Here is a 57,009-nt window from a genome sequence, read left to right as displayed (position 1 = left end):
TCGAGGACGCCGACAACCGCAAGGCGTTGTGGGCGCAGCTGCAGTTCAGCCTGGACGGTGAGCCCGACCCGTGGTTCGACTTCGACAAGGCCCACGTGGACCTGCGCCAGTTCGACAAGGTGGCCGTCTGATGCTGAACCGCCGCGTCATTCTTCTCGCGAGCCTGGCCTCCGGGCCTGTCCTGGCTCAGAGCCGCATCAGCCAGCTCGGCGAAGCCATCGACAAGGCTGGCGCCCAGCGCATGCTCAGCCAGCGCATGGGCAAGGCCTGGCTTGGCCAGCTGCGTCCCGAGCTGGCGCCGCGTGCGCGCCAGGTGCTGGAGGCCAGCGAGGCCCGCTTCGAGCGCCAGTTGAGCGAACTGCTCGCCTTTGCGCCCACGCCCGAGATCGCCGGCAGCTACAAGGCCATGCAGCACCGCTTTGGCGACTATCGCGCCTTGCTGCAGAGCAAGCCCAGCCGCGAGCGCGTCGACGAGCTGCTGCAAACCTCGGGTGAGATGCTCAGCCTGGCCCATGTCGCCACCGGCCAACTGCAGCAGCGCTCCACCACGGCGACCGCGATGCTGGTCAACATGTCGGGCCGGCAGCGCATGCTGTCGCAGCGACTGGCCCTGTTCTTCATGGCCGGCCAGCAGGGCGCTCGATCCGACGTCGTGAGCAAGGAAACGGTCAAGGCCCGCGCCGAGTTCGAGACCGCCATGCGCGTGCTGGCTTCGGCCCCCGAAGGAACGCCCGCCATCCGCGACAACCTGGACCTTGCACGCAACCAATGGGTCTTCCTACAGTCGGCACTGGCCGGCGAGAGCCAAGGGCCGGAAACGGCCAGCAACGTCTTCGTGGCGAGCGAGAACCTGCTCGCCGTGATGGAAACCGTGACGGGGCAGTTTGCCCGCCAACTGGCATGAATCTGCCCCTCGCCCAGCCTCGCGTCGCTGAACGCGAGCGAGTCCAGTCGGTCTTGCAGACCGCGCTGCGGCTCGCGCCGCAGCCCTTCGGCAGGCACAAGCCGCCCACTGGGCGCCTTGTGTCCGGCCTCAGCCCCCGCGGGGACGGCGATGCTTGCCGGATCGACCGGCAAGCACATCGCCAGCGCGGGCCGGCTAGGGAGCGGCCCGTCGCTCGGCCCGTCAGGTTCGGATTGGACAACTGAGGTAGACGCTATGGACGACTGGACCCGCATCTGCGCCCTGCAGGACATCCCCGTGCTGGGCTCGCGCCGTGTGCAGCGCACCGCCGGCATCGACGTGGCGCTGTTCCGCAACGCCGACGACGAGGTCTTCGCGCTGCTGGACCGCTGCCCGCACAAGGGCGGCCCCTTGAGCCAGGGCATCGTCTTCGGCAAGAGCGTGGCCTGCCCGCTGCACAACTGGACGATCGGCCTGAACGACGGCACGGCCCGCGAACCCGATGAGGGCTGCACGCCGAGCTTCCGCGTGAAGCTGGAGGGCGGCGAAGTCTTCCTGCTGCAGACGGAACTGGCCACGCTGGCCTTGGACCTTCCTGCCCCTGTCGCAGGCCCGAAGATTTCGATTGCGGTGGCTTGAGCGGCGAAGACCTGCCTGGCTAGAAGAACATGAGCGAGACAAAGTCCACCTGCCCCTACTGTGGCGTCGGCTGCGGATACGCGCGGAAGCGCGATCCGCATTGCGGTGACACGGCGCACTCCCCTCTCATCCCCTCGCCAAGCGAGGGGCTCCACAGCCGAGGGCGGGTATGACCATGCGCGAAACCAAATCCACGTGCCCTTACTGCGGCGTCGGCTGTGGTGTTGTGATCGAGCATGACGACACCCAAATCACCGGCGTGCGCGGTGACCCCGACCACCCGGCCAACTTCGGCCGGCTGTGCACCAAGGGCACCAACCTGCACCTGACGGCCACGCCGGTCGTCATCCAGCACCAGCGCTTGCGCGAGCCCGCCCGTCGCGCCGAGCGTGGCGCTCAGCCCGCGGTCATCAGCTGGGATCAGGCCAACCGCGAGATTGCCGACAAGCTGCTGGCCATCCGCGCCGAGCATGGTCCCGAGTCCATCGGCGTCTACATCTCCGGCCAGTTGCTGACCGAGGACTATCACGCCTTCAACAAGCTGGCCCGCGCCGTCATTGGCACGCCGCACATCGACTCCAACTCGCGGCTGTGCATGAGTTCGGCCGTGGTCGGCTACAAGCAGGCCCTGGGCGCCGATGCGCCGCCCTGCAGCTACGAGGACATCGAGCTGGCCGACTGCGTGCTGATCAGCGGCGCCAACCCGGCCTGGGCCCACCCCATCCTGTTCCGCCGCCTCGAAGCAGCGCGCGCCAACAAGCCCGCACACAAGCTGATCGTCATCGACCCGCGCCGCACCGAGACGGCCGAGCTCGCCGACCTGCACCTGCAGATCCGCCCCGGCACCGACGTGGCGCTGTGCCACGGCCTGCTGCATGCCGTCATCTGGCAGGGCTGGACGGCGGGTGACTTCATCGCCCAATCCACCGAAGGCTTCGACGCGCTGAAGGAACTGGTGCGCGACTGGGCGCCTTCCCGCGCGGCCCAGGTCTGCGGCGTCAAGGAGGCCGACATCTGGCAAGCCGCTGAATGGTTCGCCACCTCACCGAGTTCGCTCAGCCTCTACTGCCAGGGCCTCAATCAGAGCAGCAGCGGCACCGCCAAGAACACGGCCCTGATCAACCTGCACCTGGCCACCGGCCAGATCGGCAAGCCCGGCGCCGGCCCTTTCTCGCTGACCGGCCAACCCAACGCCATGGGCGGCCGCGAGAGCGGTGGCATGGCCACGCTGCTGCCGGGCCACCGCGACCCGGGCAAGGCCGAGGACTGGGCCGAGATCGCCTCGCTGTGGGGTGTGCCTGACCTGCCCGGCAAGCGCGGCCACACGGCCGTGGAAATGTTCGAGGCCGCAGCCCGCGGCGAGATCAAGGCGCTGTGGATTGCCTGCACCAACCCCGCCCAGTCAATGCCCGACCAGGCCACCGTGCGCCAGGCACTGGAGCGCTGCGAGCTGGTCATCCTGCAGGAAGCCTTCGCCCACACGGCCACGGCGCGCTACGCCGACTATCTGTTGCCGGCCTCCACCTGGGGAGAGAAGGAAGGCACGGTCACCAACAGCGAGCGCCGCATCAGCCGMGTGCGCCCGGCCGTGCCGGCGGCCGGCGAGTCCCGTGCCGACTGGCGCATCGTGAGCGACATCGCCGCGCTGATCGACGCCGGCCTGGGCCGACAGCCTCGCCTGACGGCCACGACGCCGGAAGACCTCTGGCTGGAACACCGCGAAGCCACGCGCGGCCGCGACCTCGATATCACCGGCCTGTCCTGGGTCACGCTGGACACCGAAGGCCCGCAGCAGTGGCCCTTCGTCACCGGCCCGACGGCACGGCTCTACACCGATGGCCGCTTCGCCACCGCCGACGGCCGCGCCCGCTTCATCACCAAGCCGTATCAAGCCACTGCCGAAACCGCCAGCCCCAAGCACCCCTTCGCGCTGACGACCGGCCGCATGCGCGACCAGTGGCACGGCATGAGCCGCAGCGGCAGCGTGCCGCGCCTGTTTGCCCACGAAGGCAAACCGCTGGTGCGCATCCACCCCAGCGACGCCGCGCGCCGCAAGCTGGCCGACGGCGAACTCGTGCACGTGCGCTCGCGCCGCGGCGAAGTCGTGCTGCAACTCAAGCTCGATGAGAACGTGCCCCTGGCCGGCGCCGACGTCGCCATGCACTGGGGCGACGAGTTCATCGGCGCCCAGCTCGGTGTCAACGCCGTGACGCAGGGCGCCTTCTGCCCCGACTCCAAGCAGCCCGAGCTGAAGTTCAGTGCCGTCGCCATCGAGCCGGCCGACCTGCCCTGGCGCCTCAGCGCCTGCGCCTGGGTCGCACCCGCAGACGGCCCTCGCCTGCGCGAGCAGCTGCGCGCGCTGATGCCCCGCTTCGGCTACGCGCACTGCCTGCCCGAACCGGCGAAGGGTGAACAAGTGGGCTGGGCCTTCGAAGCCGCCTGCGCCGAAGCGCCGGCGCCCGAGCTGGTCGATGAACTCGCCGCCGTGCTGGGCCTGAACAGCCCCGCCGTGCTGCGCTATGCCGATGCCCAGCGCGGCCGCCTGCGCCTGCTGAACCTGGACGGCGACGATCTGCAGGCCGCGCCGTTGCAGGCCCTGCTGCGTGTTGGCCAGCACGACGAAGGCGCCTGGCTGGTCGACCTCTGGCGCGAGCGCACTGCGGCGTCGACGGTTGGCCGCTGGCTGCTGTCGCCCGGCACGCCGCCCACCAACACCGTGGCCGCCAGCCCGCAGGTCTGCAACTGCTTTGACGTGCGCGAGGACGTCATCCGCCTGACCCTGACCCGCTGCAGCGGCAGCCCGGCCGAGCGCCTGTCGCAGCTGCAGGGCGAAAAGCGCTGCGGCACCCAGTGCGGCTCCTGCCTGCCGGCGCTGCGCCGCCTCGTCAACACAACGCCTGAGGAAGTTCCGGCATGAACCACACCGTCTCCCTTGTCGGCGCCGGCCCTGGCGACCCGGAACTGCTGACCGTCCGCGCCTTGAAACGTATCGAGGCGGCCGATGTCGTCCTCGCCGACGACCTCATCGACCCACGCGTGCTGGCCCTTGTGAAGGGCCGACTGCTGCGCGTCGGCAAGCGCGGCGGCTGCATCAGTACCGACCAGCACTTCATCCACGCGCTGATGATTCGCGAGGCCCGCGCCGGCCACCGCGTCGTGCGCCTCAAGGGCGGYGACCCMTTCRTCTTCGGTCGTGGCGGCGAGGAGGTCGACGCGCTGCGCGAGGCCGGCCTCGACGTCGAAGTGGTCAGCGGCCTGACCAGCGGTATCGCCGGCCCCGCCGCCGTCGGCATCCCGGTGACGGACCGTCGCGCCTCGCCCGGCGTCGTCCTCGTCACCGGCCACCCCGGCGAAGGACGTGCCGAGCCCGACTGGGCAGCCCTGGCCCGCACGGGCCTGACCCTGGTCATCTATATGGGTGTGGCCCGCGCGGCCGACATCACGGCCAAGTTGCTGGGTGCCGGTCTGCGCCCGGATCTGCCGGCCGCCATCGTCAGCGCGGCGCACACGGCACAACAGCGCCACGCGGTGACGACGCTGGCCGAGCTGCCCGACTGCATCGAGCGCGAGGGGTTGAAGAGCCCGGCTTTATTGGTGATCGGCGAGGTGGCTGCGCATGCGGCGCTCGATGCGGTGCAGCATGGCCAACGCAAGGTCGGCTGAGGAGCCCGCTCGGCACTGATCCCGACCGCGGCGAGAGCAACTCCAGGCTGAACGCTGCCACCCAGATTTCGCGACCTGATGGCCGCTGTCGGCGGCAACTGTCATTGAACGGGGTGCCGACTGAGCGACTGCTGGACCACCGGGACCGGCCATTCACCGACGCTCGCGCTTGAGACGACCGTGACCCGAGGCGCCGGGCGGGTCAACGACAGCTATCGTGGCCGACGAGCTGGCGGAACCGACCCGAATCGGAGTCCGCACCAGGCCTGTTGAGCGGCCGCAAAGCTGACATTCAACGTTCGCGGTTAGCGGGCGGCGCAGCCGTCCAAGACGTGGATGTGACACTGCGGCCGCAAGCGTGCTTAGGCATCGCGCGCCGACTGGCGGGTTGCAATACTCTGCCCCGCGCGGGTGAGCCCCCTTTCCCGCCAGTGCCTGCCGCCATGCGCCGCCATGCGTTAGGGTGCGCGCCCAGACTGAACCGCCTACGAAGGAGACCCATGAGTACTGCCGGTGTGACGCGTCGCAATTTTGTCCAAGGTGTCGGTGCCGTCGGGCTTGCCACGGCAGGCCATGCGGTGGCGGCTCAGTCCGATCAGCCGCTCTACAAGCAGGCGTCCGCAGGCGTGGCGGTGCGCGTCAAGGACCTGCTTTCCCGCATGACGCTGGAGGAGAAGGTGGCCCAGACCATGTGCATCTGGATCGGCAAGAACCGCGTGCAGAACGAACGCGGTGACTTCGACGCGGCGCAGGCCGCGCAGGCGCTGCCGCACGGCTTGGGCATGCTTGCCCGGCCGAGTGACCGCAAGGGCGTGGACAACACCAACGCCGGCGCAGATGCCAATATGGCCAACCGCACGGCGGCCGAGACGGCGGCCTATGTCAATGCCGCCCAGGCCTGGGCCGTGCAACGCACGCGGCTGGGCATTCCGCTGTTCATGCACGAGGAAAGCCTGCATGGCTACGCGGCGCGCGACGCGACCTGCTTCCCGCAGGCGATCGGCCTGGCGTCCTCCTTCGACCCAACGCTGATCGAGCGGATCTATTCGGTCTGCGCCCGGGAGATGCGGGCGCGGGGTGCCAACCTCGCCTTGGCGCCGGTCGTCGATGTCTGCCGCGATCCGCGTTGGGGCCGCGTGGAGGAGACCCTCGGCGAAGACCCCTACCTGACGGGCGTGCTGGGCAAGGCGGCCGTCATCGGCTTTTCCGGCACCGAGCGCAAGCTGGCGCCGGCCAAGGTGCTGGCGACGCTCAAGCACATGACCGGCCATGGCCAGCCCGAGCGCGGCATCAACACCGCGCCGGCGCAGATCTCCGAGCGGGTGCTGCGCGAAGTCTTCTTCCCGCCGTTCGAGAAGATCATCCGCGAGACGCCGATCGCGGCCGTCATGCCGTCGTACAACGAGATCGACGGCATCCCTTCACATGCCAACCCGTGGCTGCTGAAGACCATCCTGCGCGGCGAATGGGGCTTCAAGGGCCTGACGGTCTCGGACTACTTCGCGATCGGGGATTTGGTGTCGCGCCACCGGCTGGTGCCTGACATGAAGGAGGCGGCTTATCGCGCCTTCACCGCCGGGGTCGACATCGAAACGCCTGACACCGGCGGCTTCCCCGAGCTCGTCAACCTGGTGAAGGCCGGCCGCATCAAGGAGGCCGAGCTCGACGTGGTCGTGCGCCGCATCCTGGAGCTGAAGTTCCTCGCCGGACTGTTCGAAGACCCCTACGTCGACGCCGCCAAGGCGGACGGCCTGACCGCCACACCGGACGCGGTGGCCCTGGCGCGCGAAGCGGCGGTGCGATCGGTCGTGCTGCTGAAGAACGACGGGGTGCTGCCGCTCGACGGCAAAAAGGTCGGCAAGCTGCTGCTGCTGGGCACGCATGCCAAGGACACGCCCATCGGCGGCTACTCCGACATTCCCCGCCATGTGGTGTCGATCCACGACGCGTTGGCCGGCGAGGCCAAGGCGCAGGGCTTCGCCTTCGAGTACCGCGAAGCCGTGCGGCTGACCGAGAAGCGCGAGTGGACAGAAGACGATGTGCGCTTCATCGCCCCGGCGGTCAATGCCCGCCTCATCGCCGAGGCGGTCGAGGCGGCCAAGGCGGCAGACACCATCGTGATGGTGCTGGGCGACAACGAGCAGACCACCCGTGAGGCGTGGTCGGACACCCATCTGGGCGACCGGGACTCGCTGGAACTGATCGGCCAGCAGAACGACCTGGCCGCCGCCATCTTCGCGTTGAACAAGCCGACAGTCGTCTTCCTCCTCAACGGCAAACCGCTGGCGATCAACCTGCTGCAGGCCAAGGCCAGCGCCATCATCGAAGGCTGGTACCTCGGCCAGGAAACCGGCCACGCGGTGGCCGACATCCTGTTCGGCCGCGCCAACCCGGGCGGCAAGCTGCCCATCAGCTTCCCCCGCAACGTGGGGCAACTGCCCGTGTACTACAACGCCAAGCCAACGGCCAGCCGCGGCTACCTGGGCGCTGACAACACGCCGCTCTATCCCTTCGGCTTCGGCCTGAGCTACACGACGTTTGCGCTGTCAGCGCCGCGCCTGTCCAAGGCCACCATCGGCCCGGCGGACAGCGTGACGGTCTCGGTGGACGTCACCAACACGGGCAAGCGTGCGGGCGACGAGGTGGTGCAGCTCTACATCCGCGATGACATTTCGTCGGTGACGCGACCGGTCAAGGAGCTCAAGGGCTTTGCCCGCGTGACGCTGGCGCCCGGCGAGAAGCGGACCGTCACCCTCACGATCACGCCAGCAGAACTCCAATTCCACGGCATGGACATGAAGCGCGTCGTCGAGCCCGGCAGCTTCACCATCATGGCCGGCCCCAACAGCGTCGACCTGAAGACCACCACGTTGACGGTTGCTGCGGCCTGAACGACATGACGCCATCACTCTCGCTTTCCGTGCTCGCCACGACGTTGCTGGCGACGGCGGCTTCCTTCGCCGGCACCTACCAGCAAACGCCCACGGGCGTGTTGGTGAGGCCCGATACGGGCAGCGTGAAGGAGCTGCGCTTGAATGCCATCACGGAGTCGATCATCCAGGTCACCGGGGTCGACGATCCGGCGCGTGCGCAGATCGAGTCGCTGATGGCCGTCGCCAAGCCAAGCGGACGCTTCACCGTGAAGGCCGGCCCCGACGCCGTGACGCTCGATGCAGGCAAGGCGTCGGCCCAGGTGTCGCTGAAGGATGGCCGGGTCACCTTCCTTGACGCCAAGGGTGTCGCCGTGCTGACGACTGAGCGGGCCGACCTCCAGCCGGTCATGGTCGAGGGCCGGCCCTACGTCGCTCCCTCCGCCCAGTTCAACCGGGGCACGACCGAGGCGTTCTACGGCCTGGGGCAGCACCAGAACGCGCAGATGGACTTGAACGGTGAGGATGTCGAGCTGCGCCAGCACAACATGGACATCGCCATCCCGTTCGTCGTGTCCGACAGGAACTACGGCGTGCTCTGGGACAACGCCTCCGTCACGCGCTTCGGCAACCCGCAGCGCTTCGGGCTGGCCAGCCGTGACTTGAAGCTCACCGCGCTGGACGGCGCCAGCGGCCTGACGGCGAAGTACTACGTCGACGATCAATTGATCCTGACCCGCGTGGAGCCCGACATCCGCTATCAGTTCCTCAGCGATGTCCGCAACTACTGGCCCACCGACGCCGCGCTGAGCAAGGCCGCCACCCGCGGCAGGAAGGTCAGGGTCGTCTGGGAGGGCACGGCCACTTCCGACAAGCCGGGGCTGCACAAGATGCGCCTGTTCGCTTCGGACTACGTGACGCTGAAGGTCGACGGCAAGACCCTCTTCGACCATGGCATCTGGCGCGCGAATTGGAACGGCTGGTACAACAATTTCGAGCAGCCGTTCAGCCCAGGCAAGCCGGTCAGCCTGCATGTCGAATGGCGGCCGACGAGCGGTCTCATCTCGCTGCACCACTCCGACCCCGAGCCGGCCGCCGACAGGCATTCGCTGCGCTTTGCGTCCGAAGCCGGCACCGGCCTGAGCTACTACTTCATCGGCGCCGATTCCATCCAGGGCGTCATCCGCGGCTACCACCAGGTCACCGGCATCCCGCCGATGATGCCGAAATGGGCCTACGGCTTCTGGCAGTCCCGGCAGCGCTACCGCACCCAGGCCGAGTTGCTCGGCGTGCTCAAGACCTACCGCGCCAACCGCTGGCCCATCGACAACATCGTGCAGGACTGGTTCTACTGGCCGGAGGACCAGTGGGGCAGCCATGCCTTCGATGCGGCACGCTTCCCCGATCCCAAGGGCATGGTCGATGAAGTGCATCGCCAGCATGCCAGGATCATGATTTCGATCTGGGGCAAGTTCTATCCCAACACCGCCAACTACAAGGAGCTGGACGCCAAGGGCTATATGTGGCGCCGCAATGTCGAACTCGGCATGAAGGATTGGGTCGGCGCGGGCCATCTCAACAGCCACTTTTCGCCCTACAACCAGGAAGCGCGGGACATCTTCTACCGCCAGATGAAGAAGCCCCTGGTCGACCTCGGCTTCGATGCCTGGTGGATGGACAACACCGAACCCGACGTGCGCTCCAACGCCAGCCCGGAAGAACTCGCCGAACTGATCACGCCGACGCAGATGGGGCCGGGTGCGCTGGTGACCAACGCCTACGCCACCATGAGCACCCAGGCCGTTCACGACGGCCTGCAGCGGGACCGCCCGGACGTGCGCCATTTCATCCTGACCCGCTCCGGCTTCGCGGGCGTGCAGCGAAACGCGGCGGCCGTGTGGTCGGGGGATGTCGTCGGCACCTGGGACAACCTGTACAAGCAGATCTCGGCAGGAGTGCAGACCGGGTTTTCAGGCGTGCCCAACTGGACGCACGACATCGGCGGCTATTCCCAGGAAGCCCGGTTTCAGGACAAGTCGGTCGCGGGGCTTCAGGAGAACCGCGTGGCAGGCGGCGTGCGTACCGCCGAAGACCTGAAGGAGTGGCAGGAGCTGAATCAGCGCTGGTGGCAGTTCGGCGCCTTCTCACCCCTGATGCGCAGCCACGGCGAAGGCGTGAAGCGCGAGATCCACGAGATCTCGCCCGAGGGGTCCGCCATGCGGGCCAACTTGGTGTGGTTCCTGGAGCTGCGCTACCGATTGATGCCCTATATCTACACGGCCGCCGCTGACAGCCACTACGAGGGCGCACCCATCATGCGCGGCCTGGCACTCGACTTCCCGGCAGACGCCACGGCCAAGAAGATCGCCGACCAATACCTGTTCGGCAAATCGATGCTGGTGGCGCCGGTGACGCGGTATGGCGCGACGTCCCGCACGGTCTACTTCCCTGGCACGTCGACCTGGTACGACATCTGGACGGGTGAGGCAGTCAAGGGGGGCCAGACGCGAACTGTGGCCGCCCCGCTGGACCAGATACCCCTTTACGTCAAAGCGGGCGCCATCGTGCCCATGGGGCCCGTCACGCAATATGTGGACGAGAAGCCCGACGCGCCGTTGACCATCCACGTCTATACCGGTGCCGATGGAAGCTACAGCCTCTACGAAGACGACGGCATCTCAAACTCGTACCAGGCCGGCCAGTACACGCGCATCCCGTTTGTCTATGACGACAAGCGCGCCGAAGTCACCATCGGGCCGCGCTCCGGGGGCTATGCGGGCATGGTGACGAAGAGAACCTTCAACATCCGCTTCCTCAAGCCCGGCGACCGCACCGTCGACTTCGATGCGCCTGCTATTCCCGTGACCTATTCAGGAGACCGTATCGTCATCAAGGCGCTGTAAGGGCACCGTCGGCGAATGGGACCACGGCAGAAGGCGCCGCGTCACGGCTTGAACAGATCGACGCGATTTGTGATGAGGCCAACGATGCCGAGCGGCGACCGATCGCTTGATCGACGGCCAAGCAAGCGTTAGAGCGACGGAAAGCGAATCGCACCTTCCGCGGGTAACTTGTACATGCACGCAACGAATAGCGGGCTGACGAGCCAGCCGTTCAGCCAGGAACATACCGATGGCAGGTTCAGCGTTGCAAACCATCCCGGCTCCACCGAGGCGAACTGGCGGACGAAGGGCAACACTGCCAAGTCGGTGGCGCATGGCGTGGCGCCGCCCAGGCAGGGCGCGCTTTGCAGCCGTGCCTCTAGCGGTCGCAGAAGCACATCCAGCGCCCTGTCGCGGTGTGCGTCTGGCGTGAGGGTCTCACTCGCGTAGCGCTGGGGGTACTTCCAGCGGTCCAGGTGATGCTTGAAGTCGCCGTCGTTTCGCTGTACCAGGTCAAGGTTCGCAGGCGACTGCGCCCGCGCCCACCAGCCCTGCGCATCGGGCGCAGCCAGTGCCCAGCGCATGATGTCCCAACTCTCCTCGATCACGCTGCCATCGGGCAACTGCAGCACTGGCACCGTAGCCTTGGGCGATAGGGCCAGCAAGCCTGCTGGCTTGTCGCGCAAGCTGACCTCCACCGCCTCGAAGGCCCGCCCGGCCTGCAGCAGCGCCATCCGTGCTCGCATGGCGTAGGGGCAGCGGCGAAAGGTGTAGAGCCGCGGCAACTGTGGCCCTGGGGTGGTGAGTGGTGCGTGCGGTGTCAGGGTCGATGCGTGCATGGGTGAGGTCTGTGCAGCTACGCACGTCGATCTGGATCGCAGCCCCAGGTCACTGGAGGCAGGGTGGCCAATGGTCGCACCGCGGGGCCTCGCCAGAGGCCCGTGACAAGCGTCATTCGACCAAGGCCGAAGTGTGGCTGCAGTCAACAGAAGCCTCGAAAGCTGGTGGAGCCCTTCACAATCACGATCCGCGCCCGCTTGTTCGAGATGTCTACCTTTCATCATGGATAAATTCTTGCTGCCGCAGCAGGTGTTGGAACGGCTCGCCGAAGACCTGCTGCAAGCCGAACAGGCAGCGCGGGCGGCCCATGAAACGGCAACTCACGAAGAAAATATCGCCGAGAACAAATACGACACGTTGGGTCTGGAAGCGGCCTACCTGGCCACCGGCCAAGCTCGTCGCGCCGAAGCCATCCGCCAGGCGATGGCCAATTGGCGCCAATTCCGCCCGCGCCCCTACGACGCCAGCAAAGGCATACAGCTCGGCGCGCTGGTCTGCCTGGTCGATGCCGACGACAAGCAGCAACAGCTCTTTCTCGGCCCGGCTGGGGGCAGCATGAAGTTGGTCAGCGGCGCTCAGACCATTCAGGTCATCAGCAGCGAATCCCCGTTGGGCAAGGCCATGCTGGGCAAATGTGAGGGTGACGAGGTGTCGATACAGGCGGCTCTGATCCGACAGCGGTTTGAGGTGCTGCGGGTTCATTGAGCCGCAAGCAAGTTCACGGCGGCTTGATCAGAAATCAATCGCCCCAACCCCTTCAGGAAGCTCCGCACAACTCCTGGCGAGCTATGCGGAGTTCGTTCGGGCTCTCGGCCTCGCGCACATCAATTCACTTCGGTGGCACTGACTGCAAGGCTTGTAGAGGTTGCCGTCATCGGCTCACCCGTCGACGCGGCAGCAGCGACGCCCGCTTGCCGGCAGTCCCGGTCAGCTCAGCTTGAAGCTGCTCACCAGCCCCGCCAGCCGCACGGCCTGTTCCTTCAGCGACTGAGCCGCCGCGGCGGACTCTTCCACCAGCGCAGCGTTCTGCTGCGTCATCTGGTCCAGCTCCGTCACGGTGCCGTTGACCTGGCGCAGCCCCTGGCTCTGCTCGACGGCGGCGGCGCTGATCTCGCCAATGATGTCGGTCACACGCTGCACGGAGCCGACGATGTCGGTCATGGTCGTGCCGGCGTCGTTGACGAGATGCGTGCCGGCCTCGACGCGCTCGACGCTGGCGCCGATCAGCGCCTTGATCTCGCGCGCCGCCTCGGCGCTACGCTGGGCCAGCGAGCGCACTTCGCCGGCGACGACCGCGAAGCCGCGGCCCTGCTCGCCGGCGCGGGCCGCTTCCACTGCGGCATTCAGCGCCAGGATGTTGGTCTGGAAGGCGATGCCGTCGATGGTGCCGATGATGTCGGCGATCTTGCGGCTGGCATTGTTGATCTCGCCCATGGTGCTGACGACGCGCGACACGACCTCGCCACCACGTCCGGCCGTCTCGGCGGCGGCGCCGGCCAGCTGCTTGGCCGTCATGGCCGAGTCGGCGCTCTGGCTGACGGTACCGGTCAACTGCGTCATCGAGCTGGAGGCCTGCTGCAGGTTGGACGCCGTCTGCTCGGTGCGCTGCGACAGGTCCATGTTGCCGCTGGCCACCTCGCTGGAGGCGACCTGGATGCTCTCGGCCGATTCGCGCACCTGGCCCACGATCTCGGACAGCGACTTCTGCATGGCGGCCAGGGCCTGCATCATCTCGGCGGACTCGTCCGTGCCGCTGGCCTCGGGGGCACGCGACAGGTCACCGCCGGCCATGCGTTCGGCAAAGCGCTTGGCTGCCACCAGCGGGCCGATGATGGAGCGCGAGATCAGCACGGCCAGCGCGCCGCCCACGATGACGCAGACGACGAAGGCGACGATGAAGCCGACGAAGACGTTGCCCACCAGCTTGTCCACCGTCGCAAAGATGTCATCGCCCCGCTTCTTCAGGTCGGCCTCGATGTTGTTGAGCATGGACAGCGCCGGCTCATAGGCGACGTCCGCAGCCTTCATCTCCTCGAAGGCCGACTGGGCGTCGGCGAAACCATCTGCGCTGATCTTGTCGGCCACCGGCTTGACGGCCTTGCGGTAGTCGGCCATCAGCACACGGAACTTCGCCAGCGCCTCGCGACCCTTGTCTTCGGTCGTCATCTTGCCGAAGTCGTCCATCGCCTTGTCCAGGCCCGCCTGGGCGCCGTCCCACTCCTTGCGGGCCCGTGCCATGCCTTCCTTGTTGAAGATGGAGGCCACCAGCGTCGATGTGGCCGTCTTGCTCTGCAGCAGGTGGCTGCGGGCCGCAACGGTGATGTTGGACGTCGGGATGAGCTTCTGCGTGATGCCCTGGATGGCCTTCTGCGACACGTTCAGGCCAAAGCCACCGACGGCAACCAGCAGCGCCGTCATCGCCAGGATGATGCCGAAGGCCAGCCAGAGGCGGGCTTGGATACGCAGGCGTCGCAGCATGGCGGTTCTCCTCGTGGGAAAGGGCAATCAGAAATAGCCGCTGATTGAAGCAGAAACCCGCACGGGCAGATACAAATGCGCTGGTAGGCTCGCGGCATCGTTCACGGCACAGCCCACCATGAGCTTTTTGGCCATCGACATCGGCAACACCCGGCTCAAGTGGGCCGTCTATGAAGACGGCGCCGAACCTGGCAGCCCGCCGACGCAGCACGGTGCCGTTTTCCTGGAGAACATCGACCGCCTCGCCGACGAGGCTTGGCAAGCCCTGGCCCCGCCCGCACGCATCCTGGGCAGCAATGTGGCCGGCGACGCGGTGCGCCGCCGTGTCGAGGAGCAGATGGAGCACTGGGACCTGGTGCCCCGCTGGGTCGTGCCCGCCGCCGAGGCGGCCGGCGTGAGAAACGGCTACGACCACCCGACGCGCCTGGGCGCCGACCGCTGGGTGGCCGTCATCGGCGCCCATGCACACGCCAAGAAGCGCGGCTTCGAAGGCCCGGTGCTGGTGGTCATGGTGGGCACGGCGGTGACGGTGGACGCGCTGTCCACCGACGGCGAGTTCCTGGGCGGCCTCATCCTGCCCGGCCACGGCATCATGCTGCGCGCGCTGGAAGGCGGCACCGCCGGCCTGCGTGTGCCGACGGGCGAGGTGCGCGACTTCCCGACCAACACCAGCGACGCGCTGACGACGGGCGGCACCTTCGCCATCACCGGCGCCATCGAACGCATGTTCCGGCTGTTGGCCAAGCGCGAGGGCCGCGAGCCCCTGCTGCTGATGACGGGCGGTGCAGGTTGGAAGGTGGCGCCGGCGCTGGATGCGCCTCATGAACTCATCGAAGGGTTGATCTTCGATGGGCTGCTGGCGATCAACGCGGCGCGGACTTGACCCACACGTACGACGCCGCCGGCCGCACAACCCGACGGCTGCCGCGATCAGAGAAGATCAGTCCTCGCACCGGGCCAGTCTGCAGCGGCCGCGATGGCGGCGGCCTTGAAGTTCGCCGCCTGCAGCAACAGATCGACCACCTGTCCAGCCAGTAGCTTTCCTGCTAGCGAATCGCTCGGGTAGTGCAGGCCGGCCACCTCACGGTTTAGGGCGATATCGGCAGCGGCGGCCAGCAACTTGTCCGTCAATTGCGGAAAGAGGCGCGCATAGAAGTAGGCCAGCGCGTGCGCCTGCGTCGAATGTCCGCTGGGATAGGCAGGGTGGGCAGGATAGAACGGCGCGCCCTTGGGGTACATCGGTTCAACGTCCTCGCAGCACATGAACGGGCGCCCCCGGCTGAACACCCGCTTGAAGTAGTAGATCGGGCGGTCGAGGTTGTCGTACAGCAACCTCAGCGCGGTCCACGTGGCGGGCTTGGTTCCGAACACCAGCGGCCCGACGATGGCCTGGATCGTTTCGGTTGCCGAATACACGGTGCCTTCTGCCTGCTGGCAGATCGCAGTCTTCCTGGCCGGCCTCTCGACCTTCAGCTCAACCAGGTATCGGCATTCGTAGGCCTGTCTCCGCCGCGGCGGTACGGCCAACGTGATCAGGCTGCGCCAGTTCAGGGGCAGGTCTGGCGGATTACGCCCGGCATCCGTCAATAGATCGGGTTTCCATTCGCCATCCGCAAACAGACAGTCATCTGCGCAAGGACATTCGCTCATATTCGCCTCCCTGGCGCCAGAGTGCTGCCTCTGGCTTGAACCGTTGTGAAATCAGCTTTTATCGATCTTCACCAGATGCACAGACAACGCATCCTTGAACCAGCCCGGGTGTGCGTCGCGCCATTCATGAGCAGCCTTCTCCGTGCCCAAAGCCATTGAGGGAAAACACTGGAGCTCGGTGGCTGCCGCGCCCTTTGCATACGATGCGACTTCGGCAATGAACGGCGGCCGGTCGTCAGCCTTGGGCCAGGTGACGGGTTCATTTGGGGTGCCCTTGGGAACGACCCTCAGCCAGACGTGGCACGGAAGCAAGACCGTCTTCTGCTCCCATTCGATTTCTCTCATTACATTCCTCCGTTGGTGTGTTCTGACACGGCGTCAGCGTCGCAAGGGTAGTGGCAGTAAACCGGCATGCAAATAGGTCAGTTGCTCAGACCGTTGGGAACCACCTCAATTGTGATGGGCTTTGCCATGCTGATGAGCGCCGACAGTTGCCAAACGCCAGCCAGTCCATCGATTGCCTACATCGGATCGTGGCCCGAAGCTTCTGACCCGGTCTACAAGCGCTTCACGGCTGCGCTGTCCAGACGGCACCCGGAGTTGTCCGTCAAAGCCTCGATCCGGCATCATCAAGCGGATGCGGGCAACATCGTGGCGATCGACAAGGCGCTGAAGGCTGCGCTGGAGGGCCGGCCCACTGTGGTGGTCACCCCGACAGGGCAATCTGCAATGCGGGCGGCAAAGCTGCCAAGCCCGACACCCTTCGTCTTTTCCGGCTACACAGACCCAGTAGCGGCCGGCATCCGGGACTCGCTCCAGTTCAGCGCTTCCGCTAACACCGGCGTATCGCTGCTCGACGTTGTCGACGGCAAGCGGCTGGAGATCCTGAAGGACGCCTTTCCACACATCCGCAGGGTCGCTGTCCTGGCCGATCGGTCCTGGGCCGAGAAAAACGGCGGCTCAGCCAGGCTGACCCAACCTGCCCATCTTTTGGGCCTCGAGGTCACCGTTTTCCTTGCCGAAAGCAAGGTCGAGCTTGATCAACAATTGGCCGCGCCGGTAGCCACAGGCTACGACGCCTGGTACATCCCTCCCAGCTACATCGCCTATGTCGCCGAGCCGGAGATCATTGACCATCTCCGGCGGCTGAAGGTGCCTGCCATGCATTCGACTGCGAGAGAGGTCAGAGCCGGCGCCCTGATGGCCTACGAGCAGGACACTTCATTCGTGATGGACGCGCTTGCCGATCTGGTGGCCCGCGTCTGTGACGGGGAGCGCCCCGGCGGCATACCCGTCGAGAGGCCGCATCGCTTCACCTTGATCCTTCGTGCCAATGGCGACTCTGGCTCCCCGCGCCCCGATGCGGCGGTCATTCGCCGAGCGGACATCGTCATTCGATGAATTCAGCATCGCCGGAACGGCCGACCCACAGCCCCCTGTCCAGACGCTACGCGGTTTGGTTTTGCGGACTGACGCTCCTCGTGCTGCTCGTATCCGGAGCGTCCGAGACCTACTTCGGGTATCAGGAATCTTCAGAGCACATTCAGTCGGTTCAGGCCGCCCAGGCAGAAGGCGCCGCGCGCGAGATCGCCAATTACCTCGCCGTCATTGATGCCGGCCTGCGCGATGTCGCCAAGATGCCCTGGGAAGGCCCAGGCTTCGGCCTTCAGCAGCGACGCGAGGAGTTCTATCGGCTGATGCGGCTGGTTCCCGCGATCACAGACCTGCAAGTAGTCGATCGTCAAGCCAGGGAGCTTCTGCATGTATCGAAACAGGCCATGGACCGATCATGGCTTGGCACGGCGTTGGATGAGCCCGAGCTGGCTCGATTCGATGACCGAGAGGGCGTGCGCATGGGCAAGACCTTCTTTCGGGATGACCATCTGCCCACCGTTCGCATGTCTGCCTTCGACGGTGTCGGCGCCATCGTCGCCACCATTGATCTGCGACTGCTGGGTGACGTGGTCGCGCGGCTGAAGGCTGGCGAGGGGGGCGTGGCCTTCATCGTAGACGGCCATGGCACGCTGATCGCACATCCCCGCGCGACGGACATCCTGAGCCGGATCGACCTTTCGGCATCGCAAGCGGTCCTTCAGGCGCGTGCTCATGCCGCGTCGGAGCCCATCCTGGTCCGAGGTCTGCGAACCCTGGATCTCCAGCATCAACCGGTCATCGCGACGGGAGCCGGCATACCGGGTACAGACTGGATCCTGTTCATGGAACAGCGGCGCAGCGAGGCGCTGCGCCCTGTCTGGGCCACCATCAGCCGAACGCTGCTCCTGATGGCACTGGGTGGCATGGCTGCCTTGCTGGTCGGTATCGCTTTCGCTCGCCGCATGGCGGCCCCCATCCTGACCCTGCGCCGCGCCACAGCCCAATTCGCCGTTGGCAATCTAGGCAAGACCATCCAGCTGGGACGGCAAGACGAGATCGAAGACCTCGCCCAGGACTTCAACCAGATGTCCTCCCGCCTGCACGACCTCTACACCAGTCTTGAAGCCAAGGTTGCCGAACGCACGGCCCAGCTTTCCGATGCCCGCGACGGCCTTGCCGCCCGTGCAGAGGAACTCTCCCGCCTCAAGGACGAAGCCGAGCGCGCCAACGCCGCCAAGACGCGCTTCCTTGCCGCCGCCAGCCACGATTTGCGCCAACCCATGCACTCGATCAGCCTGCTGCTGGGCGTGCTGCAGGGGCGGCTGACCAGTCCCGAGCACCTGGCCCTGGCCGACAAGATCCAGTCCTCCGTCGCGACGATGGAGAACCTGTTCGGCAATCTGCTGGACATCTCCAAACTCGATGCCGGCACGGTGCAGGCCCACATCGAGGATGTGAACCTGGCTTGGCTGTTGCGTGGGCTGGAACAGATCTGGGCCCCGCAGGCGGCTGAGAAAGGCCTGAAGCTGCGCGTGCGACCCTGTGACGTCGTCGTGAAGGGCGACGCCGCGCTGCTGGCGCGCATCGCCGGCAATCTGGTGGCCAACGCCATCCGCTATACGCGAGAAGGCGGCGTGCTGGTAGCCTGTCGGCGTCGCGGCGCCAGGGTGGAACTGGAGGTCTGGGACAGCGGGCCCGGCATCGAGCCCCGCTACCAGGAAGCCATCTTCGAAGAGTTCTTCCGCATCGAGGCGCCCGGCACGGGCCAGGAGAAAGGCCTGGGACTAGGTCTGTCCATCGTGCAGCGCAGCGCCCACATCCTGGGCTACCGGCTCAGCGTGGACAGCCGTGTCGGTAACGGCTCGGTGTTCCGCGTCGAAATGCCGCTGGCCGGACCCGCCACGCGGTCAGCGAAGGTCTCGTCAAGGCTTGCGGCCAGCCAACAAGCGCTTGAGGGTCGTTTCATCATCGTCGTCGACGACGATGAGACGAATGCTCAGGCCCTGGTCGACGCCCTGCTCGCGCTGCGCTGCCACGTCGTTGCAGCGGCCTCCTGCGAGGACATGTTGGCCCAGCTGCAGCAGCATCTGCGTGTGCCGGATCTCATCGTCACCGACTACCAGCTCGGCGCCGGGCGCGATGGTTTCGAGGTCATCGCGCGGCTGCGCCAACACTATGACGAAGACATTGGCGCCGTCATCGTGACGGCCAACACGGAAGCCGCCCTGCAGCCGCAAGCCCTAGCCTGCCGCGCCCGGCTGCTGCACAAACCGATCGGGCTTCAGCGGTTGCTGGAAGCCATGAGGGAATCATTGGCATCAACGGCAGAGCCTTGAGCCGGCACCGGCTCTTCGAAGCACAGTCCCATGCGACTCGCAGCCAGTACGGCCTGGGTGCGCGTCGTCACGTTCAATGCCCGCAGCACGCACGAGGTGTGCGCCTTGACGGTACTGAGCGACAGGTTCAGCTGCCGACCGATCAGTTTGGCCGGTTTGCCCTGCAGCAGCAGATGCAGCACGTCGGCCTGGCGCGGTGTCAGGCCCAGCTCAACAGGGCGCCGCCCCTGCGCAGGCGGTGCCAGCGGTGCCGGCATGGCGGGAGTCAGCGCACGGCCGCCGAGGAACACCGACGACGGCAGGTAGATGCCCTTGGCAAGGATGAGGCGCAGCGCACCCAGCATGACCTGCGACGTCGAGCTCTTGGGAATGAAGCCCATCGCACCCGCATCTAGCACGGCAAGCACCGTGTCCTTGTCATCGGCCGAGGACATCACGACGACCGGCACCTCAGGATGATCACGCCGCAGCCGGCCCAGACCCTCGAGACCAGACAGCCCTGGCAGGCCGAGGTCGATCATGACCAGATCGGCGTCGCCGCGCTCGGCAAGCACCGCAAAGGCCTCCTCGCAACTGCCCGCCTCCCAGGTTTCAAGTGCTTCCACCAGTGGTTTCAGCAGCAGTGCCACGCCTTCTCGGAACAGGGGGTGATCATCAATCAACAGAACTTTCATCGGCAGTCTCCCGCTGGGCTGCATGGTATCGGCGCAGGAACGCGCCATCGTGGATTGCGGGTAAGCCTTTTGGCCAGGCCCTTTGGTCTATGCGCGGTGGCATGGGTTGGTGTGCTTCTAGGCAATGGCGATGCCGGCTTGCAATCACCAAACTTGATGACATCAACGAGGGCGCCTTTGCGCCACACAGGCTCAGGGAGATCCAAATGCTGCAAGCTGTTCCCGTCGCATACACCGAACGCCGAGTCGGCCACGAAGCCCAGCCACGCCAGGTGCTGGGCGCCCTGCCCCAACCGCTGATGGTGCTGCTGCCCGATCGGCGCCTTCTGTTCGTCAACACGAGTGCGGAGCACTTGCTGGCAGAGGGACTCTGGCAGTCGCGGTCCGAACACCTGATGGGCCTGGGGCAGCTGGACGCACAGCGCCTGGGCGAGGTGCTGGCGCTGGCGGCCGCGGGCTCGTCCTCGCGCACCGGGCTGTGGTTCACGCCCAGCTTTGCGACCGGCTGGCTGCACGCGGCGCCGCTTGCGCCGGCCATCAGCAGTGCCTCGGGCTGGCCTGACGGCTGCCTGCTGCTCGTCATCCATCTGGACCAGCCGGTGCTGACCCAGGCCGCACGCATCGACGCGCTGACCCGCCAGTGCCGCCTCAGCCAGGCCGAACGCCACGTGCTGATGCTGCTGGCCGACGGTGAGCCGGTGGAGGCCGCCTCCCGTCACCTCGGTCTGTGCGTCAGCACCGTGCGCAGCCATGTGCGCAACCTGCTGGGCAAGACGCAGGCACCGTCGCTGATGCAATTGCTGCGCTGGACGGGCAGCGCGCAGATGCTGCCGCACTGATAAGGGGCACGGCATCTAGCGCGAAGTCAGGGCTTGCGAGCCTTGACCTAGCCCGAGCCAGCTCCCATCATCCGCGGCGCCCAAGGGAAGGGCCAACAAAGCGCGGGAGCTCGAAGACGTGCGATCAGAAACTCGAACCGACGACGAGCGGCAGGATGAGCTGATCCAATCCTTCATCTATGGGCGCTTCGAGGACATCTTCCTCAGCCAGAGCCTGCGTGCGCAGGTCGGCATGCTGCTCGCGGCGAGCTTGATCGCCTTCATCTGGTTGAACCGTACGCAAGCATGGCCGCCTGTCGCCTGGGAGGCTGCCGTGATCGCGGTCACCGGATGGCGCATGCGCTACACGACCAAGTTCGTACGCGCCGCTACCGAGGGCACCGGCTCCATGCGCCGCATCGCCTGGCTGCTGGCCATCAATGGCGTGCTGATGGCCGTGCCCCTGGTGGCTTTCGGCGGTTTCGACGCCACCGAGCGTGCGGCCATCTCCATCATCCTGCTGTCGTCGGCAACCGCCTCGACCGTCACCACCTCAGGCCACCGCTCCCTGTTCCTGGCGTTTGCCGCGCCCATGCTCATCCCCCTGGCCGGGACCTGGATGTTTCTCGGCGGCCTGCAGAACCCAAGCCCGGGGGAGTGGTGGCTCGCGGGGTTGATCATCGTGTTCCTGCTCTTCCTGGTCGGCCTGGGCAAGCAGGTCAACAAGGTGTTCGAGGAATCAAGCAAATATCGCTACGGCGAACAGCAGCTCAATGCCAAGCTGACGAGGGCCCTGCAGCAGGCTGAAGAGCACCGTCTGGTTGAACAGCAACTCAATGCAGAGCTGACGCAGGCACTGCAACGCGCTGACGAGCACCACCAGGTTGAACAGCAGCTCAACGCCAAGCTGACGCTGGCATTGCAACGCGCCGATGAGTCCAACCGGGCCAAGACCAAGTTTCTTGCAGCCGCCAGCCACGACCTGCGCCAGCCGCTGCACGTGATGACCGTATGGCTCGGCGTGCTGCGGCAATCCAAGATCGACGAGGACACGCGCGGCATCGTGAACAAGCTGGAGTCGATGAACCAGGCCTTGTCCAAGCAACTCGAAGGCCTGCTGGACATTTCCAAGCTCGACGCCGACATCGTCACGCCCAGACTCGCGCCCTGCAGCCTCGATGCGCTGCTGACCGGGCACCAGCAGGCCATGGAGCCCGTGGCACACCTCAAGGGCGTCCACCTGGAACTGCAGTGTGACGAGAACCTCGCGGTAGCGACCGACGAGACTCTCTTCTCCCGCATCCTGCGAAACCTCACGGACAACGCGCTCAAGTTCACGCGCCGTGGAGGCAGCGTCCGCCTGTCCCTGCAACGAGACGGCGATGACGCCGTGCTGAGCGTGGCCGATTCAGGCGTGGGCATTGCAGAGAAGGAACTCGAATATGTCTTCCAGGAGTTCTATCAAGTGGCAAGCACGGAGCGGGACCGCTCCGAAGGCCTGGGGCTGGGCTTGTCCATCGTTCGTCGCCTGTGTGCCCTCCTCGGCGTGCAGTTGGCCCTGGAATCCAAGTTCGGCGTCGGCACCACGTTCAAGCTGAGGCTTCCCCTTTCCAGCCTCGAAGAAGAACCCGTCATTGAAATCGCGGCGCCCGAGGTGGTGGGCTTGTCGGTGCTGGTCATCGACGACGAACTGGACGTCCGCGAGAGCACCCAGGCCCTGCTGCGCGGCTGCAATGTGCATCTGGCCGCATCTGGCGCAGAGGCGCTCAAGATCGCTCAGGCCGTCTTCATCGACGTGATCCTGTCTGACCTGCGCCTGCGAGACGGCGAGAGCGGCATTGACGTCATCCAGCAGCTGCACTTGGTGCGCCCAGAGGCACACGCCGTCATCATCACCGGAGACACCGCACCGCAACGGTTGCGCACGGTCATATCGGCCGGCATCCCGCTGATGATCAAGCCCGTTGATCCCCAAAAGGTCGTCCGCGATTTCAATATTTCCAGCCGACCAAGCCAGCAAGAAGCCAGCTCACCAGGGAGGTGATCGGACATGAACAGCGGCAGCACCACGGCGGCTCCGGCCGCAGGACAACGCCTGTCCCAAGAGCTCGGCGAGCTCTGGACCTCTGACGTCGACAAGCGTCGCTTCGACGTGCTGATCGTCGGCAGCGGCTACGGCGGCAGCATGGCCGCCGCCGAGCTAGCGGGAAGGAGCTCGGGCACCACCGGCAAGCCGTTGCGGATCGGCCTGCTGGAACGGGGCAAGGAATACCTGCCGGGCGAGTTCCCGTCGCACTTCAGCGAGCTGCCGGGACACATGCGCATGGGGCAGCAGCAGACGGGGCGCGTGGGCGGCAAGCACGAAGGCTTGTTCGACCTGCGCCTGGGGGAAGACGTGAACGCTCTCGTCGCGAATGGGCTGGGCGGCGGCTCGCTGATCAATGCGGGCGTGCTGCTGAAGCCAAAGCTGACAGACCTTCCCCCCGGCGATTTGCACGAGCTGGTCTACGAACTGGAGCAGGCCGGGCTGTTCAAGGAGGCCAAGTACCTGTTGGGTGGCTTTGCGATACGCAACAAACGGCAGGTGCGCAACAGAATCACCCTCCACCCGGGCGCCAGCAACAAAAGCGGATTGCCCAAGACCGAGGCACTGAGCAAGCTCTCCAGCCGCGCAGCTGATATGCCGCCCTTGTCGGTAGCCATGGCCAACGAAGCCAATTCGGCGCAGGTCAAGCTCAACCAATGCACGCTCTGCGGCGATTGCATGACAGGCTGCAACATTGGCGCCAAGAACAGCCTGGATGCCAACCTGCTGGAGCTGGCCAAGTGGCGCGAGGCGGAAATCTATACCGGCGCCACGGTGCTGTCCCTGCGACGCAGCGACAAGGACGATCCACACTGGCGAGGCAGGCCCGATTGGGTCGTACGCGTCGTGCATACATCGCCTGCGCTGCAGCAGCGAGAGCCGAAAGAGCTCCACCTGTATGCAGACACGGTCATCCTCGCGGCAGGCACGCTGGGCAGCAGCGAGATCCTGCTGCGCTCCCGCACCGACAAGCTGGTGTTTTCGTCCCGGCTCGGCGAGCGCTTCTCATGCAATGGCGACAACATCGCCGCCGTGGCCCAGATGCCCGAGGCAACAAAGGGCTGCGCGGATGAACAAGTCGGGTTGAAGGATCGAGGCGTCGGCCCGACCATCACCGGCTCCATCACGGTGCCCGTTTCGGCAAAAGTGAAGCGGCCTTTCCGCATCCAGGAGTTCTCGGTACCCGGCCCGCTGAAGCCGTTGTTCGAGCAACTCGTCACCACGGCCAGCCTGATCCACCGCATGCCGGAAGGCGACTCCACAAGGCATGGCGCGGAAGGCGCCGGCACCGATCCCCTGGCCGTGGACTCGACGGCCATGGGCAAGACGCTGCTGGTCGGCGTCATCGGCCACGACGATGCCGCGGGCTCGTTGCACTTGCCGCGGCCGTTGCGCCCGCGCGACCGGCCCGCCGAGCCGGGCACCTTGAGCATTCACTGGCCCGAGGCCCGCAAGGCCCGCGACCTCACCCAGGCGCATGAGGAGCTGGAACGGCGCGCGCTGGATGTGAAGCCGGCCGCCCGGCTCATCGCCAACCCGATGTGGCGGTTGCTGCCGCCCAAGCTGGAGCAACTCGTCACCCAGCCACGCGGCCCCGTGCTGACGGTGCATCCACTCGGTGGCTGCCCCATGGCCAAGACGGCGGCCGATGGCGTGGTTGACCGCTTCGGCCGCGTCTTTGACGCAGGCCGGGAGCGACTGCCCAATGATGAGCCCATCCATGACGGCCTGCTGGTACTGGACGGCTCCATCATCCCGGGGTCGTTGGGAGCCAACCCGGCGCTGACCATCGCCGCGACAGCCTTGCGCGCGGTGCGCCGGCACTGGGAAAGTTTTCCTCCCGCCAGTTCGCTTCCGCCACTGCGCAATCGCCGCATGGCACAGCCGGACGACACCCGCCCCAACGCGCCTTTGCGGCCGACGGAGATCGAGATCGTCGAGCGCCTTGTCGGCACGGTTCCCCTGCAGTTCAACACGACGCTACCCCAACCGCATGTGGTGGAACTGACGCTGGCCTACGAACGTTTCCATCCCGAGGATCTGCGCACGCCGATGAACCGCAAGGTGGAAGTCAGGCCGGGCCACAGCTCGGTCATCCGCATCTTTGAACAAAGCACCTGGGACGAAAAACACTTGCGCGTGGCCAGTGATGCTCAGCGCGAGCAGCACATCAAATTCAAGGCGGAACTGCGCGGCGATCTGCGCTTCCTGCACCGTGAGCGCTCTTCGTCGCTGAAGCGCCGGTTGCGCACCCTTGTCCCATGGGCGTTGAACCGGGGCCTGCGGGACATCGTCCAGAAGATCAAGGAGCCGAACAAGACCAGCGCCGGCCTGCAGGACTGGCTCGAGTACGCGGGTGACCTGTGGCGCATGGCCTCGCGCGCAGGCGAGGTTCGCCGCTTTGACTACGAGCTCTACGTGGGCAAGGTGCTCATGCCCTGGGAAGACGCAGAGGGCCCTCGCGAAGGCCAGGGCATCTCCGGCGTCAAGCGCCTGACCTACGACCGCCGTGCCAACCCCTGGCACCAGCTCACCCGACTCTCCCTTACGCGCATGCCGGGCATGCCGAACAGCCAGCGGCCCCTCCTTGAACTCGACATGCGCTTTCTCGCCAGCCAGGGCTTCCCGCTGCTGCGCATCACGGGTCAGCAGGACCACGCCCGCGCGCTGCTGGACCTCGCCTGCTTCGGCCTGCTGTGGCTGCGTGTGCTGATCAGCATCCATCTGTGGACCTTCCGCAAGCCCGACACGCCGTCGCTGAAAGAACCCGACCGCTTGCCGCGGCCCATTGCGGGCCTGCCCTCACCCGAGATCACCGAACTGTGGGTGGACCGCATGCCCGGGCCCTACGAGGAAGCCATCCAGGATCCGCGCCCCGCTGCAGGTCGATGCCGGCCCTCGCTCATCGACTTCTGCAAGAACAGCGGCGATGTGCCCGTCAAGATCCGGCTGACCCGCTACCTGCCACCGCCCACCGTGGAGCGCCGCGGTCGGCCGCTGGTCATGCTGCACGGCTACAGCGTGAGCGGCAACACCTTCACACACGAATCATTGGCGCCCAACAGCGCGGCGGAGTTCTTCTGCCGCCAGGGCCGCGAGGTGTGGGTGGTTGACCTGCGCACCAGCACCGCGCTCGCCACCGCCACCTACCCCTGGCCGATGGAGCAGGCCGCGCTGGTCGACATCCCCGCGGCGCTGCTGCACATCCGCAATGCCACCGGCAAGGAAGTCGACGTGCTCGCGCACTGCATCGGCTGCGTGATGCTGAGCATGGCCTTGCTCACCGACCCGCGCAAGGTGCGCTCAGGCGTGACGCAACTCAGCGTCGACTCCTGGCTGACCACGGAGCACCTCGCCACGCTCACCGCTTTCAACGGTGCCGAGCCGCCGGCAAAAGGAGCCAGCCACCCTTGCGTGCACCGCATCATCCTGAGCCAGAAGGGCCCGCTGCTGCGCTACACCGACAGCAATATCTTCCGCGCCTTCGTGCTGCAGTCGGCCCGGCGGCTGCTGATGAAGGACGACTATCAGTTCCGCCCGCCTCGCGAGCCCAAGGTTGCCGATCAGCTGCTGGACCGCCTGCTGGCGAGCCTCCCCTACCCCGACGCAGACTACGACGTCGAGAACCCGCTGTGGCCCTTCAAGACCACACCCTGGGTCGCCTCGCGCCACCGCATGGACGCGCTCTACGGACGCGACTTCGATGCCGCCAATCTCAGCGATGAGACGCTCGAGGCCATCGACGACCTGTTCGGCCCCATCAACCTGGAGACCGTGGCCCAGACCATCCACTTCACGCGCTTCCAGGTCATCACCAACCAGCGCGGCCGTGGCGAGTTCGTGACGCGTCGACAGCTGCGCGAGCGCTGGAGTCCAATCCCGACCATGATCATCCATGGTCAGCACAACGGGCTGGTCGACGTGAACACGCAGGACCTGCTGGGAAGCCACCTAGCCGGTGCCGGTGTGCGCCTGGACCATCCCAAACCCGATGAGGGGCCGTATGCGAACCTGGGCCATCAGGACGTGCTCATCGGCAGGGATTCGCTTGCTGTCTTCGAAGACCTTGAGCGCTTCCTGAGCTTGAAGGACGACGAGCTTCCTGACCCGCTCGAGCCCGAAGAGGCGAGGCATGTCTTCCTTTCGCCATGGATCGGGCCCCGCATCGCGTTGTCCGACAAGGCGACGAGCGTCGTCCGGCTGGCCTGCATGTCCCACCCCGTTCAGGGTCGGGCGACGCTTTGCCTGTTCCCGGTGTCTCAAGCCGGTGGTCAATTCAAGCTGGGGCAAATCCCGGCCGGCGTGGTCGTCGGCGACGACGACAACAGTGAGCGATGGCTGTTCGCCCAGCCCGCCGTTCCTTCGGACGGCAGCACCGGGTCAGACTATCTCGCCTTGCTGGCGTATGCCCGTGACGAGGTGGTCGACTGCGAGGAAGCATGGCCATTCATCCCGCAGCCGACGTCGGCCAACCCTCCTTCGGGCCTGCGCGCGCTGCTGGTCGCGCAGCCCTTGGAAACCGCCAAGCTCCTTCAGCAAGCCCAGGAGTGGGTGAAGCTCCAGCCCACCGCGGTGCTGCAGAACGCCTTCGTCAAGGCCGGGGCCTTGGCGGCGGCCTTGAGCCAGCACACCGCCACCTCACCGCAATATGGCACCCGTTTCGCGCTGGCCAGCTGCCAGTACCCCGCCGGCCTCATGGATGGCCCGGTAGCACAGGCCAACCTGCAGCAGCTGGCTGACACCACGCTCGAGGGCCCGCAGGTGGGTTTCGCGCTGCTGGTCGGCGATCAGATCTACGCCGACGCCACTGCCGGCCTCATGGACCCGATGCGCCGCGACGAACGCTACGACCAGCCTCACCAGAAGGCCCTGCGCGCCAGCGGCATGCGCAGCCTGCTGCGCAGCATGCCGGTGCAGATGCTGCTGGACGACCACGAGATCGTAGACAACTGGGAACCCACGCCGGAGAAGGTCGAACAGGCGCGCCCCATTGATGCATTGCGCAACCGCCTGCTGCGGCACCACGGCTTCAGCGCCTTCCGCCGATACCAACGCATGGCCCATGGGCGTTTCAGTCATTCCGCGACCGCCGACATGCATTTCCTGCATGCCGGCTTCCCCTTCTATCTGGCTGACACGCGCACCGGGCGCACGGCACGCGGTTCCACCGTGCCGCAAGCGCAGCAGTCCATCCTGAGCCATCGCCAGGAACAACGCCTGCAGGCCTGGCTCAAGCGCCACCGCGAGGCCGTGAAGTTCGTGGCCACACCCTCCCTGCTGCTGCCCCGCCGCCTGCAGACCAAGCAAGACCCCGCAGGCGGCGCGCGCCACAGCGATGCCTGGGACGGCTTCCCAGCCTCGCTGGAAAGGCTGCTGATCTTCATCGCCGAGAACGGGATCACCAACACGGTGTTCCTGTCGGGCGATGAGCATCACAGCCTGGTCGCGGAGATCGAGATCACCGCGTCGAGCGGCAGGGCGGCGAAGGTCCTCTCCGTCCACAGCTCGGGCCTCTACGCGCCCTTCCCGTTCGCTAACGGCCGTCCGAGCGATCTGGTGCTGAACGAGACCTTCCCGCAAGGCGAGCTGACGGTGAAGGTCACCTCACACCTCGCCCAGACGGGTGATGGTTATGCAATCCTCCACACCAATGGCATCGACCTCGACGTGGAGTTCAGCCGCCCGGGCGGCGCCCCGCCGAAAACCATCAGCAAGCGGCTGGTTTGAACCTCAGAGGATGAACCGACTCAAATCCTCATTTGCCGCCAACGCGCCCAGCTTCGCATCCACCGCGGCCGCATCGATGACCACGGTCTGACCCGAGTTGCGCGGCGCATCGAAACTGATCTCGTCGAGCAGCCTCTCCATCACCGTCGCCAGCCGGCGCGCGCCGATGTTCTCGGTGCGCTCGTTGACCTCGAAGGCGATCTCCGCAAGGCGGCGGATGGCGCCTTGCTGCAGGTCCAGCGTGACACCCTCGGTGGCGAGCAGTGCCTGGTACTGCTTGACGAGGCTGGCGTGGGTGCTGGTCAGGATGGCTTCGAAATCGGCGACCGACAACGAATCCAGCTCGACGCGGATGGGCAGGCGGCCCTGCAGCTCGGGGATGAGGTCGCTGGGCTTGGCCAGGTGGAAGGCGCCGCTGGCGATGAAGAGGATGTGGTCGGTCCTCACCAGACCGTACTTGGTCGACACCGTCGTGCCTTCGACCAACGGCAGCAGGTCGCGCTGCACGCCCTGGCGCGAGACCTCGGCGCCACCGTGTTCGTTGCGCGATGCCACCTTGTCGATCTCGTCGATGAAGACGATGCCCATCTCCTGGGCATTGGCCAGCGCCGCGGCGCGGATCTCCTCCTCGTTGACGAGCTTGGCCGCTTCCTCTTCGATGAGCAACCTCATCGCTTCGGCGACCTTGAGCTTGCGCGTCTTCTTCTGAGTGCCGCCGAACTGGCTGAACATGCCCTTCAGCTGTTCGGCCATGTCCTCCATGCCTGGCTGGTTGCCGAAGGGGCCGAGCACTTCCATCGTGGGCCTGGGGGCGAGCAGGTCGAGCTCGATGTCCTTGTCGTCGAGCTGACCCTCGCGCAGGCGCTTGCGCAGGGTCTGGCGCGTCGCGTTGTCTCCGTCCTGCGAGCTCGGGCTGCCCGGCAACAGTATCTGCAGGATGCGCTCCTCGGCGGCGTCCTCGGCGCGCGTCTGGCAGCGGCGCATGGCTCCCTCGCGCTCCTGCTTGACGGCGACCTCGATGAGGTCACGAATGATGGAGTCCACGTCCTTGCCGACATAGCCGACCTCGGTGAACTTGGTCGCCTCGACCTTGATGAAGGGCGCGCCGGCCAGCTTGGCCAGGCGGCGGGCGATCTCGGTCTTGCCAACGCCGGTCGGGCCGATCATCAGGATGTTCTTGGGCGTGATCTCGCCGCGCAGCTTCTCGTCGACCTGCTGGCGGCGCCAGCGGTTGCGCATCGCGATGGCGACGGCGCGCTTGGCGGCCTGCTGGCCGACGATGTGGCGGTCCAGCTCGGAGACGATTTCCTGGGGGGTCATCGAACTCATTCAAGCACCTCGAGGGTGTGATTCTGGTTGGTGTAGATGCAGATCTCGCCGGCAATCTCGAGCGAGCGCTTGACGATGTCTGACGCGCTCAAATCGGTGTGCGCCAGCAAGGCCTTGGCGGCGGCCTGGGCGTAGGCGCCGCCAGAGCCGATGGCGACGATGCCCTGCTCGGGCTCCAGCACATCGCCGTTGCCGGTGATGATCAGCGACGCGGTCTTGTCGGCCACGGCCAGCATGGCTTCCAGCCGGCGCAGCACGCGGTCGGTGCGCCAGTCACGCGTCAGCTCGACCGCCGCGCGCACCAGGTGGCCCTGGTGCTTTTCCAGCTTGGCCTCGAAACGTTCGAACAGCGTGAAGGCATCCGCCGTGGCACCCGCGAAGCCCGCCAGGACCTGGTCACGGTAGAGCTTGCGCACCTTGCGCGCGCTGGCCTTGACGACGATGTTGCCCAGGGTCACCTGGCCATCGCCGCCGATGGCGACCTGCCAACCGGTGGGCGTCTGGCGGCGCACTGAAACGATGGTGGTGCCGTGATAGACGGCAGAAGATTCTGAAGACATAGGCCGTCCCAATTGAGGTTCAGCCGCGGTTTCGCAAGGTCGGCCGCGGCCGCGGGATCAATTGATCCGCACCTTGACCTTGGCATGCTCGTTGATGCCCATCGCGCCGAAAAACAGCGCGACCAGCCGGTGGGCGTCGGTGAAGACGACCATGCGGTTCTCGGTCCGGCGCTGCAGCACCCAGTTCAACAGGTCGCCGGCGGCCATGAAGTCCAGCCGGATCAGCTTGGTGCAGGAGATGTTGATGATGCTCGCGTCGCCGACCTCGGTGGACAGCGTGCGCAGGCTGTCGGAGATATCGCCGCTCATCTGGCCCATCAATTCGAGCTGGGCCAGGCTGGCCTCGGCAACGCTCGTGTCGAGGAAGGTCGACTGCGCCTCGCTCTGCATCGAGCTCGTGGCCGGGCTGTTGGTCGACGAGCCTTCGCCGCCGATGCGCACGCGGCACTTGGCGCGCTCCCAGGACGGCGGCGAGACCTCGTAGGTCACGCAGTAGTCGATGGCGGCCTCGTCGAACTGATCGGGTCGGTTGGCCAGGCGCAACGCTTCCAGCCGCAGCATCCAGAGCACCGGGTCGGTGTCGCGTTCGCCCACTGGCGCCAGCTCCTTGAGCTGGTTCAGGAAGCGGTCGCCGCCCACCCATCGCTGGTCGACCTGCTGCTGGGCCCAGACCCGAAACAGCTGGCGCATCTGGATGGCGGCCTCGATCTCGATGTCTTCCAGCGGGCCCCAGTCGAAGACCCAAGGCATGGGCAGGGTCTCGCTGCGCTTTTGCAGCAAGGCCACATCCTCGGCTCTCACGGTGGAGGGCGCCGTCCAGCTGACCTGGCTGGCCTTGGCCATGGGCGAGCGGTTGGACTGGCGTGTCGATTCGGCCACCAGCTTGGGCATGGAGAACCACTGCGGTGCCGACAGGCCGAACTGCTGGGCGTACTCGACGGCCAGCGCCTCGAACTTGCCCTGGGCGCCAGTGGCGCGGTAGTGGTCGAACAGCACCAGCCAGGTCTCGCCGTGCAGATTGCGGCTGCCGCCCGGGCGCACGAGCTCGGTCAGGGCACGCTCGCTGTTCTCGTAATCGGCGTTCGCAAACGCGATGACGGCCTCGTCGAGCTCGGGGTCGTGCACGACCTCCTGCACCTCGACATCGGGCGTGGACTCGGCCAGCGTGAAGGACAGCGGCATGTCCAGCGGCGGCAGGTCGGGCAGGCGGCTGGGCGGCGAGTCGGACAGCGGCGGGATGGCCGCGCCCATGGTCACGGCAGCCGGCGGCGTCGGCGCCTGCAGGCGCTGCACCTCACGCGGCGTCGAGAACTCGCTGACCCGGCCGCCGTTGGCCTCGGCAGGCGACGGCGTCGCGACGGAGGACGAGAAGGCCACCGGCCGCGTGCTGGTGTCGAAGAACCCGGGCTGCTGCTTGGGCACAGCCTGCGTCGTCGCAAAGCTCTCGCCCACCATCTGCTGCTCGATCTCGTCGATCTTGGCCTTCACGCCCAGATCGATCTTGGAATTGGGCTCGCTGATGCGCTCGTCGTCGCCCATCCGGGACGGCGACGAGGCCAGGGCCGCGAGCTGCTCAGGTGTCAGGCCCTCGCGGCGGATGCGGCGCAGCATGTCGAGCTCGCGCTTGCGCACGAAATCGTTGCGGCGCTTGCGCTCCACCATCGCACGCAGTTCGGCCTTGGCAAGGTCGCCCTCGGGGTCGTCCTGGCGCGAATTGATCTCGGCCCAGTCCGTCGTGGGGTTGGCCACGAAGCGCGCCACCTTGCGGAAGAAGCTGTCGCCTTCCTTCGGGTCTGCGGGCTTGGATTCGGACATGTCTGGACTATGCCTCGTGGAAACGAACGGGTGTCAGCGACCCACGGGCCGAGCGCCGGGCCGCTCCCAAGCCGGCCCGCCCAGGTGATGTGCTTGCGGCTCAACGCCGCAAGCATCGCCGTCCCCTCGGGGGACCGGCCAAGTTTCACCTTGGACGAGGGGCTCCATTCAGTCCCCGAACATTTTTTGCTTGAGCTCGCGGCGCTGCTGCGCTTCGAGCGACAGCGTGGCCGTCGGGCGGGCGATGAGGCGGCCCAGGCCAATGGGCTCGCCGGTCTCGTCGCAGTAGCCGTACTCGCCGGTGTCCAGTCGCGCGATGGATTGCACGATCTTCTTCAGCAGCTTGCGCTCGCGGTCACGGGTGCGCAGCTCCAGGGCGTGTTCTTCCTCGATCGTGGCGCGGTCGGCCGGATCGGGGACGATGGTCGTGTCCTCGCGCAGATGCTCGGTCGTCTCGCCCGCATTGGACAGCACGCCGTCCTTCAGCTCGGTCAGCTTGGCGCGAAAGAACTCGATCTGCTTCGCGTTCATGTACTCCGAGTCCGGCATGGCCAGCACCTCGGCGTCCGTCAGCTCGGCGCCCGATTTGGTCTTCCAGGCGTTGACCAGCTTGGGGTCGCCTTTGGCGGCCACGCGCGGCGTCTCGTCGACATGGCCAGCGCCACGCACGGGGGGCTTGGGCGGAGCGAACCGGTCGGCGAACCGGTTGGCTGGCGCGGGCGCCTCGAGCATCGCGACGTCGGCGCCGGGGTCAGTCTTCTTGGCGCCCTTGGGGGCGGTTTTGGGGGCCGGGGTCTTGCTCACTGTCTTCTCCTCGCTCAGGGCTTGCATCGGCGCGGTGTCAGACCTTGATCCCACTGCTTTTCAGCCGGCTGCCCAATTTTGAGCGCGGCGGATTGTAGCCACAGGGAATCTTCAGCCTTCACCCCCCGGGAAACGGTGCTCCCGGGGCAAAAAAACATCACGCCAAGCAGCCTTCCAAGCCTTGCATCAGTACCTCTTTTGGCAGGTCGATACCAATGAACACCATCTTGCTCTGCTTTTTCTCTCCCGGCATCCACTTCGGGCCGAGATCGGAGCCCATCATCTGATGCACGCCCTGGAAGATGACCTTCTTGTCCGTGCCTTTCATGTGTAGGACACCCTTGTATCTGAGCATCTTGGGACCGTAGACCTGCACGATGGCGCCCAGAAAGTCCTCCAGCTTGGCCGGGTTGAAAGGCTTGTCGGCACGAAAGACGAAGCTTTTCACGTCGTCATCATGGGCATGGTGGTGGGGATGGTCGCAATGCTCGCCATGTTCATGATCGTGATCATGGTGATGATGGCCGTGGTCGTGAGCGTCCGCTTTGAGGAAATCCGGGTCGATCTCCAGCTTGGCGTTCAGATTGAAACCGCGCAGGTCGAACACCTTGGCCAGGGCCACCTCGCCGAAATGGGCGGTCTGGATGGGTGCCCGCGGGTTCATGTGCTTGATGCGGTGCACCAAGGCCTCGACGGCCGCCGGCTCGACCAGATCGGCCTTGCTGATGAAGATCTGGTCGGCAAAACCCACCTGCATGCGCGCTTCCTGGCGACTGTTGAGCTGCTCCTCGGCGTGCTTGGCGTCCACCAGCGTCAGCACCGAGTCCAGCAGATAGCTCTCGGCGATCTCGTCGTCCATGAAAAAGGTCTGGGCGACGGGGCCGGGGTCGGCCAGGCCGGTGGTCTCGATGACGACGCGCTCGAAGTCCAGCTCGCCCTTGCGGCGCTTGGCGGCCAGATCGGACAGGGTCGTACGCAGGTCCTCGCGGATGGTGCAGCAGACGCAGCCGTTGTTCATCTGGATGATCTGCTCGTTGGTGTCGGACACCAGGATGTCGTTGTCGATGTTCTCTTCGCCGAACTCGTTCTCGATGACGGCGATCTTCTGGCCATGGGCCTCGGTCAGCACCCGCTTGAGCAGCGTGGTTTTGCCGGCACCGAGGAAGCCGGTCAGGATGGTGGCGGGAATGAGGCCTTGGGGCTTGGACATGATGGGAACCGTTTTCGTCGAAGGCGGCAGATATGGGGGCTGGGAGGCCCAGCACAAGGTTTTGTCAAATCAATCGGCTATTCTGTCCCTTCCGCAATACCCTGACAGCTCCCCTTGAGCGAACCGCATTCAGGCAGGCCCCCAGTTCGCGGGGCCGCCAAACACCCGCCCGAGGCCCGTGGCCTGCTGGAGCGCATGCTGGAGTTCCTGCACCCCGGCCCCGACTCCAAGAGCGAACTGATCGATACCCTGGCCGACGCCGAGCAGCGCGAGCTGATCGAGCCCGAGTCGCGCCAGATGCTGGAAGGCGTGCTGCGCATGGCCGAGCTGTCGGCCGGCGACGCCATGGTGGCCGCACCGCGCATGGACCTGCTGGACATCGACGCGCCCTATGACGAGCTGCTTGGTCTCGTCATCGACACCGGCCATTCGCGCTTCCCCGTCTTCGAGGGCAGCCGCGACAACATCATGGGCATCCTGCTTGCCAAGGACCTGCTCAAGATGCAGCGCGCGCCTGAGCTGAACCTGCGCGCCCTGCTGCGCCCGACGGTCTTCGTGCCCGAGAGCAAGGGCCTGAACGAGCTGCTGCGCGACTTCCGCTCCAACCGCAACCACCTGGCCATCGTCATCGACGAGTTCGGCAACACCGCCGGCCTCATCACCATCGAAGACGTGCTCGAAGAAATCGTCGGCGAGATCGAGGACGAGTTCGACGACAAGGATGGCGAATCCGGCATCTACACCCTGGCCGACGGCAGCCAGCGCATCGCCGGCGACGCGACCATCGCGGCCGTCAACGGCAGCTTCAACCTGGCCTTGCCGGACAACGACTTCGACACCATCGGCGGCCTCATCGCCCATGAGCACGGCCGCGTGCCGCGCCGCGGCGAGACCGTGCAGGTGGGCGGCCTGAACTTCGCCGTCATGCTGACCCGCGGCGGCGCGGTGCGCTGGTTCAAGGTCACGCGCGCCCCCGAAGACGAGACCGAGGCGTGAAGGGCGCGAGGGCTGCGGCTGTCGCACTGGCCGCAGGCCTGCTGCACACGGCCTCATTCGCGCCCACCGGCGCCTGGTATCTGCAGCCCATCGCGCTGGCGCTGCTGTTCGCCACCGTCGAGCAGGCCACGCCCCGGTTTGCGGCCCTCGTCGGCGCGCTGTTCGGCTTTGGCTGGCTGGCCTCGGGCCTGTGGTGGCTGCATATCAGCATGCACCAGTTCGGCGGTATCCCCTGGCTGCTGGCCGCGCTGGCGGTGGCATTGCTGGCGGCCTTTCTCAGCGGCTTCTACGCGCTGGCCCTGGGCCTGACCGCGCGCTGGATCGCGCCGGGCCGCTGGCGGCTGCTGGCTTTTGCGCCAGCCTGGCTGCTGGCCGAGCTGGCACGGGCGACCTGGCTCAGCGGCTTCCCGTGGATCGCGGCGGGTTATGCCCACACCGTCGGCCCGCTGGCGGGCTGGGCGCCCTGGGTGGGGGTCTACGGCATCTCCGCGCTGGCAGCGCTGGCGGCCGCCGGCCTGGTATGGCTAAAGCGCGGAGCCGTTGCCTGGGCCGCGCCTGCGCTCCTGATCCCGCTGGCCGGCCTGCTGCTGCCGCAGGACTTCACGACCTCCACGGGCCGCCTGGCCCTCTCCCTGGTCCAGCCCAGCATCCCGCAGGACCAGAAGTTCGACCCGGCCCGCTTCGCCGCCAATCTGGAGTTGCTGGCCCGGCTCATCGAGTCCGCGCGCGGCCAGGTCGTCATCACGCCCGAATCGGTCGTGCCGCTGCCGCTGGCTGAGCTGGACCGCGCCACCCTCGTGCGCCTGGCCCGCCCCGAACGCCCCGCACTGCTCGGCGCCTTCCTCGGCAATGCCGACGAGGGCTTCGTCAATTCCGTCGTCGCCCTGGGCAGCGACTACCACTACGGCAAGCGCCATCTGCTGCCTTTCGGCGAGTTCATCCCGCCGGGCTTTGGCTGGTTCGTGCATGCCATGAACATCCCGCTGGACGACCAGGCCCGCGGCGACCACCAGCGCCCCTGGGCCGTCGCCGGCCAGAGGCTGCGGCCGCTGATCTGCTACGAGGATCTGTTCGGCGAGGACTTCGTGCAGAGCGCCGTCGGGCCCGACGCGGCGACCGCCTTCGTCAACGTCAGCAACCTGGCCTGGTTCGGCACCGTCATGATCCAGGACCAGCATCTGCAGTTCTCGCAGATGCGCGCTCTCGAGTTCCAGCGCCCCGTCGCGCGCTCGACCAACACCGGCGCCACTGCCCTTGTTGACCATCACGGCCACATCACCGCCCGGCTGCCCGCCCTGCAGCGCGGCGTGCTGGAGGTCGAAGTCGACGGCCGCAGCGGCTCCACGCCCTATGCCCGCTGGCTGGCCGCGCTGGGGCTTTGGCCGCTCTGGCTTTTGTCCCTGTTGGCCCTGGCGGGCGTGCGCAGGGCGGCCTCATAGAATCGGCCACCCCCTCTCCCCCTCGCCTCATGCTGACCTTCCAGCAAATCATCCTGACCTTGCAGGACTATTGGTCCAAGCAAGGCTGCGCCCTGCTCCAGCCCTACGACATGGAAGTCGGCGCCGGCACCAGCCACACCGCCACCTTCCTGCGCGCCCTCGGCCCCGAGCCCTGGAAGGCCGGGTATGTGCAGCCCAGCCGCCGCCCCAAGGACGGCCGCTACGGCGACAACCCGAATCGGCTGCAGCACTACTACCAATATCAGGTGGTGCTCAAGCCCGCGCCGGCCAACATCCTGGAGCTGTATCTCGGCTCGCTGGAGGCCCTCGGCTTCGACCTGAAGAAGAACGACGTGCGCTTCGTCGAGGACGACTGGGAGAACCCGACGCTCGGCTGCTGGGGCCTGGGTTGGGAGGTGTGGCTGAACGGCATGGAGGTCACGCAGTTCACCTACTTCCAGCAGGTCGGCGGCATCGACTGCAAGCCCATCACCGGCGAGATCACCTACGGCCTGGAGCGCCTGGCGATGTACTTGCAGGGCAAGGAATCGGTCTATGACCTGGTCTACACCGACGGCCTGACTTATGGCGACGTGTTCCACCAGAACGAAGTGGAGCAGTCGACCTACAACTTCGAGCACAGCGATGTGGACTTCCTGCTGTCGGCCTTTGCCGCGCATGAAAGGAAGAGCCAGGAGCTGATGGTCGAGAAGCTCGCCCTGCCCGCCTACGAGCAGCTGCTGAAGGCCGCCCACAGCTTCAATCTGCTGGATGCCCGCGGCGCCATCAGCGTGACCGAGCGCGCGGCCTACATCGGCCGCATCCGCAACCTGGCCCGCGCCGTTGCGCAGAGCTATCTGGACAGCCGCGCGCGCCTCGGCTTCCCGATGGCCCCCAAGGCCTGGGCGGATGAGGTCGTTGCGCAGATCGAACTGAAGAACAGCAAGAAGGCGGCCGCTTGATGAATCTGCTCGTTGAACTGTTTGTCGAAGAGCTGCCGCCCAAGGCGCTGAAGAAGCTCGGCGAGTCCTTCGCCAGCGTGTTGGCCGACAGCCTCAAGGCCCAGGGCCTCGCCGCTGCGGACGCCGCCGTCACGTCGTTCGCGTCGCCGCGCCGCCTCGGCGTGCATGTGGCCAACGTCGCCGCCAAGGCCGCCGACAAGGCCGTGCAGCAGAAGCTGATGCCGGTCGCCGTCGCCCTCACCGCTGATGGCCAGGCCACGCCCGCGCTGCTGAAGAAGCTGGCCTCCATCGGCGCCGGCCCCGAAGTCGTGCCGCAACTCAAGCGCTTGCCCGACGGCAAGGCCGAGGCGCTGTTCTGGGACAGCATGCAAGCCGGCGCCACGCTCGCGCAGGGCCTGCAGAAGGCGCTGGATGAAACCCTCGCCAAGCTGCCCATCCCCAAGGTCATGAGCTATCAGCTCGAAGACGGCTGGACCGACGTGAAGTTCGTGCGCCCGGCCCATGGCCTCGTCGCGCTGCACGGCAGCGAGATCGTGCCCGTGCAGGCCCTGGGCCTGACTGCCGGCCGCACGACCTGCGGCCATCGCTTTGAAGCCGCCCAGCCCACGGTCAGCATTGAATCGGCCGACAGCTATGCCACTCAACTGCGTGACCAGGGCGCCGTCATCGCCGGTTTTGCCGAGCGGCGCGCCGAGATCGCGCGCCAACTCAAAGGCGCGGCCGATGCGCTGAGCCTCACGCCCATCGATGACGCGGCCCTGCTCGACGAAGTCACCGCCCTCGTCGAGCGCCCCAATGTGCTGACCTGTGCGTTCGAGGCCGAGTTCCTGGCCGTGCCGCAGGAGTGCCTCATCCTGACGATGAAGGCCAACCAGAAGTACTTCCCGCTGCTGGACTCTCACGGCAAGTTGACCCGCCACTTCCTGGTCGTCAGCAACATCGCGCCCGCCGACGCCGGCGCCGTCGTGCAAGGCAACGAGCGCGTCGTGCGCCCGCGCCTGGCCGACGCCAAGTTCTTCTTCGACCAGGACCGCAAGAAGAAGCTCGAAGACCGCCTGCCGGGCCTGGCCAAGGTCGTGTACCACGGCAAGCTGGGCAGCCAGGGCGAGCGCGCCGAGCGCGTCAGGTCGATCGCGCATGCCATCGTCAACCAGCTGAGCATGGCGACCCTGCCCTACACAGTCGACGCCGACGACGAGTTCAAGGTGCTGGACAGCAAGGTCCAGCAGGCCAGCCAGCTCGCCAAGTGCGACCTGCTGACCGACATGGTCGGCGAGTTCCCCGAGTTGCAGGGCATCATGGGCGGCTACTACGCCCGCCACGAAGGCCTGCGCGACGGCGTCGCCATCGCCATCGAGGACCACTACAAGCCGCGCTTCGCCGGCGACGCGCTGCCGCGCAACCACACCGGCACCGTCGTGGCGCTGGCCGACAAGCTGGAGACGCTGGTGGGCCTGTTCGGCATCGGCCAGCTGCCCACCGGCGACAAGGACCCGTTCGCACTGCGCCGCCATGCGCTGGGCGTCATCCGCATCCTCGTCGAGAAGAACCTGCCGCTGGACCTGCCGGCGCTGATCGACGCGGCCGTGCCGGCCTTCGGCGAGCTCATCGAGAACCCACGTGAGGCGCTGCTTTCCTTCTTTGCCGATCGCCTCGCGGTCAGCTTGCGTGACCAGGGTTACAGCGCCCAGGAAGTCGACGCCGTGCTGGCGCTGAACCCCGCTCGCCTGGGTGACGTGCCGCGCCGTCTCGAAGCCGTGCGTGCCTTTGCCGCCCTGGCCGAAGCGGCGTCGCTCGCGGCTGCCAACAAGCGCGTCGGCAACATCCTGAAGAAGGTCGAGGGCGAACTGCCCCACGCCATCAACGATGCGCTGCTGAAGGAAGCCGCCGAGCAGGCCCTGGCCGCCGCGATTGCCGAAGTCCAACCCACTGCCGACCTGCTGTTCGAGCAGCATGACTACACCGGTTCGTTGAAGGCCCTGGCCGCGCTCAAGGGCCCGGTCGACGCCTTCTTCGACGACGTGATGGTCAACGCCGAGGACCCGCTGCTCCGCGCCAACCGGCTGGCCCTGCTGGGCCGCCTGCACGCCGCCATGAACCGGGTCGCCGACCTGTCGCGCCTTGCCTAAAGCCTCCATGCGCGCCGACCACGCCCACGGCATGAAGCTCGTCATCCTCGGGCGGGACGGCACGATCAACCGCTACCGCGACGACCACGTCAAGGCGCCGGAGGAACTCGACCCGCTGCCGGGGGCGCTGGAGGCCGTCGCGCGCCTGAATCACGCCGGCTGGCACACGGTGCTGGCGACCAACCAGGCCGGCATTGGCCGCGGCCTGCTGGACATGGCCTCGCTGAATGCCGTGCACATCCGCCTGAACCAGTTGCTGGCCGAAAAGGGCGGGCGCCTGGACGCGGCGTTCTTCTGCCCGCACACGCCCGAAGAAGGCTGCGACTGCCGCAAGCCCCTGCCCGGCCTCATCCAGCAGATCGGCGAGCGCTTCGACGTCGCGCTCGCCACCATCCACATGGTCGGCGCGTCGCTGACCGACCTGCTGACGGCGCAGAACGCCGGCTGCATGCCCCACCTCGTGCTGACCGGCCCCTTCGGCAGCCTCGGCACCAACGAGCTCGCCAACCTGCTCGTGCAGGTGCCCACGGCCCGCGTGCACGACGACCTGATGAGCTTTGCCGAAGCCATCATCCAGGAGGAGCGCCGCCGCGTTGCCGTGCAGCGCGGCCAGGTTCTGACCCCCGACACCCAGGCCGGAGACCTGAACTGAAGTGATGAGCCCACCCCCTACCGGCTTCGCCGGCCCCCTCAAGGGGGCGATGCCAGCAGCCCGGCAAAGCCGGTTCTGCGGCATCCGCTTGGCCATGCACTCTGGCGCCACCGTTGCGCACCTATTGATTCGGAAGTCCTGATGGCAACGCTATTGAGCGCTATCCGCTCGCTGATCTTTGTCCTGGTTCTCGTCGTCACCGTCATCCCCTGGGCGACCGGTGTCGTCATCCTGTCCATCTTCCGCCGCGGCGACCCGGTCTACTGGGCTTGTGCCGGCTGGCTCAAGGTCGCCATCTGGAGCGCGCGCCTCATCTGCGGCATCCGCTGGCGCATCCAGGGCATGGAGAACCTGCCGTCGGCTTCGGACCGCCGCGCCGGCGTCGTGCTGCTGTCCAAGCACCAGAGCACGTGGGAGACCTTTGCCTACCCGGCCCTGCTCAGCCATCCGCTGGCCTATGTCTTCAAGCGCGAACTGCTCTACGTGCCCTTCTTCGGCTGGGCGATGGCGCGCATGGACATGATCCACATCGACCGTGGCCGCCGCACGGAGGCCTGGAACAAGGTGCTCAGCCAGGGCAAACGCCTCGGTGGCCAGGGCAACTGGGTCATCATGTTCCCCGAAGGCACGCGCATCCCGCGCGGCCAGGTCGGCGACTACAAGACCGGCGGCACCCGCCTGGCCATCGAGGCCGGCCTGCCCGTCGTGCCCATCGCCGCGACGGCGGCGCGCTGCTGGCCACGCAAGAGCTTCCTGCTGCGTCCGGGCGTGGTGGACATCTCCATCGGCCGGCAGATCCGCCCCGAAGGCCGCTCGCCAGCCGAGCTGATGAACGAGGTCAAGGACTGGATCGAATCCGAGATGCGCCGCCTCGACCCCGAGGCCTATGCCAACCCTCCGTCCGCCGGCGTCGCCGGCGACGCGGCGGCGAACCAACGCTGATCACCATGCCCGCCAAGCGCCCGGCCCCACTCCTGCAGGACAGCCAGCTGTCACTGTTCGACGTGGAGCCGGAGATCACGCCAGCCGAGCCCGGCGCGCCGCGCGCGCGGCGTGAGCTGCTGCTGGGCCAGCATCGCATCGGCTATGAACTCAAGCGGGCGCGCCGGCGCTCGATCGGCTTCGTCGTCGGGCCGCAGGGCCTGCGCGTCAGCGCACCGCGCTGGGTGCCCATCAACGAGATCGAACGCGCCCTGCATCACAAGGGCGATTGGATCCTGCGCAAGCTCGTCGAGCAGCGCGAACGCCAGCAGCGCATCCAGGCGTCGCGCATCGAGTGGCTGGACGGCGGCCGCCTGCCCTATCTCGGCGAAGCGTTGACGCTGGTGCTGGCACCTGCCGAGCGCGAGGTGGTGTGGGATGCCGCCGCGCGCCAATTGCGCCTGCCCTTGCCCTTGGGCGCCTCGGCCGAGCAGATCCGCGACCTGGCCCAGTCCTGGCTGCAGGCGCGCGCGCGCGAGGACTTCCTGCCGCGCTGCCGCCAGTTCGCCGACCAGCTCGGCGTGGCCATGAAGTCGCTGCGACTGTCCTCGGCGCAGACGCGCTGGGGCAGCGCCAGCGCCGACGGCTCCATCCGCCTGAACTGGCGCCTCATCCATTTCGCGCCGGCCATCATCGACTACGTCGTCGCCCATGAATTGGCCCATCTGCGCGAGATGAACCACAGCCCGGCGTTCTGGGACACGGTGCGCTCGGTGCTGCCCGATTTCGAGCGCTCGCGCGATGCGCTGCGTGAGGAATCCATCGTGGTTCAGTAGGCCCCTCGTCCAGTCTGGCCCGGCTGAACGCCGGCCAACCTGGCCGGTCCCCCTGGGGGACGGCGATGCTTGCAGCATTGAGCTGCAAGCACATCGCCAAGGCGGGCCGGCTTGGGGCGGCCCGGCACTCGGCCCGAAAGACGCCGCAATGGCTTGCATGTGAATACTACCGAGCCACGGTCACCCTGCCGCCTTCACAAAGCGCAACACTTCGTCTGACGCTGTCACACAGGTACCCGCAGCCGGCCCAGCCGGAGGGAGTGAAGGTACCGCGCTAAGCCGGACCGCCGCCGCACGATCTTGATCGTCGGCGGCGTTTCTCTTTGGCGCCGGCGTCAGCCGGGCAAGAAGCGGTAGACGCCGTCGGCGCCCAGTTCGCGCTTCAGCTCGCCCTTGAGCCACAACGCGTGCAGGTGAGCGATCGCCTCGCCCATCGCGAACGTCGTCTGGTGCAGATCGAGCTTGCGCTTGAACAGCACGGGCAGCAGGCCGGCCGCATGCGTCGGTTCGGCGCGGCAGGCGGCGATGACCTCGGCGAGGCGCTCGTCATGGTGCTCCTGCAACTGGTCGATGCGCTCATGCAGGCCGGTGAAGGGCTTGCCGTGCGAGGGCAGCACCAACGTGTCGGCCGGCAGCTCCAGGTAGCGCTTGAGTGAGTCCAGATAGAGCGTCAGCGGGTCGGCCTCGGGCTCGACGTCGACGACGGAAACATTCGTTGAAATGCGCGGCAGCACCATGTCGCCGCTGATCAGCAGCTTGGCTTCTTCGCAAAACAGGCTGATGTGCTCGGGCGCGTGGCCGTAGCCGGCGATGCAGCGCCAGGTGCGCCCGCCGATGTCGATCTCGCTGCCATCCATCAGCCGCCGGTAGCTGGCCGGCACGACCGGCACCATCTTGGGGTAGTAGTCGGCACGGGCGCGGATCTTCTCCAGCGACTCCGGGTCGGTCAGGCCATGGCTGCCAAAGAAGACCGCTGCCGAAGCGCCGCCCATGCCCACCGTCGAGCCGCTGGCCAGGCGGGCGAGGTTGTAGTCGGTCGCGCTCATCCACAACCGGCAGTTCCATTTCTCGGTCAGCCAGTGCCCGAGCCCGAGGTGGTCAGGGTGGAAGTGCGTCGCAATGACACGCAGCACGGGCAAACCGTCCAGGTGCGCGGCAAACACCTGCTCCCAGTTGGCGCGTGTGTCGTCGCTGGCGATGCCGCAGTCGACGATGGTCCAGCCCTCGCGACCATCGAGACGGTCACGCAGCAGCCACAGGTTGATGTGGTCCAGCGCAAAGGGCAAGCCCATGCGCACCCACCGCACGCCGGGTGCCAGGTCCAGCGCCTCGCCGGGTTGGGGCAGGGTATCGCCCAGGGGGTAATGCAGTTCGGATTCGCGTGGATTGGCCATGACCGCTCTAGACTGACGTTTACGTCAATTGAGTGTAGCCATGCCCTCCCGCCGACCTGTCCCCGCCGCGACCGAAACGACCTACACGATCACTGAACTCGCCGCCGAGTTCGACATCACGCCGCGTGCGATCCGCTTTTACGAGGACATGGGCCTGCTGGAGCCTGGCCGCAAGGGCCGCAACCGCGTCTACACGCCGCGCGACCGCACTCGGCTGAAGCTGACGCTGCGCGGCAAACGCCTGGGCCTGGCCCTGCAGGAGATCAAGCAGCTCGTCGACATGTATGACAGCCAGGCCAGCGCTGCGCCCCAGTTGCGGGCCTTCCTCACCATCCTGGCGCAGCACCGCCAGCAGCTCGAACAGCAGCGCCACGACATCGAAGTCACGCTGGCCGAGATCCAGCAGCACGAGAAGCGTTGCCGCGCCTTGCTGGGGTCTTGAACCATCGGCCAAGCGTGACGCTTTGCCGGGAGCGGCTTCAAATTGCGTCGCATGCGGGACAAACCCCGCTGACGCCATCCCACAGTCTGACTAGAGTCCGCCCCTCGACCGAGGTGGCATTTGCCACCGGCCGAAATGTCTTTGTGGAGCTGTCATGACACTCGGACCGCGCCGTACCCTGGCGCTTGCCCTGCCCGCCATCGCGGGCGCCCTGCTGATGCTGGCCCAAGCGGCCAGCGCCCAACAAGAAGCACCCAAGGCCGAGAGCCTCGAGCGTGCGCAGAAGGCCGCCGACGCCGTCTTCCACTGGATCAAGCTCAACGCCGACAAGGGCGCCAACCGTCAGGCGCCCGCACCAGCGCCGGCGCCAGCCGCCGCGCCGCGCAAGCCGGCTCCGGCTCCCGTGGCGGCCGCGCCCCGGCCCGCGCCTGCCCCAACGCCCGGCACGGCACCCGCACCGACCGCTGCCGCAGCTGTTGCGCCCCCGACCACCGTTGCTACCGCGCCGCAGGCGGCGCCCGAGCCTGAACCTGAAGTTGAGCGCACGCCCGTGCTGCTCGCCTCTGCGGCGCCGACGCCCGCCCCCGCTGCCCCGATGGCCGCCGCGGCACGGGCCGCGGAGCCGCCGCCCAAGCCGGCCGAGGAAGAGGCCGAGGAGCCGCTGAAACTGCTGGCCAAGGTCGAACCGGCCATCCCGCGCCAGATGCAGCAGCAGAGCACCTTCCGCAACGGTTTTGCCCAGGTGCAGTTCACGGTCGGGCCCGACGGCGCGGTCCAGCAGGCCTCGGTCATCAAGGCCAGCCATTCGCGGTTGGGCACGGCGGCCGTCGAGGCCGTCAAGCAATGGCGCTTCGCTCCCATCCGCAAGGCCCGCGAGGCCGCTGTCGAAGTCGCCTTCAAGAGCGACACCGACTGATTTCAGTCTCGGGCGTCCCCGGGTTGACGCTGAGCCAACGGGCGGAGATGCTGTTGTCGAGCCGTTAGAAGTCCTGCGGCCACAAATCAGGGAGTTTCCATGTCCATCCGTCTGCTCGCCCGCATGCTCGCGGGCATTGGTCTTTGTGCTGCCGCCTTCGCAGCCTCGGCCACCGGCCCGTATTCCGGACTCGTCGTTTTCGGCGACAGCCTGTCCGACAGCGGCAACAACGCTTTGCTGCTGTCTCAGGGCCCCGGTGGGCTGCCGCCCGTCAACATTCCGGGCGACGGCTACTACAGCAAGATCCCGTCGACGGCGGGCACGTATTCCAATGGCTGGGTCTGGACGCAGTACTTCGCGCAATCGCTCGGCGTGGCGCTATCGCCCTCACTGGCCGGCGGCAATAACTTCGCCTTCGGTGGTGCACAGACCAGTCTGAACGGTGGCGAGATTCCGCAGTTGCCGGGCTTCCCGTACAGCATGCAAACCCAGCTTGGCATGTATCTGGGCGCCACCGGCAACCTCGCCGATCCGAACGCTCTTTACGTGGTGGCCGGCGGCGGCAACAACATCCGTGTCGCATTGGAAGCGATCGCCATGGGTGCCGACGCTGACGCCACGGCTGCCGCGACAGTGGCCAGCTACGCCGCCGACATGGCCGGCATCGTTGGCAGCCTCAAGCTCGCCGGCGCCCAGCATGTGCTGGTGCTGAACACGCCCAACTTCGGCCTCACGCCGCTGGCCAACGCGATGGGCGCCAGCGGCCAGGCCTCGGCGCTGAGCTTCGCCATGGACACCGCCCTCACCGGCGCGCTGGCTGGCAGCGGCGCACAGGTCTTCGACATGTACGGCTTCATGACGAGCGCCGTGGACAATGCCTCGCAGCTGGGCTTCAGCAACTGGACCAATGCCTGCGCAGCAACCACCAGCAGCTGCGATCTCAGCACCGCGCTGTTCTGGGACGGCATCCACCCCACGACCCTGGCGCACCAGCAGCTCGCTGCAGCCGTGTTCGCGGTGGCCGTCCCCGAGCCCGACATGGCGGCGCTGCTGGCCGTTGGCCTCGTCGTCGTGGCGCTGGCGGGCTCAAGGGCCCGGCGCCGGGCAGTTGTCCAGCAGGGCTGACATCGCCTCCAGAAACACCCGGGTGCGCAACGGCATCAGCCGGCGCTCCGGGAACACCGCCCAGCAGCTCGAGCCCGGCAGATGCCAGTCCGGCAGCAGGCGCTGCAGCCGGCCCAGCGCCAGCGCATCCCTGACGATGAGGCGGTCAATGCCGGCGATGCCGACGCCGCTTTGCGCCAGCTGAGCCAGCAGGCTGGGCGCATTGGCCAACGTGCGCTGGGCCGGCCGGGCGAGGTGGGGCTCGGCCCCCTCGCGCTGCAGCCGCCAGGGCACGGGCTCGCCGTGGCGGGTCAGCAGCATCAGCCCGTGCATGGTGTCCAACGCCTGCGGCAACAACGGCTCGCCGACCCGCTCCAGATAGCCCGGTGACGCGTACAGGCCCCAATGCGTCGTCGCCAGCTTGCGCGCAGCGAGCTGGCTGTCCTCGTCCATCGATCCCATGCGGATGGCAAGGTCGAAGCCCTCGCCGATCAGGTCCACGCGCCGCGGCGTCAGGTCCAGCTCCAGCTGCACCTCCGGGTAGGCCAGCGCGAATTCGGCCAGCATGCCGGCCGCCACCTCCTGGGCGAAGTCCGCCGGCATGCTGACGCGCAACCGGCCGCTGGGTTTTTGCTGGCGGTGCAGGGCCAGCGCCAGCGCGCCATCCACCTCTGAAGCGACTGCTCGCGCGTGCTCCAGCACGCCGGCGCCGAAGTCAGTCAGTGTCAACTTGCGCGTCGTGCGCTGCAGCAGCTTCTCGCCCAGCCGGGTCTCCAGCGCGCCGATGCGCCGCGACACCGTGCTCTTGGGCCAGTGCACCCGCTCGGCGGCGCGGCTGAAGCTGCCAGCCTCCATGACGCGGGCAAACAGCAGCAGGTCGTCGGCGTCTGATTCCATCATTGGCCCCATTGATCCATTGGCGGAACAATCATATGCAAATCACCAACTTCTGAAGTTGATTGGACAGTCCTAGAGTTCATTCCATCGCAACCGCCAACCTGGAGCACCCGAATGAACATCCTGCAAATCAACGCCAGCGCCCGTCGTGCCACCGATGACCAAGGTTCGGTTTCCACCCGCCTGGCCAGCGAACTGACCGCCGGCCTGCGCGCCGCCAACCCTGGCGCCACGACCACCGTGCGCGATCTGACGCTGACACCCCAACCTGTGCTCGACGAAGCCGCTCTGGGCGCCCTGTTCACGCCAGCCGACCAGCGCACGCCCGAGCAGGCCGCCCGCGTCGCGCTGGACGACGCGCTGATCGCCGAGTTGCAGGCCGCCGACACCGTCGTCATCGGCGTGCCGATGTACAACTTCAACATCACCGCCCAGCTCAAGAACTGGATCGACGCCGTCGCCCGCGCCGGCGTCACCTTCAAGTACGGTGAGAAGGGCCCTGTCGGCCTGGTGACCGGCAAGAAGGTCTACATCGTCACCAGCCGCGGCGGCATCCATCGCGGCCAGCCCAGCGACCAGATGACGCCCTATCTGCGCGCCGTGCTGGCCTTCCTGGGCATGACCGATGTCGAGTTCGTCTACGCTGAGGGCATGGCCTTCGCCGCTGAGCAAGGTCTTGCCAATGCCCGTTCGCAAATCACTCAACTGCTCACCGCTTAAGGACTTGCCATGAGCACCGTCGCTACGTCCCTTTTGAACCAACCGCGCGAGGTCGAGCGCCTCGTCGCTGGTCAGCCGACCAGCGACGGTGCCGGCGTCAAGCTCAACCGCGTGCTGACGCAGAACCTGCAGCGCCGGCTGGACCCCTTCCTGATGCTCGACGCCTTCGGCACGGACAACCCCGACGACTACATCGCCGGCTTCCCTGACCACCCGCACCGCGGCTTCGAGACCATCACCTACATGCTCAATGGCCGCATGCGCCACCGCGATTCGGCCGGCAACGAAGGTCTGATCAGCGACGGCGGCGTGCAATGGATGACCGCCGGCCGCGGCGTCATCCACAGCGAGACACCCGAGCAGAACGAAGGCCGCATGGCCGGCTTCCAGCTCTGGCTGAACCTGCCGGCCAAGGACAAGCTGCGCGCGCCCTGGTACCGCGATGTGGCCAGCCACGAGGTGCCCGAGTTCGAGCGCGACGGCGTCAAGGCGCGCGTCATTGCCGGCGCGAGCCATGGTGTCGAGGGTGCCGTGCAGCGCGACAGCACCGAGCCGCTGTACCTCGACCTGCATTTCGCGCCCGGCGCCCGTTTCGAGCAATTGCTGCCGCCCGAGTTCAATGCATTCGTCTACGTCTACGAAGGCGGGCTGAAGTTCGAGAGTGGCTGCCAGGTGCCCTCGGGCCGCATGGCCATCCTCGCCAACACGCCCGGCAGCGACGGCGTACGCCTGCGGGCTGGCGAGCAGCCGACCCGCGCGCTGCTGATTGCCGGCAAGCCGCTGGGCGAGCCCATCGCGCAGCACGGCCCCTTCGTCATGAACACCGAGGCCGAACTGGTGCAGGCCGTGCGCGACTTCCAGGCCGGCAGGCTGGCCTGAACGCATGGACCGCTTGCAGGCCATGGAAGTCTTCGTCGCCGTTGTCGACAGCGGCGGCTTCGCGAGCGCGGCGCGCAAGCTGGACCTGTCGGCCCCAGTCGTCACGCGCGCTGTGGCCGAACTGGAAGAGCGCCTGGGCGTGCGCCTGCTGACGCGCACCACCCGCGCCGTGCGCGTCACCGAGGCCGGCGCCCGCTATGCCGAGGACTGCCGGCGCATCCTCGCCGACGTGGGCGACTCCGAGGCCGCCACCAGCGGCAGCCGCAGCCAGCTCAAGGGCCTGCTCAGCGTCACGGCGCCGGTGCTGTTCGGCAACTTGCACGTCACGCCCATCGTCACCGACTATCTGCAGCGCTACCCGGACGTCGACGCGCAATGCGTCTTCGTCGACCGCGTCGTCAATCTCGTCGACGAGGGCCTGGACGTGGCCGTGCGCATCGGCGAGCTGCCCGACTCCTCGCTGCGCGCCATCGGCGTTGGCCAGGTGCGGCGCATGCTGCTGGCGTCGCCCGGCTATCTCGCCGCGCATGGCCGGCCGCAGCGCCCCGAGGACCTGCCCCGGTACACGCTGATCCAGCCCACCCAGGTCGCGCCCTACCCTGAATGGCGCTTTGCCGAAGCGGGTCGACCGCTGGTGCAGCGCATCCGCCCCCGCTTGCGCACGACAACCAATGATGCCGCCCGCTCCTTCGCGCTGGCCGGCCTGGGCATCGTGCGCCTCCTCAGCTATCAGGCCGCCGACGCGCTGGCCCGGGGCGAGTTGCTGCCCTTGCTCGAGGATTTCGAGCCGCCGACCATCCCCGTCCACATCGTGCATCACGAGGGCCGGCACATGACACAGAAAGTGCGTGCCTTTGTCGACCTGGCGGTGGACAGCCTGCGCGCGAATCCCGCCCTGCGCTAGACGTTCTGCGGTGCCCAGTCGCGGAACCGCCAGCGCAGCGGCAGCGCATCACGCAGCCACCAGCCCTCATCCAGGTGGAAGCGCCAGGCGCGCTCGGCCTTGTCGTCGAGCGCGGCCCGTTCCGGCCCGTCCCAGACGATCTCGGCGCGACCCGTCAGGCTCAACAGATCGCCGCGCTCGAAGTCGATGAAGAGCAGGCCCGCGCGTCCGTCGAGTTGCAGATTGCCCAGCGTCATGAACATGCGGTTGCCGGAGTAGTCCGGCACCAGCAACGTGCGTGCGTCCTCTTGCGTGACGAAGCCGGCGGGACCGCCGCGGTGCGACACATCCGTCCCTGCTGCGCCCGCATGCGTGGCGACGAACAAGGTGTCGGCGGCGGCGATCAGCCACGCCGCGTCGCCGTCCAGTTGCGACACGCGTTCGATGGTGCGCGGCCGCGTGTCCGCCGCATCGCGCAACCACTCGACTTCGCGGCCCTGGATGTACTGCGGGCAGTTGCCTACCGTCTGCTCCACCTGCAGCCGCAACCCTGAGGGCTCGACCGTCAGCAGCTTGCCGTTGACGCGGTTGCGCCGCCGCGTGTGCAGCTCGATGCCCAGCAAGCCGAGCCGCGCGCCCGGTGTCATGCCGGCCGCGGCCGGATCACCCGGGATGGGCGTGGCCGCGAAGGTCAGATGCCAGGCATCCGGCGCCTGCACGAAACCCGGCGGCCCCACCAACACCGTGGCCCAGGGCCGACCGGTCGGGTCCACACTGCCGGCCAGCATCAGCGGCAGCTGCTCGTAGAAGCGCTGGTGCTGCTCGGGCATGTGGTCGCGCACGACGCGGCGACCGACCTCGGCCATGCGCTCGGCGACGCCGACGCGAGACTGCACGGCGACCTCGCCGGCGTGGAAGGGTTGATCCATTTTCAGTGGCCTTTCGTATTTGCGGGCCGAGCGCCGGGCCGCTCCCTAGCCGGCCCGCCCTGGCGATGTGCTCGCGGCTCGATGCCGGGAGCATCGCCGTCCCCTCGGGGGACCGGCCGGGCACAGCCGCGTTCAGCGGGATGGGACCGGGCGAGGGGCTGCATTTCAGGCGGCGCGCAGGCCGGCCGGCGTGGTCTTGAAAGGCACAAAGCCCGGCAACGCCTCGATGCGCGCGAGCCAGGCACGCAGCGCCGGATAGGGCGCCAGGTCCACATTGCCCTCGGGCGCGTTGACGATATAGCTGTAGCCGGCGATGTCGGCCAGCGTGGCGTGGTCGCCGACCAGGAAGGAGCGACGAGCCAGCTCGCCTTCCATGACCTTGAACAAGGTGTGAGCTCGGTTGATCACCTCGTCGGCATCGAAGCGCGCGCCGAACACGGTGACGAGACGGGCCGCTGCCGGGCCGAAGGCGATCAGGCCCGAGGCCACCGACAGCCAGGCCTGCACCGCCGCGCGACCGGCGGCGTCGGCCGGCAGCCAGCGGCCCGCCGGGTCGTACTTGCTGGCCAGGTAGACCAGGATGGCCGTGCTGTCCCAGACGCAATGGCCGTCGTCATCCAGCAGCGGCAACTGGCCGAAGGGATGGCGGGCGAGGAACTCGGGCGTCTTGTGTGCGCGGGTGGCGAAGTCAATGTCGACGAGTTCATGCGGCAGGCCCAGCAGGGACAGTGCGAGCTCGGCGCGGTGGGCGTGGCCAGACAGCGCGTGGCGGTACAACTTGAGGGTCATGGAAGGCTCCGTTGAAGACGGGACCACTGTGCCCAGCGCCGCGCCCTGGCGAAACGGCGCGCGCCGCAAGTCATTCTTTCCGCGGCCGATGGGAGTCGCCGTCAGCTCAGCCGTCGCCCCACCAGCACCAGGTCCTTCTCCACGCCCTCCAGCCGCGCCACTCGCGGCATGAAGCCCCAGCGCTCGAAGCCATGCTTCTCGAACAGGCGCAGGCTGCCAACGTTGGACGCAAAGATCGTCGCCGTCAGCGTCTCGATGCCCAGCGCGGGCGAGCGCGCAATGGCGTGCGTCAGCAGATAGCTGCCCAGGCCCTTGGCCTGGTAGTCCGGATGCAGATAGATGGCCAGGTCGGCCGTGATGAAGTAGCCCGGCCTCTCGTTCATGAAGTGGAAGAAGCCGAGATAGCCGATGGCGCCCTGGCCGGGTTTGTCGCTGTCCTCGGCCACCCACAGCGGTCGGTGGTCGGGCGTGTGCTGGTCGAAAGACGGGCGGCGTTTGGCCACGGTCGTCGGTTCGAGGTCGCAGCTGCAGGTGCGCGTGGCGACGGCGAAGTTGTAGATGTCGACGATGCGCGGCAGGTCGTCGGCGATGGCATCGCGGTGCAGATAGGCCATGAGGGGCGAGGTTAGCGGCGGCAAGGCAAGATGCCGCCATGGACAACCCTCGCCGCCACAGCCCCGCCGCCGAACGCAACGGCCCGCCCATCCTCGCGGCCCTGCAGCGCCTGCTGCCCGCACAAGGCGTCATGCTGGAGATTGCCAGCGGCACGGGCCAGCACGCGGCCTTCTGCAGCGAAGGCCTGCCCGGCTGGCATTGGCAGCCCAGCGATTTCGACGCGGCCTCCCTGCCCTCCATCGCCGCCTGGTGCGAAGGCCTGGCCCGGGTGCGCCCGCCAATCACGCTGGACGTGCTCGATGCGACCTGGCCCGGCGTGCCGGCCCAGGTCGACGCGATCTACTGCGCCAACATGATCCACATCGCGCCCTGGGCCTGCACGGCGGGGCTGATGCAAGGCGCCGCGCGGCATCTCGTGCCCGAAGGATTGCTGCTCACCTACGGGCCCTACCTCGTCGACGGGGAGGCCACGGCGCCGAGCAATCTCGCCTTCGATGCCGACCTGCGCGCGCGCAACCCGGCCTGGGGCCTGCGGCGTTTGGCCGACGTGGCGACGCAGGCCGCCGCCGCGGGTCTTTGCCTGCGCGAAACCCTGACCATGCCCGCCAACAATATGCTGCTGGCCTGGGCGCGCGCCACCTGAAGGCCGCCCCTGTCAGACATGCTTCTTGGACTCCTCGTGCTCGCCGGCCTCTGGGCCGGCCTGCAGAACTCGCTGGCCGGTGGCGGCTCCTTTGTCACGCTGCCGGCGCTGATCCTGTCGGGCATGTCGCCGCTGGCGGCCAACATCACATCGACCGTGGCGCTGTTCCCGGGCCAGCTCAGTTCGGGCTGGGCGGGCCGTCGCCTCGTCGTCGGCACGGCGACGCTGTCCTTCCGTGCCCTGGTCATCATCAGCCTGCTCGGCGGCGCGGTCGGCGCCTGGCTGCTGCTGAACACGCCGTCGTCGGTGTTCGCGCGTCTGGTTCCCTGGCTGGTGCTGTTTGCCACCAGCGTGTTCGCCTGGGGCAGCTTCCTGCGCAAGCCGGTGGCTGAAGGCCATCACTTCAGCGCCCGCGCGACCGCCGCGATGCAGTTCCTCATCGCCATCTACGGCGGCTACTTCGGCGGCGGCATCGGCTTCCTGATGCTGGCGGCGTTGACGGTGGCGGGCATGCCCACCCGCAACGCGGGTGCAACGAAGAACGTGCTGGCCGGCGTCATGAACGCGTCGGCCGTGGCCCTGTTCGTGCTGTCGCCCGAGGTGCACTGGCTGCAGGCCGTCGTGCTCGGCAGCAGCGCCATCGTCGGCGGACTCGCCGGTGCCTGGGCCCTGCATCACGTCAACGAAAAAGCCCTGCGCATCGCCATCGTTGCCCTGGGCGTGGCGCTGACGATCGGCCTCTTCCTGCGGCCGATCTGAGCCTTCAACTGGCCGCCAGCCCGGCGGCGAGGTGATCGCCAAAGGCCTTGACCTTGCCCGACAAGCGCCGCTGCGGCGGGCTGACGAGCTGCATGGGCAAGGCCTGGCCCTGCCAGTGCGGCATGACCAGCTCCACCTCGCCACTGGCCAGTTCCTTTTCCATCAACCAGTCCGGCGAATACGCCAGCCCCATGCCCGCCAGCACCGCCTCGCGTACGGCTTCACCGCTGTTGGTGCGCAGGCTGCCCGACACGCGCACGCTGACCAGGCTGCCCGGCGGCGCATCGGCACCGGGCCCGGCCTCGAAGGTCCAGGTTGGCCCGGTGCGCAGCTCGCTGTAGACGATGCAGTCGTGCTGCTGCAGCGCGATTGGGTTGATTGGCGGCGGCACGCCGAGCTGCTCGAAGTAGCCGCGCCGCGCCACGACGGCCCGGCGCACGGTGCCGATGCGGCGCGCCACCAGGCTGGAGTCCGGCTGCTCACCGATGCGCACCGCGACGTCGATGCCCTGCTCGACGAGGTCGATGAAACCGTCGTTCAGGCGCAGGTCGATCTTCACGCCCGGGTGGGCGGCCATGAAGCTCTTGACCAAAGGCATCAGCTTCAAGCGCCCAAAGCTGCCCGAGGCCGCAACGCGCAGCCAGCCCTGCAGCCGATGTTCGCCCGCGCGCAACTCGCTCTCGGCCTCGCCGATCTCGGCCACCAACCGCCGCGCCTGCTCCACATAGCGCTCGCCCGCGTCGGTGAGCTTCAGCGCCCGCGTGCTGCGGGCCAGCAGCTGCGCGCCCAGTGCCTTCTCCAGCGCCGCCACCTGCTTGCTGACGGCGCTCTGCGTGCTGCCCAGTTCGCGCGCCGCCGCCGAGAAGCTGCCCAGCTCGACGACCCGCACCAGGGTCTGCATTGACTGCAATCGGTCCATGGCTGCTCGTTTCAGTCTTGATTGGAATAAATCTTAGGCAAACCGGCCGGCTTCTGCATTGAGGAGGCAGCAATCACAGTGAGTTCACTCAACCACTGGAGTCATTTCCATGACCTCGTCTCGCATCGTCCTCATCACCGGCGCCCTGACCGGCATTGGCCGCGCCACCGCCCTCGCCTTTGCCAAGGAAGGCTCAGTCGTCGTCGTCAGCGGTCGCCGCGAACCCGAAGGCCAGGCTCTGGCCGCCGAACTGAAAACGCAAGGCGCCGCAGACGCCACCTTCATCCGCGCCGATGTGCGCCACGAGGCCGAGGTGCGCTCGCTCGTCGAGCAGACGGTCGAGCGCTTCGGCCGCCTGGACGTGGCCGTCAACAACGCCGGCACCGAGGGCAGCAACGGCCCGATCGCCGAGCAGAGCGCCGAGAACTACGACGCCATCTTCGACACTAATGTGCGCGGCGTGCTGTTCTCGCTGAAGCACGAGATGCGCGCCATGCTGGCCCAGCGCAGCGGCGCCATCGTCAACCTGTCGTCGGTGGCTGGGCTGATCGGCTTTGCGGGCGCGTCGGTCTATGTGGCCAGCAAGCATGCGGTCGAGGGCCTGACCAAGAGCGCCGCGCTCGAGGGCGCCGCCGCCGGCGTGCGCGTCAACGCGGTGGCACCCGGCCCCATCCAGACCGACATGCTGGAGCGCTTTGTCGGCCGCAGCGAGGACGCCAAGGCCGGCATGCGTGCCGGCAACCCGTCGCAGCGCTTCGGCACGGTGGATGAGGTGGCGCAGACCATCGTCTTCCTGGCGAGCGACAAGGCGCGGTATCTGACGGGGCAGTCGCTGGCGGTGGATGGGGGGATGACGGCGCAGTGATGGGCCGGTGGCAATGAAAGGTTCAGCCCGGTAGCGTGGGCTGGGCTTGCGAACCCCAAGCTGCCGCCGTGTCGTGGATGCGTTTGCGGAGCTCGCGCCTCATCACTGCATTGCCGGGGGTCCGTCCCGGCGGCCGGGTAACTTTCTTCTGCGGCGCCAGAAGAAAGCCACCAAAGAAGAAGCGCTGAACCGCACGCCAGCGCGGTGCCGCAAGGAGCGGCGCGCGAAAACAACCGCTGGCATTGCGACAAGAAGCGAACCGCTGCGCTCTCGCATCCGACTTGTCACGAGCACCATCCATCGGACCTCATGCCCGTCCGACGCTCGGCTGCACGCCGGGCCCATCAGGAAATACCGAACAGCCGCGTCGCTCGGGCGACGCTGCATTCGGGTTTTGTTTGGACCGGAGACATGGGTAACACCCGTGCCAGGACATGGGTAACACCTTCTCAAGTGTCCACCGGCTGCTCGTGCAGGTCGAACTGCGTGAAGCGCTGATGACAGAAGTACACGTCGTACACGCTGTCGCATTCGGAGCTGGGGCGGATGCCGATGGGCAGTCCCTTCAACGCGCTGGACACATGCAGTCGGCGGCCCTGGAAGTGAAGGAAGCCGTTCCAGCCGACGTTAACGACGCAGTCGGTGTCTGGGTACTCGATGGGGTGCAACGCGGCGCTGTAGGCCACCGCGCTGGGTCGGTAGCGCTGCACCGGGGTGCCCAGGTCCAGCGCGTCGTGCGGCCGCTCGCAGTTGTAGATCGGGCGCCAGGCGTCGAACGCGCGCTGCACGGCCTCGAAGTCCGTGAAGTGCCGCCCGGCCAGCACCTCCACGTCCAGCGTGCGATGGAACCGCTCCAGCTTGCCGTTGGTCTGTGGATGGTGCGGGGCGCTGAAGCTCACCTGCACGCCCAGGCGGATCAGCCAGATGGCCAATTCGCTGAGGCTGTGACCGCGCCCGCTGGGGCTGCCCCAGGGCGAGCCGTTGTCGGCGTTGATGCGCAGCGGCAGCCCGTAGCGTTCGAAGGTCTGGACGAGTTGCTCCCTCACCGAGGGCGTGTCGGTGCGCGCTAGCGCCTGCAGTCGCAGGTTGAAGCGCGAGTGATCGTCCAGCAGCGTGAGCGCCTGGCAGCGCCCGGCCAGCGTGGGGAAGTGGCCCTTGAAGTCGATCTGCCACAGGCTGTTGGGCGCGTCGTGCTCGAAGCGTTGCCAGGGCCGAGCGGTGTCGCTGGCCGCAGGGCTGACCAACCCATGGCGATGCAGGATGTGGGTGACGGTGCTTGGGGCGACCTGCGCCTGTCCGAGGTCCATCAGCCGCCGGGCGATCTTGCGGCCACCCCAGGCGGGGTGTTCGCGGCGCACGSCGAGCACGGCTTGCTCGATGGCGTCGCCACTGCGGGCGGGGCTGCTCAGCGGACGACGGCTGCGGTCATGCAGCGCCTGCGCATCGCCCGCGCAGGTTTCGAAACGGCTCAGCCACTTGTAGCCGGTCTTGGGGCTGATGCCGAACTGGCGACACAACGCACGCACGTTGGCGCCGTCCTGGCGGGCCAGGTGCACGAACTCTTGACGCAGGGACACGGTGTTCTTCTCCATCCAGACCATGGGCTTCTTCCGGGGCTTCGAAACCCCGAAAGCGTTACCCATGTCCTGGCACCCTGGCAC

The 57,009-nt window shown here is 67.2% G+C and carries 48 protein-coding genes (1 of these 48 only partly in view); 31 read left to right on the top strand and 17 right to left on the bottom strand.

The features are described from left to right. From nirB to ACXJKM_RS27660, 8 genes are all read left to right on the top strand, one after another. Nucleotides 1-131, top strand: the 3' end of a protein-coding gene (gene nirB, locus ACXJKM_RS27695; protein ID WP_457356326.1) for a nitrite reductase large subunit NirB. 2,320 nt of this gene lie to the left of the window's left edge; the window shows 131 of its 2,451 coding nt (coding positions 2,321-2,451); its start codon lies off the left edge, out of view; it ends in the stop codon at nt 129-131. Then, nucleotides 131-904: a type IV pili methyl-accepting chemotaxis transducer N-terminal domain-containing protein gene (locus ACXJKM_RS27690; RefSeq protein ID WP_457356325.1), complete on the top strand. Its 774-nt coding sequence runs from the start codon at nt 131-133 to the stop codon at nt 902-904. Before nirB ends, ACXJKM_RS27690 begins: the two co-directional genes overlap by 1 nt. A 255-nt stretch (nt 905-1,159) precedes the next feature. After that, a complete protein-coding gene (gene nirD / locus ACXJKM_RS27685; protein ID WP_056204572.1) occupies nt 1,160-1,543 on the top strand; it encodes a nitrite reductase small subunit NirD in 384 nt (127 codons plus the stop codon). A 29-nt stretch (nt 1,544-1,572) separates the two neighbouring features. Then, nucleotides 1,573-1,716, top strand: a complete 144-nt coding sequence (locus ACXJKM_RS27680; RefSeq protein WP_457319723.1) for a hypothetical protein — start codon at nt 1,573-1,575, stop codon at nt 1,714-1,716. Nucleotides 1,717-1,718: 2 nt separating this feature from the next. After that, nucleotides 1,719-4,460 carry a nitrate reductase gene (locus ACXJKM_RS27675; RefSeq protein WP_457356324.1) on the top strand — a complete coding sequence of 914 codons (2,742 nt, stop codon included), beginning with the start codon at nt 1,719-1,721 and terminating at the stop codon, nt 4,458-4,460. Beyond that, a complete protein-coding gene (gene cobA / locus ACXJKM_RS27670; protein ID WP_457356323.1) occupies nt 4,457-5,206 on the top strand; it encodes a uroporphyrinogen-III C-methyltransferase in 750 nt (249 codons plus the stop codon). Before ACXJKM_RS27675 ends, cobA begins: the two co-directional genes overlap by 4 nt. Nucleotides 5,207-5,706: 500 nt before the next feature. After that, nucleotides 5,707-8,097 carry a glycoside hydrolase family 3 N-terminal domain-containing protein gene (locus ACXJKM_RS27665; protein ID WP_457356322.1) on the top strand — a complete coding sequence of 797 codons (2,391 nt, stop codon included), beginning with the start codon at nt 5,707-5,709 and terminating at the stop codon, nt 8,095-8,097. A gap of 5 nt (nt 8,098-8,102) precedes the next feature. Continuing rightward, on the top strand, nt 8,103-10,979 hold the full coding sequence (locus ACXJKM_RS27660) for a TIM-barrel domain-containing protein (protein ID WP_457356321.1): 2,877 nt from the start codon (nt 8,103-8,105) through the stop codon (nt 10,977-10,979). 128 nt (nt 10,980-11,107) lie between these two features. Here the strand turns inward: ACXJKM_RS27660 and ACXJKM_RS27655 are convergent, their stop codons facing one another. After that, nucleotides 11,108-11,797 (bottom strand): glutathione S-transferase, encoded by a 690-nt coding sequence (locus ACXJKM_RS27655; RefSeq protein ID WP_457319714.1) that lies wholly within the window; start codon nt 11,795-11,797, stop codon nt 11,108-11,110. Nucleotides 11,798-12,020: 223 nt separating this feature from the next. Between ACXJKM_RS27655 and ACXJKM_RS27650 the strand changes: the two genes are divergently transcribed. Then, entirely contained in the window at nt 12,021-12,503 is a 483-nt protein-coding gene (locus tag ACXJKM_RS27650) for a GreA/GreB family elongation factor (RefSeq protein ID WP_457356320.1), read from the top strand. A 222-nt stretch (nt 12,504-12,725) separates the two neighbouring features. On the opposite strand, the gene ACXJKM_RS27645 is transcribed toward ACXJKM_RS27650, so the two are convergent. Then, the gene (locus ACXJKM_RS27645) at nt 12,726-14,276 is read right to left on the bottom strand and encodes a methyl-accepting chemotaxis protein (protein WP_056204591.1); all 1,551 of its coding nucleotides are present in this window, start codon (nt 14,274-14,276) and stop codon (nt 12,726-12,728) included. Nucleotides 14,277-14,394: 118 nt separating this feature from the next. Between ACXJKM_RS27645 and ACXJKM_RS27640 the strand changes: the two genes are divergently transcribed. Further along, nucleotides 14,395-15,159: a type III pantothenate kinase gene (locus tag ACXJKM_RS27640; RefSeq protein WP_457356319.1), complete on the top strand. Its 765-nt coding sequence runs from the start codon at nt 14,395-14,397 to the stop codon at nt 15,157-15,159. Between the two features lie 47 nt (nt 15,160-15,206). On the opposite strand, the gene ACXJKM_RS27635 is transcribed toward ACXJKM_RS27640, so the two are convergent. Both ACXJKM_RS27635 and ACXJKM_RS27630 read right to left on the bottom strand, forming a co-directional pair. After that, nucleotides 15,207-15,926: a phosphatase PAP2 family protein gene (locus tag ACXJKM_RS27635; protein WP_457356318.1), complete on the bottom strand. Its 720-nt coding sequence runs from the start codon at nt 15,924-15,926 to the stop codon at nt 15,207-15,209. A gap of 51 nt (nt 15,927-15,977) precedes the next feature. Continuing rightward, complete coding sequence (locus ACXJKM_RS27630) at nt 15,978-16,271, bottom strand: hypothetical protein (RefSeq protein WP_457356317.1); 294 nt, start codon at nt 16,269-16,271, stop codon at nt 15,978-15,980. A gap of 93 nt (nt 16,272-16,364) precedes the next feature. On the opposite strand from ACXJKM_RS27630, the gene ACXJKM_RS27625 reads away from it, so the two are divergent. Both ACXJKM_RS27625 and ACXJKM_RS27620 read left to right on the top strand, forming a co-directional pair. Beyond that, the gene (locus ACXJKM_RS27625) at nt 16,365-17,327 is read left to right on the top strand and encodes an ABC transporter substrate binding protein (protein WP_457356316.1); all 963 of its coding nucleotides are present in this window, start codon (nt 16,365-16,367) and stop codon (nt 17,325-17,327) included. Then, nucleotides 17,324-19,636 carry a hybrid sensor histidine kinase/response regulator gene (locus tag ACXJKM_RS27620; RefSeq protein WP_457356315.1) on the top strand — a complete coding sequence of 771 codons (2,313 nt, stop codon included), beginning with the start codon at nt 17,324-17,326 and terminating at the stop codon, nt 19,634-19,636. The genes ACXJKM_RS27625 and ACXJKM_RS27620 overlap by 4 nt, the downstream gene beginning before the upstream one ends. Here ACXJKM_RS27620 and ACXJKM_RS27615 read toward each other — a convergent pair. Then, nucleotides 19,582-20,358, bottom strand: a complete 777-nt coding sequence (locus ACXJKM_RS27615) for a response regulator (protein WP_200955353.1) — start codon at nt 20,356-20,358, stop codon at nt 19,582-19,584. The genes ACXJKM_RS27620 and ACXJKM_RS27615 overlap by 55 nt on opposite strands. A gap of 158 nt (nt 20,359-20,516) precedes the next feature. Here ACXJKM_RS27615 and ACXJKM_RS27610 point away from each other — a divergent pair, with 158 nt between their 5' ends. The 3 genes from ACXJKM_RS27610 (at nt 20,517) to ACXJKM_RS27600 (ending at nt 28,941) form a co-directional block, all read left to right on the top strand. Then, nucleotides 20,517-21,149 (top strand): helix-turn-helix transcriptional regulator, encoded by a 633-nt coding sequence (locus ACXJKM_RS27610; protein WP_056204618.1) that lies wholly within the window; start codon nt 20,517-20,519, stop codon nt 21,147-21,149. Nucleotides 21,150-21,267: 118 nt separating this feature from the next. Next, nucleotides 21,268-23,172 carry an ATP-binding protein gene (locus ACXJKM_RS27605; protein ID WP_457356314.1) on the top strand — a complete coding sequence of 635 codons (1,905 nt, stop codon included), beginning with the start codon at nt 21,268-21,270 and terminating at the stop codon, nt 23,170-23,172. A 6-nt stretch (nt 23,173-23,178) separates the two neighbouring features. Continuing rightward, nucleotides 23,179-28,941 (top strand): alkaline phosphatase D family protein, encoded by a 5,763-nt coding sequence (locus tag ACXJKM_RS27600; protein ID WP_457356313.1) that lies wholly within the window; start codon nt 23,179-23,181, stop codon nt 28,939-28,941. 3 nt (nt 28,942-28,944) lie between these two features. On the opposite strand, the gene hslU is transcribed toward ACXJKM_RS27600, so the two are convergent. From hslU to ACXJKM_RS27575, 5 genes are all read right to left on the bottom strand, one after another. Then, complete coding sequence (hslU, locus tag ACXJKM_RS27595; protein ID WP_457356312.1) at nt 28,945-30,270, bottom strand: ATP-dependent protease ATPase subunit HslU; 1,326 nt, start codon at nt 30,268-30,270, stop codon at nt 28,945-28,947. Continuing rightward, entirely contained in the window at nt 30,267-30,830 is a 564-nt protein-coding gene (gene hslV / locus ACXJKM_RS27590) for an ATP-dependent protease subunit HslV (RefSeq protein WP_057296634.1), read from the bottom strand. The genes hslU and hslV overlap by 4 nt, the downstream gene beginning before the upstream one ends. A 57-nt stretch (nt 30,831-30,887) precedes the next feature. Beyond that, nucleotides 30,888-32,645, bottom strand: coding sequence for a hypothetical protein (locus tag ACXJKM_RS27585; RefSeq protein ID WP_457356311.1), 1,758 nt, complete (start codon nt 32,643-32,645; stop codon nt 30,888-30,890). Nucleotides 32,646-32,813: 168 nt separating this feature from the next. Next, nucleotides 32,814-33,449, bottom strand: coding sequence for an RNA polymerase-binding protein DksA (dksA, locus tag ACXJKM_RS27580; protein ID WP_235532114.1), 636 nt, complete (start codon nt 33,447-33,449; stop codon nt 32,814-32,816). A 157-nt stretch (nt 33,450-33,606) separates the two neighbouring features. Beyond that, nucleotides 33,607-34,659 (bottom strand): CobW family GTP-binding protein, encoded by a 1,053-nt coding sequence (locus tag ACXJKM_RS27575; RefSeq protein ID WP_056204635.1) that lies wholly within the window; start codon nt 34,657-34,659, stop codon nt 33,607-33,609. Between the two features lie 114 nt (nt 34,660-34,773). Here ACXJKM_RS27575 and ACXJKM_RS27570 point away from each other — a divergent pair, with 114 nt between their 5' ends. The 7 genes from ACXJKM_RS27570 (at nt 34,774) to ACXJKM_RS27540 (ending at nt 42,594) form a co-directional block, all read left to right on the top strand. Next, nucleotides 34,774-35,655, top strand: a complete 882-nt coding sequence (locus ACXJKM_RS27570) for an HlyC/CorC family transporter (protein ID WP_056204638.1) — start codon at nt 34,774-34,776, stop codon at nt 35,653-35,655. After that, nucleotides 35,652-37,094 carry an apolipoprotein N-acyltransferase gene (gene lnt / locus ACXJKM_RS27565; protein WP_457356310.1) on the top strand — a complete coding sequence of 481 codons (1,443 nt, stop codon included), beginning with the start codon at nt 35,652-35,654 and terminating at the stop codon, nt 37,092-37,094. Before ACXJKM_RS27570 ends, lnt begins: the two co-directional genes overlap by 4 nt. 29 nt (nt 37,095-37,123) lie before the next feature. Further along, entirely contained in the window at nt 37,124-38,056 is a 933-nt protein-coding gene (gene glyQ / locus ACXJKM_RS27560) for a glycine--tRNA ligase subunit alpha (RefSeq protein ID WP_056204643.1), read from the top strand. Next, on the top strand, nt 38,056-40,185 hold the full coding sequence (gene glyS, locus ACXJKM_RS27555; protein WP_457319691.1) for a glycine--tRNA ligase subunit beta: 2,130 nt from the start codon (nt 38,056-38,058) through the stop codon (nt 40,183-40,185). Before glyQ ends, glyS begins: the two co-directional genes overlap by 1 nt. 7 nt (nt 40,186-40,192) lie before the next feature. After that, nucleotides 40,193-40,837 carry a D-glycero-beta-D-manno-heptose 1,7-bisphosphate 7-phosphatase gene (gmhB, locus tag ACXJKM_RS27550; RefSeq protein WP_235532115.1) on the top strand — a complete coding sequence of 215 codons (645 nt, stop codon included), beginning with the start codon at nt 40,193-40,195 and terminating at the stop codon, nt 40,835-40,837. Between the two features lie 141 nt (nt 40,838-40,978). Further along, nucleotides 40,979-41,779 (top strand): lysophospholipid acyltransferase family protein, encoded by an 801-nt coding sequence (locus ACXJKM_RS27545; RefSeq protein ID WP_457319689.1) that lies wholly within the window; start codon nt 40,979-40,981, stop codon nt 41,777-41,779. Nucleotides 41,780-41,784: 5 nt separating this feature from the next. Then, nucleotides 41,785-42,594 (top strand): M48 family metallopeptidase, encoded by an 810-nt coding sequence (locus tag ACXJKM_RS27540; RefSeq protein WP_457319687.1) that lies wholly within the window; start codon nt 41,785-41,787, stop codon nt 42,592-42,594. Nucleotides 42,595-42,929: 335 nt separating this feature from the next. Here the strand turns inward: ACXJKM_RS27540 and ACXJKM_RS27535 are convergent, their stop codons facing one another. Further along, nucleotides 42,930-43,988 carry an MBL fold metallo-hydrolase gene (locus tag ACXJKM_RS27535; protein ID WP_457356309.1) on the bottom strand — a complete coding sequence of 353 codons (1,059 nt, stop codon included), beginning with the start codon at nt 43,986-43,988 and terminating at the stop codon, nt 42,930-42,932. A gap of 40 nt (nt 43,989-44,028) precedes the next feature. On the opposite strand from ACXJKM_RS27535, the gene ACXJKM_RS27530 reads away from it, so the two are divergent. The 3 genes from ACXJKM_RS27530 to ACXJKM_RS27520 all read left to right on the top strand — a co-directional run bounded on the left by ACXJKM_RS27530 (nt 44,029) and on the right by ACXJKM_RS27520 (nt 46,471). Continuing rightward, entirely contained in the window at nt 44,029-44,430 is a 402-nt protein-coding gene (locus ACXJKM_RS27530) for a MerR family transcriptional regulator (RefSeq protein WP_056204659.1), read from the top strand. 154 nt (nt 44,431-44,584) lie between these two features. Next, nucleotides 44,585-45,346, top strand: coding sequence for a TonB family protein (locus tag ACXJKM_RS27525; protein WP_056204662.1), 762 nt, complete (start codon nt 44,585-44,587; stop codon nt 45,344-45,346). Nucleotides 45,347-45,445: 99 nt separating this feature from the next. Further along, on the top strand, nt 45,446-46,471 hold the full coding sequence (locus ACXJKM_RS27520; RefSeq protein ID WP_056204665.1) for an SGNH/GDSL hydrolase family protein: 1,026 nt from the start codon (nt 45,446-45,448) through the stop codon (nt 46,469-46,471). Here the strand turns inward: ACXJKM_RS27520 and ACXJKM_RS27515 are convergent. Beyond that, nucleotides 46,433-47,350: a LysR family transcriptional regulator gene (locus tag ACXJKM_RS27515; protein WP_235532116.1), complete on the bottom strand. Its 918-nt coding sequence runs from the start codon at nt 47,348-47,350 to the stop codon at nt 46,433-46,435. The genes ACXJKM_RS27520 and ACXJKM_RS27515 overlap by 39 nt on opposite strands. A gap of 111 nt (nt 47,351-47,461) precedes the next feature. Between ACXJKM_RS27515 and ACXJKM_RS27510 the strand changes: the two genes are divergently transcribed. From ACXJKM_RS27510 to ACXJKM_RS27500, 3 genes are read left to right on the top strand one after another with little or no spacing between them, the layout of a single operon-like run. Continuing rightward, a complete protein-coding gene (locus tag ACXJKM_RS27510) occupies nt 47,462-48,067 on the top strand; it encodes an FMN-dependent NADH-azoreductase (protein ID WP_457356308.1) in 606 nt (201 codons plus the stop codon). Between the two features lie 9 nt (nt 48,068-48,076). Next, nucleotides 48,077-48,946 carry a pirin family protein gene (locus tag ACXJKM_RS27505; protein WP_457356307.1) on the top strand — a complete coding sequence of 290 codons (870 nt, stop codon included), beginning with the start codon at nt 48,077-48,079 and terminating at the stop codon, nt 48,944-48,946. Between the two features lie 4 nt (nt 48,947-48,950). Beyond that, nucleotides 48,951-49,850, top strand: a complete 900-nt coding sequence (locus ACXJKM_RS27500; protein WP_457356306.1) for a LysR family transcriptional regulator — start codon at nt 48,951-48,953, stop codon at nt 49,848-49,850. On the opposite strand, the gene ACXJKM_RS27495 is transcribed toward ACXJKM_RS27500, so the two are convergent. The 3 genes from ACXJKM_RS27495 to ACXJKM_RS27485 form a co-directional block, all read right to left on the bottom strand. Further along, nucleotides 49,847-50,758, bottom strand: coding sequence for a pyridoxamine 5'-phosphate oxidase family protein (locus ACXJKM_RS27495; protein ID WP_457356305.1), 912 nt, complete (start codon nt 50,756-50,758; stop codon nt 49,847-49,849). The two genes, ACXJKM_RS27500 and ACXJKM_RS27495, sit on opposite strands and share 4 nt — an antisense overlap. A 165-nt stretch (nt 50,759-50,923) precedes the next feature. Further along, nucleotides 50,924-51,547 (bottom strand): glutathione S-transferase family protein, encoded by a 624-nt coding sequence (locus tag ACXJKM_RS27490; protein WP_457320230.1) that lies wholly within the window; start codon nt 51,545-51,547, stop codon nt 50,924-50,926. Nucleotides 51,548-51,648: 101 nt separating this feature from the next. Beyond that, nucleotides 51,649-52,161, bottom strand: coding sequence for an N-acetyltransferase family protein (locus ACXJKM_RS27485; RefSeq protein ID WP_457356304.1), 513 nt, complete (start codon nt 52,159-52,161; stop codon nt 51,649-51,651). A 38-nt stretch (nt 52,162-52,199) separates the two neighbouring features. Between ACXJKM_RS27485 and ACXJKM_RS27480 the strand changes: the two genes are divergently transcribed. Both ACXJKM_RS27480 and ACXJKM_RS27475 read left to right on the top strand, forming a co-directional pair. Then, on the top strand, nt 52,200-52,805 hold the full coding sequence (locus ACXJKM_RS27480; RefSeq protein WP_457356303.1) for a DUF938 domain-containing protein: 606 nt from the start codon (nt 52,200-52,202) through the stop codon (nt 52,803-52,805). 18 nt (nt 52,806-52,823) lie between these two features. Beyond that, nucleotides 52,824-53,564, top strand: a complete 741-nt coding sequence (locus ACXJKM_RS27475) for a sulfite exporter TauE/SafE family protein (protein ID WP_457356302.1) — start codon at nt 52,824-52,826, stop codon at nt 53,562-53,564. Nucleotides 53,565-53,568: 4 nt separating this feature from the next. Here ACXJKM_RS27475 and ACXJKM_RS27470 read toward each other — a convergent pair whose 3' ends face one another. Beyond that, entirely contained in the window at nt 53,569-54,483 is a 915-nt protein-coding gene (locus ACXJKM_RS27470; protein ID WP_457356301.1) for a LysR family transcriptional regulator, read from the bottom strand. Between the two features lie 109 nt (nt 54,484-54,592). Here ACXJKM_RS27470 and ACXJKM_RS27465 point away from each other — a divergent pair, with 109 nt between their 5' ends. Beyond that, nucleotides 54,593-55,348, top strand: coding sequence for a glucose 1-dehydrogenase (locus ACXJKM_RS27465; protein WP_457356300.1), 756 nt, complete (start codon nt 54,593-54,595; stop codon nt 55,346-55,348). A 449-nt stretch (nt 55,349-55,797) separates the two neighbouring features. Here ACXJKM_RS27465 and ACXJKM_RS27460 read toward each other — a convergent pair whose 3' ends face one another. Then, the gene (locus ACXJKM_RS27460) at nt 55,798-56,949 is read right to left on the bottom strand and encodes an IS481 family transposase (RefSeq protein ID WP_457356299.1); all 1,152 of its coding nucleotides are present in this window, start codon (nt 56,947-56,949) and stop codon (nt 55,798-55,800) included. Between the last annotated feature and the right edge of the window lie 60 nt (nt 56,950-57,009).

The organism is Roseateles sp. P5_D6, assembly GCF_054049415.1.
This window is presented reverse-complemented; position numbering and strand designations above follow the sequence as displayed.

What these genes read in the sequence shown, in the direction of transcription:
- ACXJKM_RS27690 (WP_457356325.1), top strand. Translation starts at nt 131, where the DNA reads ATGCTGAACCGCCGCGTCATTCTTCTCGCGAGCCTGGCCTCCGGGCCT.
- nirD (WP_056204572.1), top strand. Translation starts at nt 1,160, where the DNA reads ATGGACGACTGGACCCGCATCTGCGCCCTGCAGGACATCCCCGTGCTG.
- ACXJKM_RS27680 (WP_457319723.1), top strand. Translation starts at nt 1,573, where the DNA reads ATGAGCGAGACAAAGTCCACCTGCCCCTACTGTGGCGTCGGCTGCGGA.
- ACXJKM_RS27665 (WP_457356322.1), top strand. Translation starts at nt 5,707, where the DNA reads ATGAGTACTGCCGGTGTGACGCGTCGCAATTTTGTCCAAGGTGTCGGT.
- ACXJKM_RS27660 (WP_457356321.1), top strand. Translation starts at nt 8,103, where the DNA reads ATGACGCCATCACTCTCGCTTTCCGTGCTCGCCACGACGTTGCTGGCG.
- ACXJKM_RS27655 (WP_457319714.1), bottom strand. Translation starts at nt 11,797, where the DNA reads ATGCACGCATCGACCCTGACACCGCACGCACCACTCACCACCCCAGGG.
- ACXJKM_RS27650 (WP_457356320.1), top strand. Translation starts at nt 12,021, where the DNA reads ATGGATAAATTCTTGCTGCCGCAGCAGGTGTTGGAACGGCTCGCCGAA.
- ACXJKM_RS27645 (WP_056204591.1), bottom strand. Translation starts at nt 14,276, where the DNA reads ATGCTGCGACGCCTGCGTATCCAAGCCCGCCTCTGGCTGGCCTTCGGC.
- ACXJKM_RS27640 (WP_457356319.1), top strand. Translation starts at nt 14,395, where the DNA reads ATGAGCTTTTTGGCCATCGACATCGGCAACACCCGGCTCAAGTGGGCC.
- ACXJKM_RS27635 (WP_457356318.1), bottom strand. Translation starts at nt 15,926, where the DNA reads ATGAGCGAATGTCCTTGCGCAGATGACTGTCTGTTTGCGGATGGCGAA.
- ACXJKM_RS27630 (WP_457356317.1), bottom strand. Translation starts at nt 16,271, where the DNA reads ATGAGAGAAATCGAATGGGAGCAGAAGACGGTCTTGCTTCCGTGCCAC.
- ACXJKM_RS27620 (WP_457356315.1), top strand. Translation starts at nt 17,324, where the DNA reads ATGAATTCAGCATCGCCGGAACGGCCGACCCACAGCCCCCTGTCCAGA.
- ACXJKM_RS27615 (WP_200955353.1), bottom strand. Translation starts at nt 20,358, where the DNA reads ATGGCGCGTTCCTGCGCCGATACCATGCAGCCCAGCGGGAGACTGCCG.
- ACXJKM_RS27610 (WP_056204618.1), top strand. Translation starts at nt 20,517, where the DNA reads ATGCTGCAAGCTGTTCCCGTCGCATACACCGAACGCCGAGTCGGCCAC.
- ACXJKM_RS27600 (WP_457356313.1), top strand. Translation starts at nt 23,179, where the DNA reads ATGAACAGCGGCAGCACCACGGCGGCTCCGGCCGCAGGACAACGCCTG.
- hslU (WP_457356312.1), bottom strand. Translation starts at nt 30,270, where the DNA reads ATGAGTTCGATGACCCCCCAGGAAATCGTCTCCGAGCTGGACCGCCAC.
- hslV (WP_057296634.1), bottom strand. Translation starts at nt 30,830, where the DNA reads ATGTCTTCAGAATCTTCTGCCGTCTATCACGGCACCACCATCGTTTCA.
- ACXJKM_RS27585 (WP_457356311.1), bottom strand. Translation starts at nt 32,645, where the DNA reads ATGTCCGAATCCAAGCCCGCAGACCCGAAGGAAGGCGACAGCTTCTTC.
- ACXJKM_RS27575 (WP_056204635.1), bottom strand. Translation starts at nt 34,659, where the DNA reads ATGTCCAAGCCCCAAGGCCTCATTCCCGCCACCATCCTGACCGGCTTC.
- glyQ (WP_056204643.1), top strand. Translation starts at nt 37,124, where the DNA reads ATGCTGACCTTCCAGCAAATCATCCTGACCTTGCAGGACTATTGGTCC.
- glyS (WP_457319691.1), top strand. Translation starts at nt 38,056, where the DNA reads ATGAATCTGCTCGTTGAACTGTTTGTCGAAGAGCTGCCGCCCAAGGCG.
- gmhB (WP_235532115.1), top strand. Translation starts at nt 40,193, where the DNA reads ATGCGCGCCGACCACGCCCACGGCATGAAGCTCGTCATCCTCGGGCGG.
- ACXJKM_RS27545 (WP_457319689.1), top strand. Translation starts at nt 40,979, where the DNA reads ATGGCAACGCTATTGAGCGCTATCCGCTCGCTGATCTTTGTCCTGGTT.
- ACXJKM_RS27540 (WP_457319687.1), top strand. Translation starts at nt 41,785, where the DNA reads ATGCCCGCCAAGCGCCCGGCCCCACTCCTGCAGGACAGCCAGCTGTCA.
- ACXJKM_RS27535 (WP_457356309.1), bottom strand. Translation starts at nt 43,988, where the DNA reads ATGGCCAATCCACGCGAATCCGAACTGCATTACCCCCTGGGCGATACC.
- ACXJKM_RS27530 (WP_056204659.1), top strand. Translation starts at nt 44,029, where the DNA reads ATGCCCTCCCGCCGACCTGTCCCCGCCGCGACCGAAACGACCTACACG.
- ACXJKM_RS27525 (WP_056204662.1), top strand. Translation starts at nt 44,585, where the DNA reads ATGACACTCGGACCGCGCCGTACCCTGGCGCTTGCCCTGCCCGCCATC.
- ACXJKM_RS27520 (WP_056204665.1), top strand. Translation starts at nt 45,446, where the DNA reads ATGTCCATCCGTCTGCTCGCCCGCATGCTCGCGGGCATTGGTCTTTGT.
- ACXJKM_RS27515 (WP_235532116.1), bottom strand. Translation starts at nt 47,350, where the DNA reads ATGATGGAATCAGACGCCGACGACCTGCTGCTGTTTGCCCGCGTCATG.
- ACXJKM_RS27510 (WP_457356308.1), top strand. Translation starts at nt 47,462, where the DNA reads ATGAACATCCTGCAAATCAACGCCAGCGCCCGTCGTGCCACCGATGAC.
- ACXJKM_RS27505 (WP_457356307.1), top strand. Translation starts at nt 48,077, where the DNA reads ATGAGCACCGTCGCTACGTCCCTTTTGAACCAACCGCGCGAGGTCGAG.
- ACXJKM_RS27500 (WP_457356306.1), top strand. Translation starts at nt 48,951, where the DNA reads ATGGACCGCTTGCAGGCCATGGAAGTCTTCGTCGCCGTTGTCGACAGC.
- ACXJKM_RS27495 (WP_457356305.1), bottom strand. Translation starts at nt 50,758, where the DNA reads ATGGATCAACCCTTCCACGCCGGCGAGGTCGCCGTGCAGTCTCGCGTC.
- ACXJKM_RS27490 (WP_457320230.1), bottom strand. Translation starts at nt 51,547, where the DNA reads ATGACCCTCAAGTTGTACCGCCACGCGCTGTCTGGCCACGCCCACCGC.
- ACXJKM_RS27485 (WP_457356304.1), bottom strand. Translation starts at nt 52,161, where the DNA reads ATGGCCTATCTGCACCGCGATGCCATCGCCGACGACCTGCCGCGCATC.
- ACXJKM_RS27480 (WP_457356303.1), top strand. Translation starts at nt 52,200, where the DNA reads ATGGACAACCCTCGCCGCCACAGCCCCGCCGCCGAACGCAACGGCCCG.
- ACXJKM_RS27475 (WP_457356302.1), top strand. Translation starts at nt 52,824, where the DNA reads ATGCTTCTTGGACTCCTCGTGCTCGCCGGCCTCTGGGCCGGCCTGCAG.
- ACXJKM_RS27470 (WP_457356301.1), bottom strand. Translation starts at nt 54,483, where the DNA reads ATGGACCGATTGCAGTCAATGCAGACCCTGGTGCGGGTCGTCGAGCTG.
- ACXJKM_RS27465 (WP_457356300.1), top strand. Translation starts at nt 54,593, where the DNA reads ATGACCTCGTCTCGCATCGTCCTCATCACCGGCGCCCTGACCGGCATT.